Genomic DNA, 56696 nt, shown 5'->3' with positions numbered 1-56696 from the left:
ATGATTTTTGAGCCGGCTGCTCTTGTTTTCCATCCCGCGTTGTATCATATGCAATCTCAGCTGAGGCACATGATGGCCACCTCCCAGTGCCATCGCGTCAGCTGTTCCCCTCTGGAGGTTTCAAACCTTCACACCTGATAGGCCCCGGCACACGCTGTGGGCCTTTTTTTTGTCCGTCTTTTTCGACATGGCCCTTTAAATCGTCGTGGACCGATCCCTATATCGGGATATCGAATTTTTTCGATATGAACGAAGCGACAAGGCGTTCATTCCTTGTCGCGCGGAGATGAACGTGGATCGCGCCGAAATTCTCAAAGCGCTCTCGAACCCTGCCCGGCTGGATATTCTGGCGTGGCTGAAGGAGCCTGAGCTGCATTTTTCCAGCCAGGAGCATCCCCTGTCGATGGGGGTCTGCGCCAGCCAGTTCGAGCGCTGCGGGTTGTCGCAGTCCACCGTCTCCGCCCATCTCCGGGTTCTCCAGCGCGCCGGCCTCGTGACCAACAGGCGCGTGGGGCAATGGATCTTCTACCAGCGCAACGAGGAGACGATCGCCAAATTCCTGAAGGATCTCGGCGCCACGCTCTGACCTGCCGTTTCGTCACCCCGCCTTTCCATCCCTCGCTTCAAGCCACGTCCCCACATTAAAGGAATTGCTCATGACCTCGATCTTCGACCCGATCAAAGCCGGCGACATCGAACTTGCCAACCGGATCGTCATGGCGCCGCTGACGCGCAACCGCTCGCCCAAGGCCGTGCCCAATACGCTGAACGTCACCTATTACGAACAACGCGCCACCGCCGGGCTGATCATCACCGAAGCGACCGCCATCACCCATCAGGGCCAGGGCTATGCGGACGTTCCCGGTCTCTACACGTCGGAAGCGCTGGATGGCTGGCGCAAGGTGACCGAGGCAGTCCACACGCAGGGCGGCAAGATCGTCGTGCAGATGTGGCATGTTGGCCGTATTTCTCACACCAGCCTGCAGCCCAATGGCGGCAAGCCGGTCGCGCCCTCTGCCATCGCCGCCAAGTCGAAGACCTATCTGATCGGCGAGGATGGTACCGGCAGCTTCGCCGACACCTCCGAGCCCCGCGCGCTTGAAACCGAAGAAATTGCCGGCATTGTCGAGGATTACCGCAAGGCTGCTCGCGCCGCCATTGAGGCCGGCTTCGACGGCGTCGAGATCCACGCCGCCAATGGTTATCTGATCGACCAGTTCCTGCGCTCCAGCGCCAACAAGCGCGAGGATACTTATGGCGGCTCGGTCGAAAACCGCGCTCGCTTTCTATTCGAAGTGGTCGATGCGATCACGCAGGAGATTGGTGCCGGCCGCACCGGCATCCGCATCTCGCCGGTGACGCCCGCCAATGACGTGCAGGACGACGATCCGTCGACGCTCTTCACCCATGTGGTCAAGGGTCTGGCCAGGTATGGCCTTTCCTATGTCCACGTGATCGAGGGCGCCACGGGCGGTGATCGCGCCTTTGCCGATTTCGATTATGCGGCCCTGCGCCAGGCCTATCAGGCGGCTGGCGGCAAGGCGGCCTGGATGGCCAATAATGGCTATGACCGGCAATTGGCGATCGACGCCATCGAAAGCGGCAGGGCAGATCTGATCGCCTTCGGCAAGCCATTCATTGCCAATCCTGATCTCGTCGCCCGGCTGAGGGACAACGCTCCCTTAAACCAGGTGGACAAGGACACGATGTATGGCGGCGGCGCCAAGGGCTATACCGATTACCCGTCGCTGACCCAGGAAGCAGCCGAGTAAGCTCTCTCCTCAAGGCGCAGGCGTGATCCCATGGCTCGCACCTGCGCCTTGCCCTCGATGGCCTGCGCATCGCCGGAGGCCGGCATGAGCAGGCGGCTATCCATAACCTCGTTGGGAACGTTAAGGCCCGTGCCGATCGACCTCCTCGTGCATGGACGCTGCCTATGATCCCGCACGACCGCCGCCGCCTGGCGGGGGCGGTACGGACTATGTCTGAGGCGCGCATGACCGTCGCGCAGAAGCACCTCGATCCGCGCCCTGCACGTCTCGGTAATCCATTTCGATTTGCAGCATTATGCAGTAGCCCGGGGCAACCGGAAGGAGTTGCCCATGCTGATTCGCGATGCCCTCGATGAAGACCTGCCCGCCATTCGCGCCATCTACAACGACGCCGTCGAGACAACGACGGCGATCTGGAACGAAACGGTCGTGGATCTGGACAATCGCCGTGCCTGGATGGCGGACCGCATCGCACGCGGCTATCCCATTCTGGTCGCCGTCGGCGAGGATGGGCGCGTAGCCGGCTATGCCTCCTTCGGCGATTGGCGCGCCTTTGACGGCTATCGCTTCACAGTCGAGCATTCGGTTTATGTCGAACGCAGTTTTCGCGGTACCGGCGTTGGCGAAACCCTGATGAGGGCCCTGATCGAGCGCGCGCGCGGCCTGGGCAAGCATGCGATGATCGGCGCGGTGGAGGCGGGCAACGCCGCCTCCGTCGCCCTTCATGCCAAGCTCGGCTTCGTGCCGACAGGCACGCTGCGCGAAGTCGGCACGAAGTTCGGCCGCTGGCTGGACCTGACCTTCCTCCAGCTGACGCTCGACGAGCGGGGCCCCTTGGAGCGATAAACTCGCCCGCCCTTCAAGTCATAGGCCGTGATGAAAGCACGCGAGCAGTCGTTCAGGCGGCTGCCCGCGCGCGCGTCGCCCGCCCTTTCAGCGCCGGCACGCAGGCAAGCGCGACGACCACCAGCGGCAGGCAGATCAGGTAGGAGGCGCGGATGCCGGCTTCTTCTGCCACGAAACCGAGCAGCGGCGGGGCCAGGAAGAAGATGATGAAGGTCACCTGGCCGATGGCCGCGACATTCACATGGGCGGGGCGGTCGATGCGCTGGGCGGCAGCGGAAACAGCAAGCGGATAGACCGCGCTGCAGCCGGCGCCGAGCATGGCGAAGCCGATCAGCGCCATGGCCGGATGCTGCGAGAAGCCGACCGCCAGAAGCCCCGCCAGCGAGAGCATCAGCAAGGACGATGCCACCAGGCGCGCGCCGTAGCGCTCCACGACGACATCGGCAACAAGACGCATCAAGGCCATGAAGAAGGTGAAAAGCGTGAGCCCGAGCCCGCCAATCACGGGCTCGACGGCATAGACATCGCGCATGTAGATCGCCGACCAGTCCACGCCAGCGCCCTCGACCAGAAAGGCGGCAATGCCGATCAGGCAGAGCGGCAGGAGCCCGAGCGTCGGAAAGGCGAAGCGCGGCGTCGTTTCCGCATGACCTTTTGGCGCCGGCGCATCCTTCAGGCCGCCGATCACAGGCAGGCCGGCCAGGACAACCACGACCAGCGCGGTCGTCAGGTGCAGGCCCATCGAAATCTCGGCCTGGCGAATAAAGGAGGCCAGGAGCGCTGTCACAAAAAAGCCAGCGCTCCAGAACCCGTGCGCCCGGCTCATGATCGACCAGCCGGTTTCAGCCTCGACCCGGCCCAGCTCGACATTCAGATTGATCTCCAACGCGCCAGCCAGAAGCCCGGCGCAGAAGAGCACGGCGAAGACTGCCGGCGCATTCGGCATGAACGGGACCAGCGCATAGCAGCTGGCCGTGCCGATGATGGTGATATAGGCCGTCTTGCGTGCGCCCAGAGCGGCGATCAAGGGCGAGGAAACCGTCAGCGCGATCAGCGCGCCGATCGACATGCCGATCAGCGTCAGGCCGAGCTCGGACTTGTCGACACCGAGCGTCTCCTGCAGGTCGGGCATGCGCGCCAGCAGCGCCCCGAGGCTGAGCGCGAAAAAGAAGAAGCAAAGATAAAGCCGATGGTGCTGCGCAAGCGTCATGGGTGCCGTGCGTCCTCTTCCCCGCAGGCACGAGCTGCTTCTCCTCAAGCATCCCGCACTGCTGCCGCGCATGTCGCTTGCTCGGAACAAGGATGTTCCAGGCAAGCAGGTCTTCGAAAGATGAGCCCAGACGAGTTCTCATGACCCGTCCTGGCTTAGCCCCTCGCCTTAGCGGCAGGCCGCGCTGAAGCGCTGGATACGCTTGCAGGCTTCCTCGAGCAGTTCCTCAGATGTCGCGTAGGAAATGCGGAAGTTCGGGCCAAGGCCGAAGGCAGAGCCGTGGACGACGGCCACGCCTTCCGATTCCAGAAGCTCGGAAACGAAGTCCTCGTCCGTCTCGATCACCTTGCCGGTGGGCGCCGTCTTGCCGATCAGCCCCTTGCAGGAGGGATAGACATAGAAAGCGCCTTCCGGCGACGGGCACTCGATGCCGACGGCCTGGTTGAGCATGGAGACCACGAGATCGCGCCGGCCTTCGAAGATCTTCTTGTTGACCGGAATGAAGTCCTGCGTGCCGTTCAGCGCTTCCACGGCAGCCCACTGCGCCACCGAGCAGGCGCCCGAGGTCTGCTGGCCCTGGATCATGTCCATCGCCTTGATCAGAGCCAGCGGACCTGCGGCATAGCCGATGCGCCAGCCGGTCATGGCATAGGCCTTGGACACGCCGTTCATGGTCAGCGTGCGGTCGTAAAGGGCGGGCTCGACTTCGACGGGTGTCGCGAATTTGAAGTCGCCATAGGTCAGGTGCTCATACATATCGTCCGTCAGCACCCAGACATGCGGATGCTTGACAAGCACATCCGTCAGCGCCTTCAGCTCGTCATGGCTATAGGCAGCACCCGAAGGATTGGACGGCGAGTTGAAGATGAACCACTTGGTCTTCGGCGTGATCGCCTTGTCGAGGTCCTCAGGCGTCAGCTTGAACTTGTTTTCCTGCGTCGTGGCGACGAAGACCGGCGTGCCGCCGCACAGGGCCACCATTTCCGGATAGGAGACCCAGTAAGGCGTTGGGATCACCACCTCATCGCCGGGATTGAGCGTCGCCATGAAGGCGTTGAACAGGATCTGCTTGCCGCCGGTGCCGACGATCGTCTGCTCGGGCGTGTAATCCAGATTGTTCTCGCGCTTGAACTTGGCGACGATCGCCTTGCGCAGCTCGGGAATGCCGGCCACGGGCGTGTACTTCGTCTCGCCGCGCTTGATCGCGTCGATCGCGGCATTCTTGATATTGTCCGGCGTGTCGAAATCCGGCTCGCCGGCCCCCAGGCCGATCACGTCGCGTCCCTTGGCTTTGAGCTCGCGCGCCTTCTGGGAAACAGCAATGGTGGCGGACGGCTTCACGCGGGAAAGGGCATCGGCAAGGAAGGCCATGATCAAGGTCCTGGGTCGTTGTCACGGGGGTTGAGCGAACGGGGCCGCCCTGCCCGCCGATGAAGCCCGACCCGAAGAGGGCCGATAATCGCGCGATCCTCCGACCGCAAGCCTCACGACGCCTGGAAAAGCGACATGCCGCGCGGCGGCCGTCCCCCATGAAGGCGCGGCTCGCCGACGACCAAGCTGTATGTCGAATGTAGCGCGCGACTTCAAGCGTAAAGGCGTTGCGGGGACAGAAAAGCAGGCGGCAGGAGGCTGCGACCGGTCATGCGCGCGAACCGGCGAATCAGCGCGCGGCGCGTCACAACAAAACGCGCATACGGACCTTACGCGAAACCTACCAAATTCTTAACGCAGACATGGACTTAGCAGGTTGAGCCATGCCTTTCTTTCACCATCAAAAATGGCGGGGCCCGCCATAATTCCGTCCCTTTGGCGCCCTCTTGAAGGCCTTAATCTAGAGCGTTGCGATGAATCGCTTCCCGGAGCCCCCACATGCCGCCCTTCTGCCCTGCCGCACGCGCGCCCCGGCGCGCTCGTCCCGTTCTTCTTGCCGCATCGCTGGCCATGCTGGCTTTCTCGCCGCTGCCATCAGCCGCATCCGAGATCGCCCAGCCGATCCCGCGCGTTGCCGGCGGCGAAAAGCTTTTCCCGATCGGGGCCCCCGAGGCCCTGGCCGACGCCCTGTCCGATGACGGGCAGAGTGCTGCGGCAGCCCTGGTCGGCGTTTCCAGCGCGGGCGATCGCTTCGCGGCCGACCGGATGATTACCGGATCCATCGCGCCCGCGAGCACACGGGCCTGGGCGGCGGGTCATGTTCCGGCGGATCGCCATATCCTGCTCGGCACCATGCTGCTTGCCGTCGCCATGATGGCCTCCACCGCCTTCGGCCTCTGGCGCTGGCAGCTGCGCGGCTGGAGCAGAGAGGCCTGATCATGAGCGAGCGTCGCAAAACATCGACCACCCCAAGCGCCGGCGAAGCCCAGCCGTCCGGCTTCCTCGCCGGGTTGAATGCCCTGGAGACGGTCATCGTCGCCGTGATCGCGCTTGTTGCCCTCGCGGGCCTGCTGATGATCGCCAAGGGGCTGATCCTGAAAAGCGACGGAGCTCTCATCGGCAGCCGCCCGGCCATTGTTGGCGGCATGCAGCGGGCCTGAATCCGTCGGAACGAAGATGAAAGCCTGCAATGCGGCGGGGGCCGGCATCGCACGCAGTCCGTTTTTCGGGCTTGGGCTTCGACATCTTGAACGTGTGGATCGGCCTCTGAGCCAAAAGCGCTTTCCCGAGCAGGCTGGCGACCATGGGCCGCCGCTTGAAGACCGTCTGGAAAGCGGCTAATCGAGCCGGCATGATCGCGCCGCATCCAAGGGAACAGCCATGCCCGTTCCCAGCGCCCGCGCGACGTTCCGTCTCCAAGCCCTGGCCAGCCGCTCCATGACCCGACTTCAAGCCAATCTCTGTCTTTTGCTGGCAGGCGCCATCTGGGGCGCTGGTTTCGTCGCGCAATCCACAGCCATGGGCAGTCTCGGCCCGTTCTGGTTCATCGGGCTGCGCTTTCTTCTGGCCAGTCTCGTGGCCGCACCGCTCGCGCTGTGGGAAGCACGCAGGCCGGACGCCCAACCCGTGCCGCGCGGCACGCTTCTCGGCTTTCTCGCCATCGGCATGGCGCTTTTTTTAGCCGCTGCCGCGCAGCAGATCGGCCTGCTGACGACCAGCGTCACCAATTCCGGCTTTCTGACCAGCCTTTACGTCGTGTTCACGCCGCTGCTCAGCGTCATCGTGCTGCGCCGCCGGCCGCATGCGTTGGTTTGGCCTGCTGCCGCGCTGGCGCTGTTCGGCATCTTCCTGCTGAGCGGCGGCTCGTTTTCGGCCCTCGGCACCGGCGATGCCTGGACCATCCTCTGCGCGCTCCTCTGGGCGGTGCAGGTGGTGCTGGTCGGCATCTTCGCGGGACAGAGCGGGCGCCCCATGGCGCTCTCGCTCGTCCAGTTCCTGGTCTGCGCGGCCGGAGGCCTGGCCGTGGCCGCCGTTTCTGAGCCGATTTCGGCCGAGGCCGTCTCCGGCGCATTGGTCGAAATCCTCTATGCCGGGCTCTTCTCCAGCGGCGTGGCCTTCATCCTCCAGGTGGTGGGGCAGCGCTTTACCACGGCGCCGCAGGCCGCAATCTTCCTGTCCAGCGAAGCCCTGTTCGCCGCCCTCTTCGGTGCCCTCCTCCTGAGCGAGGCGATTCCCCCGATCGGCTATCTCGGCTGCGCGGCCATTTTTGCCGCCATTCTGCTCGCCGAACTCGGTCCAACATGGAGACGGGCCAGCCCCAGCCGCGATAGGCAAATAAGCGGACGCTAAATAAATGCGAAAGATTTCAACGGTTTGAGCTTTCACAGCAAAATCGCGGCGATGCTGTGTTTTTGACCGTCTTGTGGATGAAATAACGCGGTATTACCGTCAGAAAACTTTTGCTTGCTTATTGGCATCAAACACAGCAAGCTAATGATGTTCGGGCAAGCTGCGAACACGGGAAGACCTTGAATGATGCGCGCCGGAAGCGCAAAAAAACCTTCCGGGTAGGTGTCGAGGATCGGAAACGCTCTTCAAGCCTGCAAGAACAGGACCCTTTCCTCATAGTCGAGACCTGCCTGCCGCACGCTTATCATTGAATACTGCCCGATATGATCACGGGCAGAGGAAAAAGGACCTGACGCATGGCCGAAACTGGCATTGTTAAATTCTTCAACACCGACAAGGGCTTCGGCTTTATCAAGCCGGACAATGGCGGCGCTGACATCTTCGTTCATATCTCTGCCGTCCAGGCTTCGGGGCTGAATGGCCTCTCTGAAAATCAGAAGGTTAGCTTCGATACCGAGCCGGATCGCCGTGGCAAGGGCCCCAAGGCCGTCAATCTTGAAATCGCCGGCTGATCTGGAAGGCTGATTTTTGGCGTGATCGTCGCCGCGAGACGGCGGGTGGCCTCTTGGCAGGCCTCCCGTTATAGGTTTATTTGTTTTCAAGCAGGCGTTTTTGGCCTGCTTTTTGTTTGCTTCAAGTATTATTTTTGTCTTCCCTGAAGCATGGGGCCAAACTCGAAGACTTAAGCGGGTCGGAGACCCATTGGAGCGCTGTCATCCCGCGGTGACGTTTTGCCTGGACCGGCTGACGAAATCTTCCACAGATGCGATCAAGTTTGGTGCTTCTCTTGACAGGATCATGTCCGGCTGGATGCGACCTGGATTGCGTTGCAAAGGGCGGATCACCCTGCCGTGGTATTGGCTTGGTAAACGTCGAAGTCATCGCACCACCGACCAGCGAAAAATCACGATGCAGTCCTTCGCTCTGCAATGTTCCCAAGCCCGCCTTGCCGCCGCCACAAGCGGCTCCTAGATCTTCCTCAAGCGGAAAATCGGCTGTTTTAGGTTACGAAATTCCGTTCAGCCCTGGTTCAGCCAGACTGAATTAGGGTGCTGTCATTATCCGCCGGAATGGTCCGGCACCCGCAAGGATCGACACCATGAAACAGGGTATCAAAGCTCTTGTTCTCACCGTTGCCAGCGTGGCAACCGTTCTGCCCGTCACCGCGGCTCATGCGGATGATTGGCGCTATCGTCATCACCGCCACGGCGTCTCGCGCGGCGATGCTGTCGCCATCGGCGCGCTCGGCCTTGCCACGGGCCTGATCGTCGGCGGCGCTGTTGCCAGCCAGCCGCAGCCCGCCTACCAGGAACGCGTCTATATCGACCCGCCACCGCCGGAGCCGGTCTATCGTCCGAGCTATACCTATGTGGAGGAAAGCGCGCCGGTCTATCAGCCGCGTACGGTTGTGCGCACCTATGGCACGCTCGAGCCGTGGAGCCAGTCCTGGTACCGCTATTGCGCCGACCGCTATCGCTCCTTCGATAGCCGTTCAGGCACTTACGTCGGCATGGATGGTCGCTCGCACTTCTGCACAGCCGGCTGACACCAACGCATAGAGACTGGAAAAAGGCCGGCCTGTCCGGCCTTTTTGCTGTCTGATCGTGCCATACGCGTCGCCAAGCGAACGCGCGGTCGAAGCCTTAACCTTCCCGATAATCCTGGCTCAAACCGCCTTCGATCGAAGAAGCTGGCACTGATCCTTGACCCTTCTTTTCGTGAAGGTGATCACGGTGTCGTCGCGCCGCCGTCAAGACCGCGTAGATAAGGGTTGTTTCGCCGCTCCTCGCCGATCCGCCCGCCTGGGCCGTGGCCACAGATGAAGCCCATCTCGTCGCCGAGCGGCAGAATCTTCGTGCGGATGGAGTCGAGCAATTGCTGGTGGTTGCCGCCCGGCAGATCGGTCCGGCCGATCGAGCCATGAAAGAGCACATCGCCGAGATGGGCAAAATTCTGGGCGCGGTTGACGAAAACGACGTGACCGGGCGCATGTCCCGGGCAATGCAGCACGTCGAAGACATGGCCGGAGAAGGAGAGCGTATCCCCCTCCTCCAGCCAGCGGTCCGGCACCACATTTTCCACCTTCATAGCGAGGCCGAAACGTTCAGCCTGGGCCTCCAGCTTTGCCAGAAGCGGAGCGTCGTCGCGATGCGGGCCGATGATGTCGACACCGAGATGTTCCTTCAGCTCCTTGGCGCCGCCGGCATGGTCGATATGGCCATGGGTGATCCAGATTGCCTGGATCTTCAAGCCGTTTTCAGAGAGCGTCTGCAGGATGACGTCGACATCGCCGCCAGGATCCACCACCACGCCCTCGCGGGTCTCGGTGTCGAACAGCACGGTGCAATTCTGCTGAAAATGCGTAACCGGAATGATGCCTGCCTGAAGCATGATGCCCCTCTTTGTGATCGACGCGTTGCAGCGTCTATAGAGGAAGCGGGGCCGCCATGTCAGCCCTCGCAATCAGACCCGGTCGGGCGTATGAAACAAAGCCGCCATCGGAGGCGGCAGGGTCCGTGATGTTATCAAGCGCAAGGCGCTCTGGCAGGATCGGGCGAGCTGGTCATAACCCGTCTTGCAAGACGGGGTGAGACGGCCCGTCAATGCTCAATCGACGTCGGCGATAGCGATCGGGTCGTGATGCGGCGAAGGCAGGTTGATGGTCGTCATCAGCAGCGAGAATACTGCGAGATTTGCGGCAATCACAGCCATGACGATGGGCCGCAGCTGGCGGACGGTGGAGGAAGACTGGTCTGCGAAATCAGGGTTCATGATCGCGGGTCCTTTGTCGATGCCACACCTTGAAACGGCCGCAGCACCAGAGTCTCGAAACAAGTGCCGGACAAGCAGATGACGATCTTGGCACGGCGCATTTTGATTTGCGGCGAAAACGGGTTTTTTCGCGATTTGGTTCCGCCTTTTGCACAAAAGCGCGCGTCGTGAATTTTGACGATGACCCCGCGTTGCATAAAGGCCACAATCTTGCGAGGCGGAGCATCGGCCGCGACCGCTATGCTATCGCCGCGCTGGTTTCCGCGGGGCGATTGACGCTGTTTTGATGCTATTCTTGCAGCCTGAGGGCGAAAACGGTTCCCAGTCTCGGCGCACTTGCTGTAGTGACCGAAGACGACCCGACGAATCCGGCTCGCCGGCCGGGCAGAAGATAGCCATGGGTGGCGGCGTGACAGCACGAGACGACGGAATTGTGAGACAGGATGCGCGGCTGCGCCCGGAAAAGCCGACGGAGCCGGAACCGCTCGACTACGAGATCATCGAGCAGCTGTTCTTTGCCTATCGCGATTTTACCGGCGATCCCGATGTGATCCTTGAAAAGCGCGGCTTCGGGCGGGCGCATCATCGCGTTCTGCATTTCGTCGATCGCGAACCGGGCATGACCGTCGCCGATCTTCTCGACACGCTCAACATTACCAAGCAGAGCTTGGCGCGCGTGCTCAAGCAACTGATCGACGGGCATTATATCCAGCAGGTGGCAGGCCCGGAGGATCGCCGCCAGCGCAAGCTCTATACGACGCGGGAGGGCAAGACCCTGGCGCGCGCGCTGGCCGCGCCGCAGTCACGCCGGATCGCCGAGGCCTTGGCACGCGCCGGGCCGGGTGCTCGCGAAACGGTGATCCGGTTTCTCACCGCCATGCGCAATCATGATGAGGCATAACCAGATCAGGCCGGCTTGAGGGAGGAGAAAGACATGGAGCAGAAAAAGGTCCGGGTTGCCGACGATGCCCCGCATCTTCTGATCGTCGATGACGACCGGCGCATCCGCGATCTCTTGAACCGCTATCTGGTCGAGCAGGGCTTCCGCGTGACCACGGCCAGCGATGCACCGGAGGCTCGGCGCCGGCTGGAAGGCGTGGATTTCGATCTCTTGATCGTCGATGTGATGATGCCAGGCGAAACGGGCCTCTCGCTGACCCAGGGCCTGCGCAAGATCAAGACCGTGCCGATCATCATGCTGACCGCGCTGGCCGAGCAGAATGCCCGCATCGAAGGCCTGGAAGCCGGCGCCGACGACTACCTGCCCAAGCCCTTCGATCCGCGCGAGCTGGTTTTGAGGATCAACAACATTCTCCGCCGCAATGCGCCGGCCAAGGCCCACAAGGTGGAGCAGGTGATCTTCGGCCCCTTCACCTTCTCCGTGGTGCGCAAGGAACTTCGCCGTGGTGCCGACCATATTCGCCTGACGGACCGCGAACAGGAGATCATGATGCTCTTCTCCCAGCGTGCGGGGGAAACCATTCCGCGCCATGAGCTGGTAGGCGACGATGCCGAGGTCGGCGAGCGCACGATCGACGTGCAGATCAACCGTCTGCGACGCAAGATCGAGGACGATCCGTCCAACCCCGTTTTTCTGCAAACCGTACGCGGCATCGGCTATCGGCTCAGCGTCGATTGAGACGGCGGCGTGAGACTGTCGTCGATTTGCATTTCGGCCCCGCGCGCATGATCTTCAAGCCATGCCGCTGCGATCGGCATCGTGGTGCATGCCGGCGCGGACGCGCATGAAAGGGAAAGCCATGGCGACCACCGAAACCCTGACGGACGCTCTGCGCGCCGTGCCCGGCCCCTATCGCCGCGCCACACGCTGGCTGCGCCGCCAATTGCCCATGGGCCTTTACGCCCGCTCTCTGTTGATCGTCATCATCCCTATGGTGCTGCTGCAATCCATCGTCGCCTCGGTCTTCATGGAGCGGCATTGGCAGCTGGTCACCGAGCGCCTGTCCGCCGCCGTCACCGGCCAGATCGCCGCCGTGATCGAGCTGATCGAAAGCTCGCCGCCGCAGGACTATGACAAGATCGTGCGGATCGCGCGCGAGCACATGAACCTGACGGTGATCATCGAGCCCTTCCAGCCCTTCCCGCCGGAGCGGCCAAGGCCGATCTTCGGCATTCTCGACCGGATCCTCGGTGACGAGATCGAAGATCAGATCAAGAAGCCCTTCTGGCTGGATACGTTCGGCGACACGGTGCAGATCCGCATCCGCATCGATGACAACCGCATGGCCCGTGTCTTCGTGCGGCGCAACCAGGCCTACGCGTCCAACACCCATATCTTCCTCGTCTGGATGTTCGGCGCCTCGCTGGTGCTGCTCACCATCGCCATTCTCTTCCTGCGGGGGCAGATCCGGCCGATCCTGGCTTTGGCCCGTGCGGCCGAAAGCTTCGGCAAGGGGCAGAAGATCGACGATTTCTCGCCGCGCGGGGCCGAAGAGGTGCGCCGCGCTGGCTTTGCCTTCATCCAGATGCGCGAGCGGATCGAACGCCAGATCGAGCAGCGCACGGCGATGCTGACAGGCGTCAGCCATGATCTGCGCACCATTCTGACCCGCTTCAAGCTACAGCTGGCGCTGGCCGGCAACAATCCCGATCTGGATGGGCTGAATGAAGATGTGGCAGACATGCAGAACATGCTGGAAGGCTATCTTGCCTTCGCCCGTGGCGAGGCGGAAGAGGACGTCGGCGAACTGCGCCTGAGCGAGGTGATGACCCGGCTGAAGGCCGAGGCCGAGCTGCATGGCAAGGCGCTGACGGTCGATGTCGAGGGCGAAGACCTGATCAGCGTGCGGCCCAATGCCTTCACCCGACTGGTCGCCAATCTCGCTTCCAATGCCTACCGCTATGCCGAGCGGGTGCATGTGGAGGCGCGCCACAGCGCCCGCTGGCTCACCATCACCTTCGACGATGACGGCCCCGGCATTCCCGAAAGCGCACGCGACGACGTATTCAAACCGTTCTTCCGCCTCGACGAGGCCCGCAACCTCGACAGCTCCGGCACGGGCTTGGGCCTTGCCATCGCCCTCGACATTGCCCGCAGCCATGGCGGCAACGTCACCCTCGGTGACAGCCCGCTCGGTGGCTTGAGGGCGGTGGTGCGGGTGCCGGCGTAACCGGCCGCTAAGTTTACTCAGCCGGACGCTACGCGTGTTCACACAGCACTATGCCGCCACAAACTCAACCTTTATGCGGTCGGGATCTTCGACATAGAGCGCATAATGACTGTCGCCGCCATTGGCGAAGGGATGGCGGTCGTCATAGAGCAAGGCGATGCCGCTCTCCAGGCAGAATGCCCTGAGCGCATCCACCGCATCCCGTCCCTCGACACGAAATGCAAGATGATTGAGACCGACGCCACAGCGGTGGTAGGTCAGCCCTTCATATCTCTCCTTCACCTGAACGAAGGTGAGGTAGGCATCCTTGTGATTTCCCAGCGTCAAGCCTTCGCCCCAGAACGCCGTCTCGCAGGCCTAACAAGGCCCGAGTTGGTCATCACGAAACGATAGCATATAAAGATACGCTAAAAAGCTATTTTACATCAGCCTCTGGCCGTTCGGCACCGGCTTGTCGACGGCAGCCAGAACGATGGCGCCGCTTTCGTCGGCAAAGCCGAGTGTCAGCACTTCCGAGCGGAAGGGACCGATCTGTCGGGGCGCGAAGTTGACCACGGCCAGAACCTGCCGGCCGACAAGACCTTCCGGCATATAATGAACGGTGATCTGCGCGGAGGATTTCTTGATCCCGATCTCGGGACCGAAGTCGATCACCAACTTGATGGCCGGCTTGCGCGCTTCGGGAAAAGGCTGCGCCTCGACGATCGTGCCCGTGCGGATATCGACCTTCTCGAAATCGGAAAATGGAATCGGATCGCTCATGGTGGTCAGGCCTTGCCCAATTCTTCGGCGCGCGCGCGCGCGGCGGCAATGGCGGCATCGAACAGCGGCTGCATGCCCTCTTGTGCCATCAGCACGGAGAGCGCGGCCGCCGTGGTGCCACCGGGGGACGTCACGTTTTGCCGCAGCGTTGCGGCGGCGTCGGGGGACCGATGAAGCAGTTCACCGGCCCCCGCGACCGTTTCCCGCGCGAGGCGCATGGCGAGGTCCGCCTGAAGACCGGCCTTGCGACCGGCCTCCGCCATGCATTCGACGAGATAAAACACATAGGCCGGGCCGCTTCCGGAAACGGCGGTGACCGCATCGATATCGGCCTCCTTTTCCACCCATTCGACCGGGCCGCTGACTTTCAGGAGATCATGCACGCGCGCACGTGCGGAGGGATCGACAGCCGCATTGGCATAGGCCCCGGTGACGCCGCGACCGATCATCGCCGGCGTATTGGGCATGGCGCGCACCATCGCGGCTTCGCCGAGATGCCGTTCGAAATAGGAGAGCGTACGTCCGGCCGCGACGGAAACGACGACCGTGCCTGGGCCGACCAGGCTCTTCAAAGGCGGCAGAACGTCGTCCATGACCTGCGGCTTGACGGCCAGAAAGAGAATGCCGGCCTCAAGCCCTGCCGGCGCCTGGCGCTCGAGCCGTGCACCCTTTTCCTCAATCAATCCGGCAAGCGCCGGTGCGCCGCCGGGGTCGACCACGATGATGCCGCCCGGGTCTACACCCTTGTCGAGCCAGCCCTTCAGCATGGCCCCGCCCATATTGCCTGCGCCGATCAGGACGATCGGCCCCTCACCCGCCAAAGCCATGCTCACGCCTCGCCGACAGTTTCGAAAAGCGCCGCTTCGACTGCCGTGCGTGCATCCACACCGCTGCGGACGACGAAGTGGAAGGCCTGGAAATAGCTTTCGCAGGCGTCGAGCGCGCTTGAGAGCAGCACCTCGACCTGACGATCCGTCGGCTCGGCGCCGCCGGCCAGGAGCAGCGACTGCCGGAAGATCACCACATCCTCCTGCCGCCAGAGATCGAAATGGCCCATCAGTACCTGACCATTGATGTGCGAGAGCAGCTCGTTGACCTCGCTCACCCTGTCGTCGGGGATCGACATGTCGAAGGCAACGGCCAGATGCAACGCCTCGAACTCCTCCATCCAGGAGAAGGAGATATGATAGTCCGCCCATTTCCCCGCAACCGTCATGGCGATCTCGTCCTCGCCCGACCGCTCGAAGCTCCAGTCGTTATTGGCGGCGACGAACTCGATCATGTCGACCGGGTTGGATTGACGCTGCAGTTCCATTCTCATCGGGCTATCGCACCATGTTCCGCGTCCGAGTTGGAAAAGCTCGCCTTTCCGCCTCTGACGCATGTCTCGTCTCCCTGGCCCGCCGAAAGCGCAAACGCTCCCGTGCCCGCGCGGCATGACGCCACGCGAAACTGCAACCGGCCAAACATACTCATGATTTCAACGAGGGCGGGACCAATAGTCCCGGCAGGCCGGGCACTGCGCCGCTCGTTCCGAATCATCATTTAAAATCAGTGTATAACGAGCGATTCCGCAAACCAGCCCCCGCTCCTCAAAAAAGCCGCGCAAGGCCCGGTTCGCGCTTGGAAAAATGATTCAGCCGGGCGGGATAAATGATTCAGCGAACAGCGTTTTTGGCACCTGTCCACAGGCTGGTTTTTTTTGCATCAAACCTGTGGGTTCGTGCCGGAAGACACGCTTGGGCAGCTGTTTCCGGACATGAAAACGGCGCCAAAGCGGCGCCGTGATGCCATGCGATAAGGGGTGGTGGCCGGTCAGCCTTCAGAAGCCGCGCCGGCGGTCGGGCCTGCCGTCTTCTCGCCGCCGACCCTTGCTTCCAGCTCGGCCAGGCGCGCGGCCAGCACGTCGTTTTCGGCGCGCGCCTTCAACGCCATCTCCCGTACGGCTTCGAACTCCTCGCGCTTGACGACGTCGAGCGAATTGAGAAACCGTTCCGTCTGCGCCTTGAAGGCCGTTTCCATTTCCCGCCGGACGCCCTGCGCGGCGCCGGCCGCATCGGTCATCAACTTGGCGAAGTCATCCAGAATGCGATTGGTGCCTGTGGTCATCGAAATCTCCGGCTGCGGTGAGAACCTGACTTTGAGGTAGGGGCCGCGTGCATCCGATGCAAGGAAAATAGACGTGAATCGACATCCTTAAGCCTTGGAGGGCGGCTTGACCCCATGGCCGCGCAAGGCCATGGTCCGCGCGAGATAAGGATGGAAAGCCGCCTTTGGAAACCGTCGCGACACTTCTGTCGATATTGCCCTTCCCCGAGATCGATCCGGTCATCGTGACCATCGGCCCGATCAAGATTCACTGGTATGGCCTGGCCTATGTCGCCGGCATCGTCATCGGCTGGCGCTATGCGCGCAGGCTGCTGGCCACGCCTAAGCTCTGGCGGCGCGATACCGCGCCGACGAGCCTGGAGGCGATCGACGACTTCATCCTCTGGGTCGCTGCCGGCATCGTTCTCGGCGGACGCATTGGCTATGTGCTGTTCTACGATTTTGCGGCAGTGATCGAGAACCCGCTGCGCGCCATCCAGATCTGGAATGGCGGCATGTCCTTCCATGGCGGACTTATCGGCACCGTGCTTGCCATGGTGATCTTCGCCCGCAAGCGCCACATTGCGCTCTGGAGCCTGTTCGATCTGGTCGCGGCCGTGGTGCCCATCGGTCTGTTCTTCGGCCGCCTGGCCAACTTCATCAATGGCGAGCTCTGGGGCCGGATCACCGACGTGCCATGGGCCATGGTGTTTCCGACCGGCGGGCCTTTCGCGCGCCATCCGAGCCAGCTTTATGAAGCAGGCCTCGAAGGCATCCTGCTCTTCCTCGTGCTGACCCTGATGATTTATCGCGGCAAGGCGCTGAAGCAGCCAGGGCTGATCGCCGGCACCTTCGTTACGGGCTATGGGCTGGCCCGCATCGTGGTCGAGAACTTCCGCGAACCGGACGCACAGCTCGGCTACCTCTTTGGCGGATGGCTGACCATGGGCATGCTTCTGTCGCTGCCGATGGTGGCGCTCGGCCTCTGGGCGATCCTGCGCGCCCGCCGCGCTGCGGCCCTGTCTTCTTCCGAACGGGGGGAAGCCTGATGCCTACGCCACTTGCCCGCAAGATCGCCGCCTTGATCCGCGTCAACGGCCCGATCAGCGTCACGGATTATTTCTCGCTCTGTCTCGCCGACCCCGAATATGGCTATTACAAAACGCGCGAGCCCTTCGGCCTACAGGGTGACTTCATCACCGCGCCGGAGATCAGCCAGCTGTTCGGCGAGATGATCGGCATCTTCCTGATCCAGGCCTGGCAGCGTCATGGCGAGCCGGCCGAGATCAATCTGGTCGAGATCGGGCCCGGACGCGGCACGATGATGGCCGATATTCTGCGCGTGATTGCCAAGCTGGCACCCGGCTTCTACGAGGGGCTCGACGTGCATCTGGTCGAGACCAGCGAGCGGCTGCGCAAGGTGCAGGGCCAGACGCTGATCGAGAACAAGTTCAAGATCGCCTGGCACGACAATTTCGAGAGCCTGCCGCCGGGCTTCACCCTGCTGGTGGCCAATGAGCTGTTCGATGCGATCCCCATCCGCCAGTTCGTCAAGACCGCCACAGGCTTTAAGGAGCGCCTGGTCGGGCTCGACAGCGAGGACAGGCTGACTTTTGCCGCCGGCATCGCCGGGCTGGACCCTGAGCTGCTGCCAAGCCCGGCCCAGCACCTGCCGCTCGGCACGATCTTCGAGATCGCACCCGCACGCGACGCGGTGATGCAGGCACTGTGCACCTGGCTGCGCGACAATGGCGGCACAGCACTGATCATCGATTACGGCACGATGGCCACGGGCTTTGGCGACACGCTGCAGGCCGTGCGCGACCATGCCTACGATCCGCCGCTCGCCCATCCGGGAGAAGCGGACATCACCAGCCATGTCGACTTCGAACAGCTTGCCCGACGCGCAGTGACCGAAGGCCTGACCGTCAACGGCTTAGGCCATCAGGGCGATTTTCTTCTGGCGCTCGGCCTGGCGGAACGCGCCTCCGCGCTCGGGCGGGACAAGGATTCCGGTATGCAGGACAGCATCCGCCAGGATGTTGAACGGCTTGTCGGTGCCGGCGAAGGCAAGATGGGAGATCTCTTCAAGGTTCTGGCCGTCAGCTATCCCAAGGTACCGATCGCACCCTTCCGCAATCGCGATTGACGGAGAGGCCTGGTCTCGGTTCGTCCGGACTCACCGGTAGGAGGGGGACGCCGGGGCATGATTGACAGCGACGGCACCGGCGGCCACCATGCCGCGCGCCGTCCGGGCGGCGGAAGACGGGTGCTTGAGGAAAGCAACCCCGTCTTCAGCTGACGCCTTGACCCCATGAGCAGGCGTGCTGGATCGCACTGCCGCGATTGGGCCTTTTCCCCTGAACCGGTTGCGGCCGGATGCGTTCCCTTGCTGCATCAGTCCTGAGACCGGAAGTGATGATGGAAGACTTGCGCAACGATTTTAACGTGCGACGGCAGCCAGCGCTAAATGTCGCAGTCCGGCGGCCCGCCAGGCCAGTTCACTCTCCGAAAGGCATTCTTCATGCGTGACGATCTCTCGCCGGCCACGAGCCCGCTCTTGACGGCGCATGCCGGCGGCCGCGTGCGCCACGGTTTCTTTACCCGCGCGGGCGGTGTTTCGGAGGGCATTTATGCCGGACTGAATGTCGGCCTTGGCTCCAGCGACGTGCCGCAAAAGGTGATGGAGAACCGCAGCCGCGTTGCCGACTGGTTCGGCGTCGATCTGGACCGCCTGGCCACCGTCCATCAGGTTCATTCGCCGCGCGCGGTCACGATCGACGACAGCAACAGGATGGAGCGGCCGGAAGCCGATGCCCTGGTCACGGCCACGCCCGGCATCGTGCTCGGCGTGCTCTCTGCCGATTGTGGCCCTATCCTCTTTTCTGATGCCAAGGCCGGGGTGATTGGCGCGGCGCATGCGGGCTGGAAAGGGGCGCTGACGGGCGTGCTGGAAGCCACCGTGGACGCCATGGTGGCGCTCGGTGCGCAGCGCAGCCATATCGTCGCCTGTCTCGGTCCATCGATCAGCGCCGCTCATTACGAGGTGGGTGCGGAATTTGCCGCGCGCTTTCTGGAAGCCGATGGCGGCAATGCCGCCTTCTTCACGCCCTCGGTCAAGGAGGGGCATTTCATGTTCGACCTGCCCGCCTATACGCTGGCGCGGCTGACGCAGCACGGCATCGCGACCGAGAGCCTGGGCCTGTGCACCTATGCCGATGCCGAAAAATTCTTCTCCTATCGGCGCACCACCCATGCCGGGGAGCCGGATTACGGCCGGCAGATTTCCGCAATCTTCCTGAACGAGGCATAAGATGGCCCTGCATTTCAGCGACGACGAATACGCGTTGCGCCTGCAAAAGCTGACAGCGACCATGCGCGAGGAAAAGCTCGATGCGATGCTGCTCTTCGCGCAGGAAAGCATGTACTGGCTGACCGGCTATGACACGTTCGGCTACTGTTTCTTCCAGACGCTGGTGGTCAAGGCAGATGGCGAGATGGTGCTGCTCACCCGCTCCGCCGACCTGCGCCAAGCCCGCCACACCTCCAATATCCGCCGTATCGAGGTGTGGGTCGATCGCGTCAATGCCGATCCGACCATGGATCTGAAGAACCTTCTGAGCGAGCTCGACCTGCTCGGCGCGCGCATCGGCGTGGAATATGACACGCATGGCATGACCGGCCGTGTCGCCCGCCTCCTCGACCATCAGCTCGCCACCTTCGGCGAAATGGTCGATGCGTCGCTTCTCGTCGGCCGCCTGCGGCTGATCAAGAGCCCGGCTGAAATCACCTTTGTAGAAAAGGCCGCAGCGCTTGCCGACGATGCGCTCGATGCCGCCCTGCCGCTGATCCGTCCCGGCGGCAGCGAAGCCGAGATTCTGGCGGCCATGCAGGGCGCGGTCTTCGCTGGCGGCGGCGACTATCCGGCCAATGAGTTCATCATCGGTTCGGGCGCGGATGCGCTGCTCTGCCGGTACAAGGCCGGACGCCGGACGCTCGACGACAATGACCAGCTGACGCTCGAATGGGCCGGTGTCGCCGCCCATTACCATGCCGCCATGATGCGCACGGTGGTCATTGGCGCGCCCACCAACCGCCACCGCGAGCTTTACAGCGCCGCGCGCGAAACCATCCAGGCGATCGAGATGGTGCTGCGCCCCGGCAACAATTTCGGCACGGTGTTCGATGTCCATGCCAAGATCATGGACGAGCGCGGCCTGACGCGTCACCGGCTGAACGCCTGCGGCTATGCGCTCGGCGCGCGCTTCTCGCCCTCCTGGATGGAGAGCCAAATGTTCCATGCCGGCAATCCGCAGCCCATCGAGGCGGACATGTCGCTCTTCGTGCACATGATCATCATGGATTCCGACAGCGGCACGGCCATGACGCTGGGCCAGACCTATCTGACGACGGATGGTGCTCCGCGTGCACTCTCGCGCTACGGGCTGGACTTTATCGAGGTCTGACGCGGGGGCGCCCCCGAACGCGTCGCCGAGCGATGACTCCGGTCTCCAACGCACGTACCGACGGTCGCCGGTCCCGCTCGTTCGCCACGGCGTCTAGCGGGCGGCTTTAGACGGTCAAGGCTCAGATCTTGGCTGTCCCGCTTCACCGCTGGGTAAGGAAATCCTGCTACGGTTCCTTAAGGCTGCGGGGCGAATTCCGTTTGACGGCTTCGCCCGCGCGCTCCAGGAAAAGGGCCGTATTCCATGCGCATGAAGCGCCCCACGGCCCGCTCTTGAACCGCAAGAGGAGGGCCCGGATGACCCGAATGACCGGCCTCGTGGCACAGGGCCTGCTGATTGCCACGGCACTCAGCGCCTGCAACACCACCGACGCACTGATCCCCAAGGTCGATGTCGGCGAGAGTTCGATCAACTCCCCGCCGGTGACCGAACAGGATCTGGCCGCCGTCGAGCGCCAACCGGATGTGGTGCATGCCGCCCCGATGCGCACCGTCGCCCATGCGAGCCTGGCGCCGGCCACCGGCTCGCTGCAGCCGGTTCCCTCGGCCGAAGTCGCCTATGCCGCACCGTCGGCACCCTACCGCGATCCGGCGGGCTCTCTCGACGCCCAGGCCTCGCAATTGCAGCGCGGGCCCGATCGGCTGGAAGCCGAGCCAGAGGCACAGCCGATGCGGCGGGGACCAGTGCGCGAAACCGCAGCCTTGGCAGAGCCGGCACGGCAGGCACAGCCGTCAGCACACACGCGGCGTGCCACCCAGCAACCGCAAGAGTCAAGCGACGAACAGAGCGATACCACGGCAACCGAGCCATCAGCGGAGAATGGCGCATCCGCCGCATTAGCTCCCGCCGAGAGCGGCGAGGCTGGCACCGTTCGCTTCCTGCCGATCATCGGCGCACCCGTTTCGGCGGTCGAGCCGCTTTCCGGTGCGCTGGGCGCCGATGCCCGTGCACAGGGGCTGAAAATCAAGACGACAGCCGATCCCAAGGCGCGCCACATGCTGAAAGGCTATCTCTCGGCGCTGTCGGATGGCGGCAAGACCACGGTCATCTATGTCTGGGACGTGCTGGATGCGAGCGGCAACCGTCTGACCCGGCTCCAGGGCCAGGAAAGCGTGCGCGCCACGGCCCGCGACCCCTGGTCGGCCGTACCGGCGGAGACCATGCGCGCGATCGGGCAGAAAACGATTGCCGCCTATCTATCCTGGGCAGCCACGAACCGGGGCTGAGACGCGTTAATCTTTTTCGGATAAAGCGGAAAAGTGCTGGTCAAAGCCCTTGCATTCGGCCGGATCGGCGTTAAGAAGCGGCCAATCGGCCCCAGCTTTTTGCCTTTGAAAAGACGTTCAGCGTCTGATGGGCCGGCGTTCGAGGTTCTCGACACTTCGCTCCCGTCGGCGGCTTGTTTCCGCGCCTTCGGGGAGCTGGACAAGCAGGATCCTGTCAACCCGCCCGCAACGGGCGAAAGACCGGATCAGGCGGCACATCGGCAGGGTTTGCAGCGCACAGGCCGCAGGGCGCGGCGCGGCACTGCAAGTCAGACAGGCGGGCGTTTCATGAAGGTTTTCGCGGGCAATTCGAACCGGTTTCTCGCCGAAGCGATTTGCAACTATCTCAATCTTCCCCTGGGTCGCGCCACGGTCCGCCGCTTTGCCGATCAGGAGATCTTCGTCGAGGTTCAGGAAAATGTCCGGGGCGAGGATGTCTTCATCATCCAGTCGACCTCGTTTCCGACGAACGATCACCTGATGGAACTGCTGATCATGATCGACGCCATGCGCCGCTCCTCAGCCAAGCGCATCACCGCCGTTCTTCCCTATTTCGGCTATGCCCGCCAGGATCGCAAGCCCGGTCCCCGCACCCCGATCTCGGCCAAGCTGGTGGCCAATCTGATCACCGAGGCCGGCGCCGACCGGGTTCTCACCCTCGACCTCCATGCCGGCCAGATCCAGGGCTTCTTCGACATTCCCACCGACAATCTCTACGCCGCGCCAATCCTCGCCCGCGACGTCAAGGAGAATTACGACCTGCGCAACGTCATGGTCGTCTCGCCCGATGTCGGCGGCGTGGTGCGCGCCCGGGCGCTCGCCAAGCGTCTGGACTGTCTGCTCGCCATCGTCGACAAGCGCCGCGATCGTCCCGGTGAATCCGAGGTCATGAACATCATCGGCGACGTCGCCGGCAAGGATTGCATCCTGATCGACGACATCGTCGATTCCGGCGGCACGCTCTGCAATGCCGCCGAAGCGCTGCTGAAGAACGGCGCGACCAGCGTCACCGCCTATATCACCCACGGTGTCCTGTCCGGCGGCGCCGTCGCACGCGTTGCTTCCTCCAAGCTCAAGGAGCTTGTGATCACCGACTCGATCCAGCCGACCACGGCAGTCCAGTCCGCGCACAATATCCGCGTCATCTCCACGGCCACCTTGCTTGGCGAAGCCATCAACCGCACCAGCCAGGAAGAATCGGTCTCCAGCCTTTTCGACTGAGGCCTGGGAAAGGCCGGCGCCGCAGGCAGAGCACGGACGCAGCAAGCTCAGCTGCTCGCAGTGCATGAGCACATGGAACAGGCCCATCGCGATGATGCACGGGCCTTTTTCGTTTGTCGCATGCACGGTTCCGGCGTCCTCACGCGCAGAGCCGCCCGGTCGTCGCTAGGGCCGCCTGCGAAACACCAACCGCGAATAGCCGACATAGGAGAGCCCGGTGGCCACGGCAGAGCCGGCTGCCAAAGCCAGGAGCGGCGGCAGACGCGGAATGCCAGTCAGCAGGCCGCTATAGACCAGATAATTGATGATGCTGGTCATTAACCCGATGCTGCCGTAGCGCGCACCTTCTCGCGCATTGGCGCGGCCCTCGGCCTCAAAGGTCACGACTCGGTTGATCAGATAGGTGCAGATGAGCGCCAGGCCAATTGCCACCAGACGGGCAACGTAGGCATTGGCCCCGATATCGATCAAGGCCAGCGTCACGCCGGCATCGACAGCGAAACCGACCGCGCCGACGGCAAGAAAACGAACGAAACGACTCACGCCACATCGGCCTTGTCGATCGGCGCGCCTGGCTTGCCGATGGCCACGATGGTTCCGGGAGAAGCTTCATCCGCTGCGCCTTGCGCAAGCTCGATCAGCCGCGCCGGCGCGGGAAGCTGCATGTAATGCAGGCGCAACTGCTCGGCGCGCGCGCGTGCCAGGCTGTCGAGGATCAGCCCGGCGGTCAGCATCAGGCAACTCGTCAGGGTCAGGGCCAAAGCCAGCATCCAGCTGGGTAGGCGCGGGACCAGGCCGGTCTCGGCATAATGAACCAGAACAGGAATGGCGAGGACGAGCGCTGCGGAAAACATGGCGGCCGCAAGGCCCGCGAAAAACGTAAAAGGCCGCGTCTCCTTCATCAGCATCGCAAACATCCAGAGGATGCGGGCACCATCGCGCCATGTCGAAAGCTTCGACGTCGAGCCCTCCGGGCGCCGGCCGTAGTCCAGCGGGATCTCGCAGACAGGCAGTTTGAGCTGGGAGGCGTGGACCGACATCTCCGTTTCGATCTCGAAGCCAGCCGAGACCGCCGGGAAGCTTTTGACGAAGCGGCGGGAAAAGGCGCGGTAGCCTGAGAAAATATCGGTAAAGTCGGCACCGAACAGGCCACGATAAAGGCGATTGAACAGCCGGTTGCCGAAGGCGTGGCCTTGGCGGCCGGCATCCTCCCTCACACCGCGCCGCGTGCCCACCACCATATCGGCCCCATCACCAAGGAGGCGGCGCAGCAATTCGGGCGCATCCTCCGGCCGATAGGTGCCGTCGCCATCGCATATCAGATAGAGGTCCGCCTCGACATCGGCGAACATGCGGCGCACCACATGGCCCTTGCCCTGGCGCGGCTCACGCATCACCGTTGCCCCCGCCAGAGCTGCGCGCATGGCCGTGTCATCGGTGGAGTTGTTGTCATAGACATAGATGCGCGCACCCGGCAGCGCCGCGCGAAAGCCGGTGACCACGGACAGAATGGTGGCGCCCTCATTGTAGCAGGGCAACAGCACAGCGATGCGCAGACCATTCCATTGCGCGTCCAGCATCCTATCCATCCTCATGCCCTTCTGGAGCGCCGCGCGGCCTCATGCGCACGAGGCGAGTGCTCCAGAGTTTTGAACCCATGCATCATTCGGCGCGAATAGCGGCAAGATCCGGACGCTTGATCCATTTCGATACAGCGTCGTTCAAGCCGTCAGGTCAGCGGCACACTGGCAAAAATGCCTTACAAAAGAAAAGCCTGACGAATTTGTCAGACTCAATTTACGAAAAGATCCGCGAAAGAGCCTTGTTTCGTCTCCGCACTGCCGCGCTCTTCACCTGCTTTGGCAAGATCGGCTTGCCCAGCCCTTCTTCGCTATCCACTGACGCTATGTGTCTTTCGGGATTCACTTTTTCTTATGCGGGTTAAGCATAGGTTGAAGATGTGCAGCATTGGCGACCCTAGGCGACGCTGTCCTTAACAAAGTCTGACATCGAGCCCCGCCAGAGGGTGCCCGGCGCACTGCCGCCATATGGTCGAGGAGATCCGCTTGGCACAGATCCTCCCCTCTTCCGCACCGGCTCGGGCCGGTCTTCTGGAGCGGCTGCCGCCTCTGGCCCTTGCCAGCCTCTATGCGCTGCTCGCCATGCTGCTGGCCGCCCTGCCCCATTGGCTTTCCGGCGCAGACTATGTCGGTGCAGACAATGACGACGTCATGCGCCTGATCGAGGTGCGCGACCTCCTGTCCGGGCAAGGCTGGTTCGACATGACGCAGATGCGGCTCGGCCCCGCCGGCGGCACGCTGATGCACTGGTCTCGCTTCATCGATCTGCCGATCGCGAGCCTGATCCTCGTCTTCCGCACCGTCCTCCCCCCACTTGCGGCCGAAGCCGCGGCGCTGGCTGTCTGGCCGCTTCTTCTCATCCTGCCGGTCTTCTGGGGGCTCGCCATCGGCGCGCGCCATCTGGCGGGCAAGGAGGGGCTTTCCGTGGCGCTCATGCTCGGACTGTTCTTCATTGCCGGTACGTCCCGTTTCGACCCCGGCGCTATCGACCATCACAATGCGCAGATCGCGCTGGTCTCACTGATGGTCGCCATGCTGCTCGATCCGGCGCATCGGCGGCGCAGCGCTTTTGTCGCAGGGCTCTGCGTTGCATTGGCCATGGCCATCGGTGCGGAGACGGCCCCTTTGATGGCCATGACCTGCGCCTGTGTCGCGCTCCGCTGGGCTTGGCACGGGGCTGGAAGAGCGGGCTCGACCATCGCCTTCGGATTGACGCTGGCCGGGGGCCTGCTCTTCGCCTTCATGACGACCATCCCACCGGCACGCTATGGCGTGGCTGCCTGCGATAGTCTTTCCATCGCTTTCGTGGCCCTGGGCGTGGCCGGCGGCCTGATGCTCGCCATCTGCGCCTGGAGCCTGAGCGGATATGGGCGCGGCCTGCGTTTCGCCGGTCTCGGTGTGTGCGCCATCCTCGTCTTGCTGCTCGCCCGGGAGGTCGCGCCGCAATGCCTTGGCGATCCGCTCGCCAATCTCGATCCGCTCTTGCGCCGGCTCTGGCTGGATTATGTGCTGGAGGCCCAATCCCTGCCTGCCCTCTGGCGCCATGCGCCGGAGCTGGTCCCGGGCGCCTATGCCGTCGGTATCGTCGGCGCGATCGCCTGTGTCGTCGCCCTGGTGCAAGGGCATAGGCGGGAGGCGCATCTTATCCTGCTGGCGCTCATCCTGCTTTCGCTCGGCGTCGCGGTCATCCAGGTACGCGGCGGCATCTTCGCCTGCTTCATCGCGCTCTTCCCGCTTGCAGATGCCTGCACGCGCCTGAGGCTTGCATCAGAGCATCATCCCGATGCCGATTTTCGCAATGGCTCTCCAGCGGCGCGCCCGCGCAATGTCCTGCGCACCGCCGCCTTCATCGGCCTCACGGCAATGAGCGTGCCCTTCCTTTGGGCTCTCGCGGCGCTTGCCTTCATTGGCCAGCCAAGCCCGCTTTCGACATCGCTGCGTGGCACGGACGGCCAGGCGCGCAAAGCCTGCACGACGCCAGCGGCGCTCGCCCCCCTGCAGCGCGAGCCCGTCGGCCTCGTCGCGGCCCCCGTCGATATGGGCACGGCGATCCTGCGCTATACGGACCAGCATATCCTCTCTGCGCCCTATCACCGAAACCAGGCGGGCATGCTGGCGGAATTGCGGATCGGCCTAGCGCCTATCGATGAAGCCCTCGCCCTGATCCGCAAGGCCGGGGTGACGCTGGTCGTCGTCTGCCCCGGCGAAGGCTCGGCCGAAATGCTGGCGAAGGAAAGCCCGGATGGACTGGCGGCCAAGCTGCTGGCCGGCGAAGTGCCGCCTTACCTGGAGCGCGTCGAGAGCGTGACGGAAAGCCCGCTCCGCCTCTACCGCGTGCGCCCGCAATAGCGTGGCATCAGCGGCCCTCGCGATGCCAGGTCGCCGACAGCACAAGAAGCAGCGCGGCAAGCCCCAGGACGCCGGCAAAGAGCGGCATGGAGTTGACACCCTTCAAAATGGTCTCGTCGGTCATGCGCAGCGACAGGCGCTGCTTGTCCGCCACCCGCACAGGTCCGCGCACCGGCAGGATCGACGGCAGATCGACCGCATTTCCCTCGGCCGCGACACGATGCACCAAACCCTTGGTCTTGTCGGCCCATGGCTGGAGCAGCGCGGGGGTCGAGACGGTGGCCTTGAACTCGGGCGCATCGACGGCGCCGACATGGACGAGCGTCGACAATTCGCCATTGGCGATCTCGAACAGGCCGATTTCGCTGGTTGGAATACGCGTGCGGTAAAGGCCCGGTTCAGCCTCGGTCAGCGTCACCGGCTCCTGACGGCCGGAGGGCAGCGTGATCGTCGCCGGGCCCGGATCGCCCTTGATCGTCTGGCGGCCGATCTCAAGCTGGCGGCCGGCCGCATGGGCGGTCAAGGCCTCTTCTTCCAGTGCCGGCTCCTGCATCAACCAGTGCGCGATGCGGCGATAGAGCGGCACGCTCGGGCCGCCACCTTCGAAGCCGCGCGACCAGAGCCAGCCCTGGTCGGACAGAAGCATGGCCACTCGGCCCTTGCCGACCCGGTTCAACACCAGCAGCGGCTTGCCATCGGCCGCCTGCATCACGGTCTGTCCCTGCGGCGGATCGACATCGACGGTGCGGAACCAGCGGCCCCAATGCGGCGGCTCGGAATCGGCGCCTTCGAGCCCACGCGTGACGGGATGCTTCTTGCCCTCGTCGCTAAGACGCGGATAGAAGCCTTTGGCGGTCATGCTGCCCGTGGGGCTCGCCGGCAGCACGGCGGAGAGCGGCGTCGTCGCGATCGAATCCGGCCCGGCATGCTCCGGCCCCGCGGCGATCAGGAGCGCGCCGCCATTTTCGACATATTGGGCGATGTTGTCGTAGTAGAGGATCGGCAGCACGCCGCGATGCTGATAGCGGTCGAAGATGATCAGATCGAACTGGTTGATCTTCTCGACGAAGAGCTCGCGCGTCGGGAAAGCGATCAGCGACAGCTCGTTGATCGGCGTGCCGTCCTGCTTTTCCGGCGGACGCAGAATGGTGAAATGCACGAGATCGACCGCGGCGTCCGACTTCAGGAGATTGCGCCAGGCCCGCTCGCCGGAATGCGGCTCGCCAGAGACGAGCAGCACGCGCAGGTTCTCGCGGATGCCGTCGAGCACATGGACGGCGCGGTTATTGGCCTCGGTCACCTCGCCGGCAAGCGGCGCAACGGCGACTTCGAGAATATTGTTGCCGCCACGCGGAATAGTGAAGCGGAAGGGGATGTCCTCACCGGGTGTCACCGGCTGGCGGGCAATCTCCTGGCCGTTGAGGCTGATTGTCACCTGGGCCTGCCCCGCCGGCGTCGGGCCGTCATCGATCACGCGGTAGGTGACCGTCTGTTCTTCGCCGACGATGCCGAAGCGCGGGCCGCTGACGATTTCCACCCGCCGGTCGAACTCGTCCGGCCGCCCGGTGATCAGCGCGTGAACGGGAGCGTCGAAGCCGAGCGATTGGTTGATGTCAGGCACATCATGCACCTGCCCGTCCGTGATGAAGATCGCGCCACCGACACGGGCCGGCGGCACATCGGACAGCGCGCTGTTCAGCGCCGTGAACAGCCGCGTCGACGGGCTCTCGGTGTCCGGATCGTCGGCCGCATCGACAAAGCGCGCCTCGATCTGCGGAAACTGCGCCAAACGATCCTTTAGCCCTTGGAGTGCGGCGTCGGTCATCGTCCGGCGCTCGGGGCTTGCCTGGCTCTGGCTGCGGTCCACAACGACGGCGACAATGGTCGACAGCGGCGCGCGTTCTTCCTGGGACAGAATGGGATTGGCAAGCGCCAGGGCGACCACAGCAAGGGCCAGGGCACGAAAGACGGTGCCCCGCACACGCCGCGCAAGCCCCACCACCGCCAGAGCCAGGGCAAGAGCGGCCAGAACGCCGATGGCGATCCAGGGCAAGAGCGGGGAAAACTCGATCGTCATGGCATTCACCATTCCTGTTGCGCCCATGAGGACGGCTGCCAGCGGCAACCGCCGCTCATTGGCCCAGCCGCTCCAGGAGCGCGGGGATATGGACCTGGTCGGCTTTGTAATTGCCTGTCAGCATGTACATCATGATGTTGACGCCGGCGCGGAAGGCATATTCGCGCTGTGTCTCATCCGGCGGCACGGTGGGCAGCAGCGGCTGACCATTCGCGTCGATTGCCCAGGCCCCGGCCAGATCATTGCCGGTAATCATGATCGGCGTGACGCCATCGCCAGAGCGGGCGGGACGCCCGGCCTCTTCGCCCTCGCCGCGCGGCTGCGCCTCGATCCACAACGGGCTGCCCGTATAGCGTCCGGGGAAGGTCGAGAGCAGATAGAAGGATTTGGTCAGCACATTGTCGGCTGGCACGGGTTCCAGTGGCGGAATGTCGAGTCCGGCAAGGATCTCGCGCAACCGCTCGCCATTCGGGCTCGCGCCCTCATTGCCGCCGAGGCTGGTGAATTGATCGCGCGTGTCGAACAGCACCGTTCCGCCGCCGCGCATATAGGCGTCGATCCGGCTGATCGCCTGCGGGCTCGGCATCGGCGCCGTGGCCGAGATCGGCCAATAGATCATCGAATAGACCGACAGCTCATCCTTGGAGATGTCGAGGCCAACGGGGGGGCCCGGCTCCAGTGTGGTGCGATAGGTTAGGAACTCCGTGAGTCCGGCAAGGCCGCGCTCCGACAGGCGGTCGACCTCCGCCTCGCCGGTGACGACATAGGCCAGATGGGTGTTGTCGAGCACCTGCATCAATTGTTCGTCGCCGGGCTTGGCGTCATCGGCGCGCGCCGTGTCCGGCAGCGCCAGCGGCAGGCCGAGAAGGCCAACCGCCAGCAGCGCGGCCACCGCCCGCCGCGCCCTCATCCGCGAAAGCGCGCCGCCCATGAACAGAACGATCAGGGTGTCGATCAAGAGAAGCAGCATGGCAGCCGTCAGCAAGGCAGGTTTCAGCGACCAGCTTTCCGCCCCGATCAGCCGCTCGCTGGCATGGGGCACTGACAGGCCGGCAAGATCGATCGGCGCGAGAGTCGCCTCGCGCGGAAGAAGATTGACGGCAACGAAGCCTTCCTCCGAGCCATAGAGGCCGGGCGGGTGGTCGAACTCGGCCGAGGGCACTGCGGTTCCGGTCAGTTCCAGTGGCTTTGCGCGTCCGGTCTCGCTGACGAGAACGCCCTGCGCATCGAGCAGACGATAAGGCGGCAGGGCCTGCGGTTTGCCCACACCCGCTTCGCCCACACCGCCGCTGCGCGACAGCTGCACGACCCGGCGCAGCATCTCGACGAAATCGCCCGAGATCGGCAGGTTCGACCAGGTGGCTTCGGCACTGACGTGAAAGAGCACGATACGCCCCGCGCCCTCATTGCGCGTCGTCACCAGCGGCGTGCCATCGGCCAGGCTTGCCCAGGTGCGGCTGGCGAGATCGGCGGTCGGCTCGGCCAGAACCTGGCGGTTGACGGTGACGCCATCCGGGCGGCGCATGCCGGCAAAAGGGCTGCCGGCGGGATAATCGGCCAGCGGCTGCGGCTGCGACCAGGAGAGCGCGCCGCCGAGCGCCCGTTCGCCCTGACGCAGCGTCACCGGCACCAGCGGATCGTCCGCCGGCGCTGCGGCGAGTCTTGGGCCGGCAAAGCGCACCAGCGTGCCGCCATTGCGAAGCCATTGCACGAGCGCGCCCGTCGCCTCCTCCGGCAGGCGGCCGATATCGGCCATGATCAGCATGGAGGGCTTCTGCGCCAGAAGCTCGGGGACCGCGACCGACAGATCTGTCTCGTTCGGCTGCACCAGATCGGCATAGGGAGCGAGCGCCCGGTTGATGTAATAAAGTGGCGAGAGCAGCGGCTGCGACTGGTCGCGCGCTTCGCCTGACAGCAGCGCAACACGGCGGCGGCGGAAGCCATCATCGAGCAGCAGCACGCCGCCGGCATTGTCCGGCTCGGCAACAGCGATCCGGGCGAAATCATTGCGCAGTTCGAAGGGTGCGGCCAGTTCTCCGCTTCCTGTTCCCTCGCCGGCGGCAAAGTCGATCGTGCCATTGGCAATCGCGCGGCCGCGCGTATCGAGCGCGCTGATGGTAAGGCTGCGCGGCGTCGGCGACGGCAGGCGCGTGGCCGTCACCCGCATCGATTGGGCGTCGTTATCGGCCTTGGAAAGGGCAGCCAGCGGCGCGGTGTCGCCCGCGATGATGCGGGTGTTGGCTGGCTGAAGCGCCGCGAGTGCCGAAGTGACGCGGGCATCGTTTTCCGCAAGACCATCGTTGAGGAAGGCAAGGGTGCCGATCCGCGTGCCGGCCAGCGCGCTCGACAGCGCATCGATGGCGTGGATCCGATCGGTTGGAAGCGGCTGTGGCCGGGCAGCGGCAAGGCGGGTGCGCGCTTCGGCCGCCGTGCCGGGAATGGCATTCTGCTCGCGCTCGGCGGTGAAGACGATCGAGACGGGCAGATCGCGCGCCTCGGCATCTAAGACAAGCGCCTCGGCGGTTTCAACCCGGCGCGCCCAGTCGCCGGCCGTCGCCCAGCCATTGTCGATCACGAGTGCCAGAGGCCCGTCGCTCGACAGGCTGTTGGCGCGCGGATTGACCACGGGGTCGGAAATGGCGAAGATCAGCGCGGCGGCCATCAGCATGCGCAGAAGCGTCAGCCACCACGGGCTCTTCGAGGGCGTTTCCTCGCGCCGTATCACGCTCGCCAGAATACGCAGCGGCGGAAATGCTTCCGTCACCGGGCGCGGCGGCGTCATGCGCAGCAGCCACCAGATCGCCGGCAGGGCAATGAGTGCCGCCAGCATCAGCGGATTGGCAAAGACGAAAGGCAGAAAGGTCATGAGCTCGCCTTCTGCGCGCGGCCGATGCCGCCATGGCGCTCCGCCGCCGGCATGCCCGACAGATACATATGCACCGCCACCAGTGCTTCCGACGCGAGATGGTCGGTACGGTGCGGCGTAAAGGTCCAGCCGAGCTGACGCAGCGCCGCACCCATCGTCTCGCGCCGGGCAAGATAGGCGCGGCGATAATCCTCGCGTAGTGCCTCTGCCCGCCCCGCCGTCAGCCTCTCACCGGTTTCCGGATCGGTGAATTCAGTGCGGCCGGCATAGGGAAAGGTTTCCTCCGCCGGATCGGCGATCTCGACCACATGGCCAGTCAGCCCGCGCCGCGCGAGCGGTCCGAGCCGCGCCATGATCTCGTCGGCCGGATCGAGAAAATCGCCGATCAGCACGAGATCGCTGAAGCCCCGGATCATGGCGGTCTGCGGCAGGCCTTCGGCAAGCGGCGCATGGATCAGCGCCGTTGCCAGCCGCTCGGCCGCATTGCGGGCGGAGACCGGCTCCATCACGCCGGGGCAGCCGATGCGCTCGCCGGAGCGGGCAAGGATCTCGGCCAGCGCCAACATGATCACCAGTGCCCGGCTCTCCTTCGAGACCGCGCCGAAGGTCGATTTGTACATCATCGAGGGCGAGAGATCGGCCCAGAGCCAGATCGTGTGCGCGGCCTCCCATTCCCGGTCGCGCACATAGGTATGGTCATCGCGAGCCGAGCGCCTCCAGTCGATCCGCGCCAGGCTTTCGCCGTCGCTATAGGGGCGGAACTGCCAGAAATTCTCGCCGATGCCGCGCCGACGCCGGCCGTGCCAGCCTGAGATCACCGTATTGGCGATCCGCCGCGCTTCGACCATGCAGTCGGGCACAAGGCGCGCCCTGGCCTGCGCGCGGGAGAGAACCTCACCGGTGGGCGTGGGCGCGACGATATGCCCGATCGATGCCATCAAACGTCCTGTCTCACGAAGCGCGGATGGTTTTCACCAGTCCGCCGATCACGTCGCGCACCGCCATGCCCTCGGCGCGTGCGGCGAAGGTCAGCGCCATGCGGTGCTGTAGCACCGGCTCGGCGAGCGCCACCACATCGTCAATGGAGGGCGCAAGGCGCCCGTCGAACAGGGCGCGGGCGCGCGCGCAAAGCATCAGCGCCTGGCCGGCGCGCGGGCCCGGACCCCAGGCCACGTGCCGGTCGGTCTCGGCATGCCCTTGGCCAGGGCGCGCAGACCGCACCAGCGTTAGAATTGCATCGACCACACTGTCGGACACCGGCATCTGGCGAATGAGCTGCTGGATCTCCTGAAGCTGCCTTGCGGTGATGACCCCGCGCACCTCGCTCTCGCCGGTGCCGGTGGTTTCCAGAAGGATCTGCCGCTCGGCGGCCAGCGAGGGATAATCGACATCGACCTGCAGGAGAAAACGGTCGAGCTGCGCCTCGGGCAGCGGATAGGTGCCCTCCTGCTCCAGCGGGTTCTGCGTGGCGAGCACATGGAAGGGGCGCGGTAGGTCGTTGCGCTGGCCGGCCACCGTCACATGATATTCCTGCATGGCCTGCAGCAGGGCCGATTGCGTGCGCGGGCTGGCGCGGTTGATTTCGTCAGCCATCAACAGCTGGGTGAAGATCGGGCCGGAGACGAAGCGAAAGGAGCGGCGGCCGGTTTCGTCCTGGTCCATGACCTCGGAGCCGAGAATATCCGACGGCATCAGGTCGGGCGTGAACTGCACGCGGCTGGCATCAAGACCCAGAACGATACCGAGCGTCGTCACCAGCTTGGTCTTCGCCAGACCCGGCACGCCGACGAGCAGCGCATGGCCGCCGGAGAGAATGGCCAGAAGCGTGCGCTCCACCACGCTCTCCTGCCCGAAAATCACCTTGCCCACCTCCTGGCGGACGACGGCAATCTCTTCCAGCGCCTTTTCGGCCGCCGCGATCACGGCCTTCTCGTCGAGGAGGGGTTCGGTGGAGGCGATCACGCCCATGCTTCGTCTCCTAAGGTCAGACGCGGGCAGGCTCCGCCACGCTCCGCGCGAAAGGCCTTCATAAGGCCTGGCAAACGAATCAACCCCGGGGGATCGAACAGTCCAAATTCCAACTTAGACAGCCCCTTCCGGCTGACAAGACGCGCAAGCCGCACTATCTCGTGAAACACGGGGACAGGTTTGACCCCGATCCTGCAGCCAGCATAGGACGAAACGGGACGGAACGATGGCAGAGGCCGAGACCAGCCATGCGACAGCAGCGGACGCGCCAGCCGGGCATGCCATGCCATCCGGGATGGACGGGCTTTCTGGCCTGATCGCGCGCGCCAGCGAGCAGGCCAATGGAAGCACCAAGGGGCCGCCACCGGTGGAGCGATGGGACCCGCCCTTCTGCGGTGAGATCGACATGGAAATCCGTGCCGATGGCTCCTGGTGGTATATGGGCACGCCGATCGGCCGCGCGCCACTGGTGCGGCTGTTTTCGACCGTTTTGCGAAAGGACGATGATGGCGCGACCTATCTCGTCACGCCTGTCGAAAAGCTGCGCATCCGGGTAGCCGACGCACCCTTTCTTGCGGTGGAGATGCATGCCGAGGGCGAAGGCGAGACCCAGCGCCTGACCTTTCGCACGCAGGTGGGCGATGTCGTGACCGCCAGCACGGAACACCACTTGCGCTTCGTCATCGACCCCGCAACCGAGGCGCTGAAGCCCTATCTGCATGTGCGCGGCCGGCTGGAGGCGCTGCTGTCGCGCGCCGTGACGCATGAGCTGATGGCGCTGGGCGAAGAGATCGAGCAGAACGGCGAGCCGGTTTTCGCGCTGCGGTCGGCCGGCATGTTCTTCCCGGTGATGACCATGGCCGAACTCGCCCGGCAGTCTACATGAGCACGCCTTTTTCCGCCGAGGATTTCCGCGCCCGTGCCACCCGCCAGAGCGGAAGCCCGATCGATATGGCCTGGCGGGAGCATGGCGACATGCTCATCAACCCTTCCATCGTGCCGGTGCTGGAAACGATGACACTGAAGGATGCGGCCGTGCTTGTTGGCGTGGTGGATGGCGGCCCTTTGGACGGCCGGGTGATCCTGACGCAGCGCACTGCCAATCTACGCAAGCATTCCGGCCAGATCGCCTTTCCCGGCGGCGCGGTCGATCACACCGATGCCTCGATCGAGGAGGCGGCGCTGCGCGAAGCCGAGGAGGAGATCGGGCTTGCCCGGCATTTCGTCGAGCCGGCCGGCCGCCTACCGCATTATCGCGCTCTGTCGGGCTTTCGCATCACGCCGGTTCTCGCCACGATCAAGCCTGGCTTCACACTGAAGCGCAATCCGGCGGAGGTCGATCAGGTCTTCGACGTACCACTCTCCTTTCTAATGAACCCGGTAAACCATCGCCGTGGAAGCCGCGACTGGAATGGCGAGAAGCGGCATTTTTACGAAATGCCCTTTGAAGGGCGAAACATATGGGGCATCACCGCCGGCATTCTGCGCATGCTCTATGAAAGGCTCTATGCATGATCTCGCTCGCTGAGGAAGCCTGGTTCCAGGCACCATCGCTGCGTCGCGTCTTTTCCGTGCTGAATGCCGAAGGCGGTGAAGCCCGCATCGTCGGCGGCGCCGTGCGCGATGCGTTGATCGGCCGCCCGGTCGCCGATATCGATCTCGCCACGACGCTGACGCCGGACGAGGTGATCGCACGCGCCGATGCCGCAGGCATCAAATCCGTGCCGACGGGGCTTGCCCATGGCACGGTGACGCTTGTCATCGACGGCAAGCCCTTCGAGGTCACCACGCTACGCCGCGACGTCACGACCGATGGCCGCCATGCCGAAGTCGCCTTCACCACCGACTGGGAAGAGGATGCGCGCCGGCGCGATCTGACGATCAACGCGCTCTATGCCGATGCCGAGGGGCGGATCTACGACCATGTCGGCGGCCTGCCCGATATCGAAAGCCGCACCATCCGCTTCATCGGCGTGGCGGCCGAACGCGTGGCGGAGGATTATCTGCGCGTTCTGCGCTTCTTCCGCTTCTTCGCCTGGTATGGCAGCGGCAGGCCGGATGCCGAGGGCTTGAAGGCCTGCGCGCGAGCGCGTGATCATCTGGCCTCGCTTTCCGCCGAACGGGTCTGGTCGGAAACAAAGAAGCTCCTGACAGCGCCCGATCCCGGCCGGGCGCTGCTATGGATGCGCACATCGGGCGTTCTCACCGCGATCCTGCCGGAAAGCGAGAAATGGGGCATCGACGCCATTCCCGGATTGGTTTCGGCGGAGGATGCCTTTGGCTGGACGCCTGATCCGCTCCTGCGCCTCGTCGCCATGCTCCCGCCCGATGCCGAGCGGATCGCCGCGCTCTGCCAGAGACTGCGCCTCTCCAAATCGGAAGCGGCCCGGCTGACGCGCTGGGCTGCGTGCCTGCCGATTCCGGAAAAGACGGCCGAGGCGGCGCTCGATCGCCGGCTTTATCGGGACGGCACCGATGGCGCGCTCATGCGGCTGAAGCTCGACCTGGCGCTGGCCCATTCCAAGCGCGAGACCGAGCCGGAGGCGCTTCAGCGGATTGCCGCTCTTCAGAGACTGCTTGCGCGCACCGAGCGCTTCGAAAAGCCTCGTTTTCCCCTGACGGGGGCCGACGTGCTGGCTGCAGGCGTCCCCGCAGGGCCTGCAGTGGGCGACATCCTGTCGATGCTTGAAGAGCAATGGGTGGCGGAGAATTTCGCCGCAGATCGCAAATCGCTGCTGACACGCCTGGCCACGGCGGTGGCGGACGCCAAGCCGTCGAACGCGTGAGTCTTTTCAGGACGCGCTTTACGCAGCTCTTGCTCTAGCTCGTCACTCCTACACGCCACCGTGTAGCTTCGGAGTATTACAAAGCCCTCGGCCCCGTGCCGAGGATTCGTGACCGCTTCAACGCGGACAGACATGCAAGGCAATCCCGCGCCGGGTGAGCGATCGAATCAAGCGCCAATAGGCCCATCTCTGGTAAGGATCGTCCTATTGCTCCGCAGGCTGCGGGGCATCATCCCGGATGCGTGCCTTGATATTCTCCACCATGGTTTCGCGGATCGTCTCCTCGCCATGGGTCTGGCGCAGATGATCCACCGCGCGACGAACCACTTCGGCATCACTGTCCGCACGGGTATGCCACTCACAGCCTGGCACGAGTGTGCCGCATTCAAACAGTCTCATGGCTTCCTCCTGTCAGAACCGGCGCATTCTCCATTTCTCAAGGGCACGCCGCGGCAAACCCTTGAAAGCCTCACTATGCTCTGTTGGCCGGCTGAGAGCCGAACTCGAAACAGGCGCGAAAAGTTCCGTGATCCGCCTGTCCAGAGCGGCTTCAAAAGCCTGTCCATCCAGTGAAGAAACATGTGCCAAAGGCTGACGGGGATGGTATGCCTACGCGTCAAAAACAGCTGTGAAGGCACCCTGCTTCCCATGACCGCTTCCCTGAAACAGGAACTCGAAGCCTCGATCCGAGCGATCAAGGATTACCCCAAGCCTGGCATCGTCTTCCGCGATATCACCACGCTTCTCGGCCAACCGCGTGCCTTCCGCCGCGCCGTCGACGAGCTGGTTCATCCCTTCGCAGGCAACAGGGTCGAGAAGGTTGCCGGCATCGAGGCACGCGGATTCATTCTTGGCGGCGCCATCGCCCACCAGTTGTCCGCTGGTTTCGTACCGATCCGCAAGAAGGGCAAGCTGCCGCATGATACCGTGCGCATTGCCTACAGCCTGGAATATGGCGTGGACGAAATGGAGATGCACCGTGATGCGGTGACCGCAGGCGAAAAGGTCATTCTGGTCGATGATCTGATCGCCACCGGCGGCACGGCCGAAGCCGCCTGCCGGCTGCTGCGTCAGATGGGCGCCGACATCGTCGCCGCCTGCTTCGTCATCGACCTGCCGGAACTCGGCGGTCGCAAGAAGCTGGAAGCGCTCGGCGTCGACGTGCGCACCCTGGTGGAATTCGACGGGCATTGAATCGTCAGCGCCGTTGAAGGCCAACGCGTGTTGGCCTCGGTCTTCGGCCGCGGTCCCTGCCAAGCCCCTCCTGAATCTCAAGGCAGACGCGAGGATGGCAAGGCGCCTTTGAAGAGCGATCCGACCGGCTATCCAACCTGAGCTCATCGAACCGCATCCTCTGCGGTTCGATGATAACGCCCAACGTGGTTACGTATTGAACCGGAAGTGGATGACGTCACCGTCCTGGACGACATATTCCTTGCCTTCGTCTCGGGCCTTGCCAGCTTCCTTGGCGCCGGTTTCTCCGCCAAAACGGATATAGTCGTCAAAGGCGATGGTGTTGGCGCGAATGAAGCCGCGTTCAAAATCCGAATGGATGACGCCGGCGGCCTGCGGTGCCTTGGTGCCGCGCTGGATCGTCCAGGCGCGGGTTTCCTTGGGGCCGACGGTGAAATAGGTGATGAGGTCGAGCAGCTTGTAGCCGGCACGGATCAGCCGGTCGAGACCGGCTTCTTCGAGACCCAGCGCGGAGAGGAATTCCTTCGACTCCTCCTCGGGAAGCTGCGCAACCTCGGACTCGATCGCGGCGGAGATGATCACGGTCTCGGCGCCTTGCGCCTTGGCCATCTCGGCCACGGCCTTGGTATGCGCGTTGCCCTCCACTGCATCGCCCTCGGCGACATTGCAGACATAGAGCACGGGATGCGCGGTCAGGAGGTTGAGCCCCTGGAGAATGCCCAGACCCTCGGCATCGAGCGTCGACAGAAGGGTGCGAACCGGCTTTCCTTCCTGCAGCAGCTTCAGCGAGGCATCCATGATCGGCAGGGCTGCGAGAGAATCCTTGTCCTTGCCGGTCGCACGCTTGCGCGTCTGCTCGGTGCGGCGCTCAAGGCTTTCGAGGTCGGCAAGCATCAGCTCGGTCTCGATCGTCTCGGCATCGGCCACCGGATTGATCCGGCCTTCGACATGGGTGATGTCGTCATCCTCGAAGCAGCGCAGAACGTGCACCACGGCATCGACTTCACGGATATTGGCGAGAAACTGGTTGCCCAGCCCTTCTCCCTTCGAGGCGCCGCGCACGAGGCCGGCAATGTCGACGAAGGAGATGCGGGTCGGGATGATTTCCTTGGATTTGGCGATATCCGCCAGCTGCCGCATGCGCGGATCCGGCACGGCCACTTCGCCCGTATTCGGCTCGATCGTGCAGAAGGGATAGTTGGCCGCCTGGGCCGCAGCCGTCTTGGTCAGCGCGTTGAACAGGGTGGACTTGCCGACATTCGGCAGCCCGACAATACCGCATTTGAAGCCCATCGGCCGAAATTCCGTCGGTTGTTGTGTGTTGCCGTGGCTATGGGGGAAACGCCGCGGCCGGTCAAGCCCGCTGGGCTCCGGGCCGCTTTCCCACGCCGGACCTGCTTGCCGGATGGCCTGCTCCGGCCTATTTTCAGGCCACTGGACCTGTTGGCGCGGCTGGCAACCCGGAATGCGAAGATCGGGCCGCGCGTTTAGCTGCTGACAGCATGCGGCGCAAGATCCTAAAGCGCTTGCGCGATAGCGATCCGACGCAAGGCCTGCAACAATGCCGAGTTTCAGATCACAACCAGTGCCGGATGCGCCCGCCAGCGCAAGCGCCGAGAGACGAAGCCATGAGCGAGAACACGACCACCACGCCGAAGACCGTGACCCGTCCGAAGCTTGAAAAACCAAAGCTCTACAAGGTCATTCTCTATAATGACGACTATACGCCGCGCGAATTCGTCACGCTCGTGCTGCGGGCCGTCTTCCGCATCGCGGAGGAGACCGGCTACCGCATCATGATGACGGCGCATAAGCTCGGCTCCTGCGTCGTGGTCGTCTGCAGCAAGGAGATCGCCGAAACCAAGGTCACCGAGGCCATGGATCTCGCCAAGGAAGCCGGTTTTCCGATGTTGATGAAGACGGAACCGGAAGACTGAGACAAGCACCGATCGGCCGATTTCACTCAGGGCTTAACTGTCGCCCGGTCCGAACATCTTCTTCAGCATCTCCGCCATCGGCCCGGTTTCCGGCAGGGCCTTTGGCATCTGACCGGGACGTGCCTGGCGGATATGCGATTGACCCCCCGGTTTCTTCGGCTTGGCCGGCTTCTCCTCCGGCTCGGCCTGTGCCCCGACGGCCAGCGCCAGCTTGTTGAGAAACTGCGAGTCCTCGCCGCGGATCAGAAGGTCGGCATGATCGGCCAGCGCATCGAGAAGCGGCTCGAGCCAGCTCCGGTCAGCCTTGGCGAAATCGCCCAGCACATGGCCGTTGACCCGCTCCTTCGAGCCGGGATGGCCGATGCCGAGCCGCAGCCGGCGATAATCGGTGCCGCAATGGGCATCGATCGACTTGATGCCATTGTGCCCGCCATGACCACCGCCGACCTTGATGCGCGCACGCCCGGGCGCGAGGTCGAGCTCGTCATAGATCACGGTCAGGTCGGCTGGCGCCAGCTTGTAGAAGCGCAGGGCTTCGCCGACCGACTCGCCCGACAGATTCATGAAGGTCTGGGGCTTGATCAGCAGCACCTTCTCGCCGCCCAGCGTGCCTTCGGCAATCTCGCCTTTGAACTTCTTCGACCATGGCGAAAAGCCATGGCGGCGATGGATCGCGTCCAGTGCCATGAAGCCGATATTGTGCCGGTGCCCGGCATATTGCGCGCCCGGATTGCCGAGCCCGGCGAGAATCCGCATTGCCCTCTTCCTTTCGGATCTAGCCGTCAGGCCAGCCATTTAGAGGCCTGACTCCCGTCAGTCCCCCCTGCCCGGCGCCCTTGAATGATCGTGCAGGCATGTGCAGCGATCATGCGCGACATGCTTGAACCGGACCGTCGAGTGCAAAGCAGATCTGACAGATCGCGACAGGCTTTAGCGCAAGATGCAGCCCGGCGTGAAGGTGTTTTTGCCGCTGGTCTGGCGGATGGGGCTGCCCTGCCAACATCGGCTTGCGTTTGTTACGGGTCGCTGCGAATGCCGAAACGCTTGAACAGGGCAGCCTGCCGTCCATCGGCGATCATCCGGTCGAGCGCCTGCTGCAAGGCTGCAATCGTGGCATCCGGTGTCTGAAGATTGCAGGCCAGGCCACCGGCGGCCCTGTAGGCCGCCAAGGCCGGCTCTATAGGCTGTCCTTCGGCTTGGAGCCGGTCGAGCGTCGAGCGGCCGATATAGATGAGATCGACCCGCCCGGCCAGCAGCTTCTCCAAGCTGGACTCCAAGCTGGGCGAGGTGTCGATATGGTCGAATTTCTGTGCACGGGCCAGATCGGCCGCGACATCATCGATGTAGACGCCCACCGTCAGCTTGCGGGCCTCTTCCAGGCTGGCGGGCACGGGCTCCGGCCCACGGCGACGGGCCAGCATCTGTGTTTCGTGATACAGCGGCGCGACCCATTTAAAGAGGTCATGGCGCTGCGGAGTGAGCATCGTCGAGAAGATGCAGGTCGACGGGCTGCGTGCAGCCAGTCCATAGGCGCGCGCCCAAGGGAGCATCTCCATCGAAAAGGCGATGTGCGCCTCGGACAGCATGATTTTCAGCTGCTCTACCGAGACCCCGGTCAAAGCGCCCGCCTCCTCGAAATTGAAGGGTGCGTAGTTTTCCGTCAGAAGCCTCAGGGGAGGACCATCGCCAGGGTCGGCCTTGGCAACTGTCGCCGACAGAAGGCTGAAACACACAAGACCAAGCCAAGCGAAGCCGTTCAGCAAAACAGACCGCCAAAGATGCCTGACGATGCCGTCCTTCTCAGCCGGTCGAAACGACGGACTCATGTGTCTCCTCAAGGCGTTCCGACGAGGTGAGCCCATGCTTGACCTCGGATTTCTCTTCGAGCATCTCGATCAACCCATCGATGGAGAGCGGAGCGCTGAAAAGATAGCCCTGTCCGTGGTCGATGCCTAGCCGGCGCAGCGAAAGCCACTGTTCCTTGTTCTCGATGCCCTCGGCAACGACGGCACAGCCCATCTGCTGCGAGATCGTCCTGATCCCCTTGATCAGCATCCGACTTTTGCGGCGCACGTCGGGCTGATCGCTGGCCAGTGTGCGCGTGAAGGACTGGTCGATCTTGACGATATCCACCTGGAAGCGGTTGAGATAGCTCAAGGAGGAGTAGCCGGTCCCGAAATCGTCGAGCGCAATCCGGCAGCCGAATTCGCTCAGATGCGCCATGACCATGTGCATGTCCGGATTGTCGGCCAGAAGCACCGCCTCGGTGATTTCGATGACGATCCGGGTCGAGGCAATCTCATGCTTCAGGAGAAGCGCCGCAAGCCGTGTCGGCAAGGACTCCTCGAATTGCAGCGGCGAGAGATTGAGCGCCAGATAGGTCGATTCGATGCCATCAAGCGCACTCAACCGCTTGAGATGCCCGATTGCCTTTTCCAGCACACGCTCGCCGATGCGGCCGATCAGGCCGGTTTCCTCGGCGATCTCGATGACGCGCGACGACGGCAGCATGCCCTGCTCGGGATGGCTAAGCCGCATCAGTGCCTCGAAGCCGGCGATGCGGCCCGTGCCCAGATCGACGATCGGCTGCAGATAGACCTCGAACAGGTCCTCGCGAAGGCCGAGCTCGATGCTGGCTTCGATATCGTGGCGCTCGCGTACAGCATCCATCAGGGCCGGATGATAGACCAGCAGACCGTTCTTGCCATCATGCTTGCGGCCATACATGGCCATGTCGGCCTTGAGCAGGAGATCGGCGGCGCTGCCGGCATGGTTCGGGTAGACGGCGATGCCCAGGCTCGAACTGATGGCCGCAACCGCCCCGGCCAGTTCGATCGGTTCGGCAAGCTGGGTGCAGATGCGCTCGCCAACCGTCTGGGCAAAGGCTTCGGCGTCACGGTCGAGAATCAGGATGGCGAATTCGTCGCCGCCCAGACGCGCCAGCGTGTCGCCCTCGCGCAGCACCGAGCGGATGCGCATACTGACCTCACGCAAAACGGCATCCCCCGCCGCATGGCCGAAATGGTCGTTGATCCATTTGAACCGGTCGAGATCGATGAAAAGGCAGGCAAGGCCAAGCCCATGCTTGTCGGCACTCCTAATGGCCTTGCCGAGCGCGCTTTCGAAACCCTGGCGGTTGAGCTGGCCGGTCAGGTGATCGGTCATCGCCTGAATATGGTTGCGGCTTTCCGCCTGCTTCAGCGCAGTGACGTCCGTCATCACGGAAAGGGTCGCGTGATCGTCGTCGAGGCCGTCGGGAGGGCGGCGCTCGGTGATCAACACGGTGATGGTCGTGCCATCCGCCTTGATGAAGGGCACGGTGACCTGGCAGAGATCGCAATCCTGCGCGATTACCAGCTCGCGGTGATCGAGATAGGCCTGATGCGCCTCCGCCTCCAGGAAATCGGTGAAGATCTGGCCGATGACGGCCGCGCGATGATAGCCCGTGGCCTGCAGCCAGTAATCGCTCACCGCGGTCAGGCGGTGGCCCTCCCCGATCGAAAACAGCATTGCCGGCGTCATGTTGTAGATCGCGGTGGTGCGCCGATGCGCTTCCACCAGCTCCGCCTCATCGCGTTCGAGGCGCTGCTGCATGTCGTTGAAGTTGCGGGCAAGCCGGCCCATCTCGTCGTCGGACTGCCAGGTCACTTGATGGCGCGAGCCGGACAGGCGCGTCGCCTCGATGGCATCGGCAAGCCGCATCAGCGGATGAATGATGGTGACGCGGTTTGAAATGATGGCAACGAGGAAGATCGCCATGACCGCTGCGACAAAAATTCCAAAGGCGCCGAAATCATTGATGCCGAAGCGGTCGATCAGGCCTAGCTGGTGCACGCCGATGGTCAGGCGACCGACGGTGCGCATGCCCGTTGGCGCCTTGTAGTCCACCGGCAGCGAAAGGGTCAGCACATTGGCGGGCTGCTGTTGCCGGCTCTCTTCAGGCAGGCGCAGCGACAGGCTGCCGCTATCATCCGTCAGGTCAACCCAGGCAATATCGTCATGCGACAGGAGGGCGGAGAGCACATAGTGTACGCCCTCGCGATCGAAATCCCAGACGGGCTTGGCGATCGCCTGGGCGCTGGTCAGCAAGATGGCCTGGCTGCTCTCCAGCCGCTCGCGGCTGATACGTTCCGCCGAAAGGCTCAAAAACAGATAGAGCAGCGGTGTCGCAACGACCAATACTGCGGCGCAGATGGTGACGACGAAACGACGCTCGACAGAATGCATCATCGTTCGCACCACGCCACAGTTTTAAGTCCCCGGTCCATATCATTGTCCCGCTCTTACAGTTTCGGCCATACAACCAGACAAAACTTAAGCAGAGTTGAAACCGCCTCTGGATTGACGCCGATCAGGACAAAAAAACCCGCCGGGCGCTGGCGCACGGCGGGTTTTCGATCGATCGAACGCGCGTAAAGGGGCCGCGCGCCCGTCTTGTAGAGGAAGAAGAGGCTCTCGCCTTATTCCTCGGTGGCTTCGGCTTCGCCGCCTTCGGCTTCCGGCAGAACGGCCGGTGCAGCGATGGTTGCGATGGTGAAATCGCGATCGGCAATGACGGGCGTTGCGTTCTTCGGCAGCTTGACCTGCGAGATGTGAACGCTGTCGCCAATGCTCAGGCCTTCGAGATCGACCGTGAGCGCTTCCGGAATGTCGTCGGCCGGAACCGTCAGTTCGACCGTGTGGCGAACGATGTTGAGAACGCCGCCATTCTTGATGCCGGGGGCCTTGTCGTCATTGATGAAGTGAACCGGAACTTCGACGTCGACGGAGCTGCCCTTGGTGACGCGCAGGAAGTCGACATGCATGGTGAAGTCGCGGACCGGATCCAGCTGATAGTCCTTCGGCAGGACGCGGATCTTCTCGCCATCGACGTCGATCGTGGCGACCGTCGTCATGAAACCGCCGCCGTGGATCTTCAGCGTGATTTCTTTGCTCGGCAGCGAGATCGAGATTGGCTGCTGCTTGTCGCCGTAGATGACGGCGGGAATAAGCCCGTTGCGGCGCAGTTCGCGGGAGGACCCCTTACCAACCCGGTCGCGCTTCTGGGCCTTGAGCTCGTAGGATGCGTGGCTCATGGCTATACCTTTTTTCGTCTTTGTAATCTGGAGAATCGCTCGTTAAGCAGCCAGGCTGCACCGGAGCGGGAGACGCCGAAACGCTCCGTCCGCGTTTGCCTCCAAGGGTGTCCGCGCGGACGGGGCTCCATAGACGAGATCCCGGACTTTTTCAACCGCACGGTCAGGGCTTTTCATCGACACACCGTCAAACGACGCGATATCGCGCCTTTTAGCCAATGCTGCATATAAAGACTTAAGAGCGCCATGCGAAGATCGCTTCATGTCTTGTCCAAGAGCATCGGCCGCGCAAAGAGATCGAGCATGAGAAAAACGAAATTGGTGCGTGCCCTGCCGCTCTTGGCGGCGCTCGCCAAAAAGCGCCTGGCATCAATGGGGCGCGCGTCATGCTGACCGTCGTTTCCTGCATCACCACGCGCCATGATATCACCCTGCTGCTTGTCGCGGCGGCGATCTGCATCTTCGGTTCCACTATCACCACCCAGCTTTACAGCCGCGCGCGGCGAAGCCCTGGCCTGCAGCGGCTGAACTGGATCTTCATGGCCGGCATCATAGGCGGCTCGACGATCTGGACGACGCATTTCATCGCGATGCTGAGTTTTTCTCCGTCGATGCGCCATGCTTTCGCGCCCGATCTGACGATGATCTCGCTGCTGGTCGCCATTGCCACGACGCTGCTCGGCCTGCTGATCAGCACCTTGTCCGCCAGGAGCATGCTGGTTGAACTGGGCGGCGCCGTTCTGGGCGGCGGTATCGTGCTCATGCATTTCATCGGCATGGCAGCTTATGAAATCGAAGGCCGGATGGTCTGGGACCGCGGCTTCGTACTCGCATCGATCGTACTGGGCGTGGCTTTCGGCGTTCTCGTCTGCAACCGCATGGCCCGGCCGCTCTGGTCCTTCTGCCGCCATGCAAGCACGGCCAGCCTGATCCTGGCGATCATCACCATGCATTTCACCGCCATGACGGCCCTGACGATCGAGGCGGATCCGACCATCGTGGTCTCCGCCCAGCTGGTGCCAGATGCTTTCATGGCGATCCTGGTCAGCGCTGTGACCGGCATCATTATCAGCTTCGGCACCGCGGCCTATTTTATCGATGCCCATGCGCAGGAAAGTGCCGCCGAGCGCTTCCGTCACCTGTCGATGCACGACGCACTGACCGGCCTGCCGAACCGCGCCAGCCTGGTCGATTATATCGACACGCTGATCGCCCATGGCGACGAGGCGCGCAATGCCGGGGTCATCAAAATCGCGCTCGACCGCCTGAAGGAGGTGAGTGACGGCCATGGCTTCACCGCCGCCGATGCGCTGATGCGCGGTGTCGCGGTGCGACTCGGGGAAGCCCTCGGCGAGCGTTATTTCCTGGCCCGCGGCACGGGCGAGACGTTCGCCATCGTCTGCCCGCACACCTCCAAGAGCGGACTGCTGCGGCTGGCGACACAGCTGATCGAAGATCTTCAGGCTCCGATTTCCTGGGAGGGCGGCAGCCTGACGGCAGGCCCCTGCGCCGGGATCGCCATGCTGGCGGCAACGCCATCTACCATGACGGCGGAGGATCTGCTGACCCATGCGACGCTGGCGCTCGACCGCGCCCAACAGGCAGGCGCCCAGGCGATCCGCGTCTACGACCGTGCAGCCGACGATGCGACACGGACGCGCAGCATGCTGTCCATGGCGATGCAGTGCGGCCTCGAGCGTGGCGAGTTCTTCCTCGTCTATCAGGCGCAAAACGATGTCGAGACGCGTGAGACCGTGGGCTACGAGGCGCTTCTGCGCTGGCGGCATCCCGAACTCGGATTGATCCCGCCCTCCGACTTCATTCCGCTTGCCGAACGCAGCACCTTCATCAACAGGCTGGGCGACTGGGTGCTGCTCACCGCCGCGCGCGAGGCATCCGGCTGGACCCGGCCGCTGTCGATCGCCGTCAACGTCGCCCCGGCCCAGCTTGCAGACAGCAGCTTTCCCGCGCGTGTGCAGGCGATCCTGACCGAGACGGGACTCGATGCCGCGAGGCTGGAGCTTGAGATTACCGAGTCCGGCATCATTGCCGATCAGCGCAAGGCGCTGGCCATCATCCAGCAGTTGAAGGGTCTGGGAGTGCGCATTGCCATGGACGATTACGGCACCGGCTACTCCTCGTTGGCGACGCTGCAGAACTTCCCCTTCGACAAGATCAAGATCGATCGGAGCTTCGTGGACGCGGTGACAGTCAGCCGCCCCTCGGCCGCCATCGTGCGCTCCACGATCATCCTTGCCCAGAGCCTGGATATTCCCGTGCTGGCTGAAGGCGTGGAAACGGAGGAGCAGATGGCTTTCCTGCAGCATGAAGGCTGCTGCCATGTGCAGGGTTATCTCTTCGGCCGGCCGCAGATCGCCGAGGATATCGCCGTCGTCACGCGCATGACGCTCGATCCGCCTTTGATCCCGGCCGCCACAGCCGCCTGAAGCGGCCGGAAATCCTCTTGAGACCATTGTCCGGCTGCTGCGCCTTGTGGCGCAGCAGCCGTAACGTCAGCCGCGCTTCTTTCCGATGTGCGCGATGGCGAGCACGGCGCCGCCGGCCGCAAGCCCCCAGAACGTGCCGGATACGCCGGCAAAGGACACGCCTGAGGCCGTGACCAGGAAGGTGACGGCCGCCGCTTCGCGCGTCGCAACGTCGCGAAAGGCAGCACCGGCAGCACCGGCAAAAGCGCCGATCAGCGCAAGACCGGCAACGGCCTGGATGAGGATTGGCGGCGCCAGGGCCACCAGCGCCGTGATGGTCGGCGCGAGCAGACCGAAGACCACATAGGCCACGCCGGCGACAATTGCCGACCAATAGCGCCTGCTGCGGTCGGCATGGGCATCCTCGCCTGCGCACATGGCGGCGGTGATGGCGGCGAGATTGACGGCATGGCCACCAAATGGGGCGCTGAACAGGCTGAACAGGCCAGTTGCCGCAAAAAGCCCGCCTGGCGCCGGCTGGTAGCCATTGACGTTCAGCACGGCAATACCCGGAATATTCTGCGATGCCATGGTCACCACGAAGAGCGGCAGCGCCACAGTGACCAACGCTCCCAGGCTGAAGACGGGCGTGACCCATTCGAAGCGCGGCCCGAGGCTTGCCGCCAGGCGCGCGCCGGCATCGGCAGGTATATCCACGCCCAGCGCCACGACCACGCCGAAAGCAAGCAAGCCGGCAGGAACGGCCGCCAGACGATGGATCCGCCCGGCGATCGCCCAGGCAAGCACGATGGGTAGGCCCAGGCGCGGATCGAACGCCACGGCTTTTACCGGCGCAAGGCAGAGGCCGAGCAACACGCCGGCGAGCATGGCGCTGGCCAGCACCGGCGGAATCGCCGCGACCAGCCGCCCAAAGGGCTTGAAGAGCCCGGCAGCGATCAGCAGCAGCGCCGAGAGCAGGAAGCCGCCGACGGCCGCCGGAAAGCCGCCCTGGATCGCGCCGGTCGCCGCCAGGAGCGCGGCGCCAGGCGTGGACCAGGCGATGCTGATCGGCATGCGACGCCACAGGCTCAGAACGATCGCGCAAAGGCCCATCGAAATCGAGAGCGCGGCAAGGCCGGAGGCTGCCTGCGCTTCGCTGGCGCCTGCACCGACGAGCCCATGGATCACCACGGCGAAAGAACTTGCGAAGCCGACAAAGGCGGCGAGAAGCCCCATGACAGTGCTCTGGGGAGAAAAATCGCGCAGCATGAGCATATCCGATTTCAGGCGGAGGACGTATCGGCGAAGCCGGCGACGCGAAGCCTGGAAGCTGCCCGTCACCACCCGCTTTGTGCGTGCTTAGCCTATCGGGCCGTCAACCGAAATCAGGCAGGCGCTGCCCGATGCGAAAATTCAGGAAGGCGGATCGTCGTCCGCCGCCCCTGCCCTCTTCGGCAAAGCTCCAGTGGTTGTCGGATCGCGAGCGGCGCCTGGCCGGACAGACCCTTCAAGATCGGCGCCGCACTCGCATCGAAATACACGCTGCGAGGTTTCGGCGCGGGACTTTTCAAGCGGCGAGAGCGGAGGATGGACGGATGGCTGTGGCCGGCCTATAGTGTGCGCATCAGCTTTCGGGGAGGAGAGCGGATGAACCATTCAGACCATGTCCAGGCCGTGGCGCATCATGCGTCGGCGGCTGCCAGTTCGCCCGTTGCCGCGTCCTGGCGGCGCTGCCTGACCCTCTATGGCTTGTCGCCGGAAGAGGCTCGTGTTCCCGATCGGCTTGGCGACAGCGAGTTCCGGGCCGCGCGTGAGCGCAGTTCGCCGCTGATCGAGGAAGCGAGCAGCGAACTCGACCGGCTGTTTTCGATGGTCGGCAAGGCGGGCTGCTGCCTGCTTCTCACCGACGAGCGCGGCGTGGCCCTGGAGCGGCGCGGCGCGGCCGGCGACGACAAGGATTTTCGGGGTGTCGGCCTCTGGTCCGGGACGATCTGGAGCGAAGCCAGTGTCGGCACAAATGGGATCGGCACGGCATTGGCCGATGAGCGCCCGGTGCTGATCGAGCGCGACCAACACTTCTTGAGTCGCAATACGCGGCTTTCCTGCGCCACAGCCCCGATCCGCGATCACCGGGGCCGGGTGACCGCCGCTATCGACATTTCCACCTGCCGCGATGACGCCTCTGACATGGCACTGATGATTTTGCACCACGCGGTGCGCGAGGCGGCGCAGCGCATCGAGACCAATCTGTTCCGGCGCGCCTTTCCACAGGCACGCATTCTGCTGGTGCCGGTCGACAAGGCGGCGCCGGCGCTCCTTGCTATCGATCGCGACGATCTTGTGCTGGGCGCGACCCGTGCGGCTCGGCTGCGCTTGGGGCTGGATGACGAGCGCATCGCCGTTGGCGTGCCGGCCGCCGATCTGCTCGGTGAAGATGCCGGCCTGAAAGGCGAGCCATTGCTGGAGGCGGAGCGTGCGGCGCTGCGCCGGGAATTGTCGCGCAGCGGCGGCAATGTTTCGCAAGCTGCCGACAGCCTCGGCATCTCCCGCGCAACGCTCTATCGGAAGATGAAACGGCTGCAGGTGAATTGAAACATCGGCTTACCGCGTTGCAGTACGGCCTGCATTTTGCCGCTAGATCCCATGCGCTTGCACGATTTGTTAAAATACGATGCTTTAAGGATAGCGGACAGCAGGCTCGATGGCCGGACTGCGCGCATCTCTGTGAAGACAGCCCACGCCTTGAAAAGCCGCGTGGGATAGACTGTAAAACTTTGATTCTGCCGCAGATCGGACGCGGGGAAGCTGTACCCAGGCCCGTCATTCTTTTTGCGTAGAAGCGCCGGAATGGAGACGGACTGACGCGACGGCGCGTTTCCTTGTCGAGCCCATGGTTTGACAGTGCCGTCTCCACCGCATTCAGCGCGGCTTCGGAGGCTGGCTCGTCATCCTTCTGCTCAAGAGAAAAGCACGGCGCGCAGAATCAGCGGTGACCATGATGGCGCCGATGGCCGGAACGAGATGGAACGACAGGAGGTTTTGAGTTCGGAGTAGCCTATGTCCATCACGGACGGCATCAGAGCGCCGGGCGAGCGCGGCCTTTCCAGGCACGATCCCCCAGCAAGACGCGACCCGGAAGACCAAGCAGGCGGCGAGACCGTGCGCCCGTCTCCGGCGCCGACGACGCTTGTCACCGCGCAGGAGATCGCCCAGCGTCTCTCCGAAAGCCCCGAACTTTCCGAGCTCGTTCATGTCACGAGCGCCCACGCGACCACGCGGGCCTCTGAGGACCAAGGCAGTCCCGCCGACGAAACAAGCCATTCCGATCTTCTTGCCGGCCGCGACATCGGCTTTGTGCTGACCAACATCGCTGCCGCGGGTGAGGCGCTTGCCGCGCTGCGCCAGGAAATCTCGACCGTGCGCCAGCAGCTCGAGGCAGCCCGGCAGGATGTATGGGGCATTCGCGACGAATTGACGCCCTTCCGCAGCGATATGCTCAGCCGGCTCGGCGGCCTGTCCAACCGTCTGGCCGACCTTGAAAGCACCCTGTCATCCGGTACCTTTGACCTGCGTGGCCTCAGGGCGGAGGCCATGTCGCATTACAACCAGTCCTTGAGCGGCAGGGGCTCGCATGAGCGGCTGTCGATCAGCGACCTGTCGGAACGCGTACACACGCTCGAACAGCGCATCGCGGGCTAAAGCCGAAGCAGGGTCATATGGCTGCCTTACGCCAGCCGGCCGCCACCAGACCCGCGCCGATCATCAGGGAACCGCCCGTGCGATTGACGAGACGCTGGACGCCCGGCTTGCGGATCGAGCGCCGAGCTGCCGACGCCATGATGCCGTAAAGCGTGGCATTGAGCGTCGCCAGAACCAAGAAGGTGATCTCGAAGATCGCCATCTGCAAAAGCAGCGGCTGTGTCGCATCCAGAAATTGCGGCAAGAAGGCAACGAAGAACAGGATGCTCTTCGGATTGAGCGCGGTGACGACATAGGTATGGGCAAACACGCGAAAGGGCCTGATCGCCGGAGCTGTGCCCTCACTCTGCGATGCCTGGCTCTCGCCGACAGGCGCACGCCAGAGCTTGACGCCCATATAGATCAGATAGGCCGCGCCGACCCATTTGAGCAGTGTGAACAGGCCGGCCGATGTCGTCAGCAGCGCGCCCAGCCCAAGCATGGAAGCGGTCATCGCCGTGAAATCGCCGAGCGCGACGCCGGCCACCGTGGCCGTGGCCACGGAGCGCCCGTGGCTGAGCGCATAAGAGATCACCAGAAGGATGGTCGGCCCGGGAATGGCCAGAACGACGGATGATGCGGCAACGAAAGCCAGCCAGTGTTCAATCGACATGAGAGATCCCCATTTAAAAAACCCGAGCAATCCACAAGGCCGACAAGGATGCAAGCCTGATTTAGGAGGGTCTTGCACGCCGTCGAATCAAGTGCGACGCAACATGCTTGCCGCAGCGCAGCTGTCGCAGTTTTGAAACAGGCATGAGACGTCACCGACTGGCAGGCCCTGTTTTCGTCCCGGCCTTTGCCGCACCTTCCCATCCACAGATGCTCGCAATCTGTTTTCGGAGGAGGAACACCATGCTGCACCAGAAGATCGTCGAGAACCCGTTCAAGCAGAAATATGGCAACTACATCGGCGGCGAATGGCGCGAGGCGCTGTCCGGCCGCACCTTCGACAATACGACGCCGATCACCGGCGGGGTGCTGTGCCAGATCGCCCGTTCGCAGGCCGAGGATGTGGAAGCCGCGCTCGATGCCGCCCATGCCGCCCGCGAAAAATGGGGCCGCACCTCCACCACGGAGCGCGCCAACATCCTGCTCAAGATCGCCGACCGGATGGAGGCCAATCTGGAGCTTCTGGCCAAGGCCGAGACCTGGGACAATGGCAAGCCGCTGCGCGAAACCATGGCGGCCGATATTCCGCTCGCCATCGACCATTTCCGCTATTTCGCCTCCTGCGTGCGCGCCCAGGAAGGCTCGATCGGCGAGGTGGACCACGACACCATCGCCTATCATTTCCATGAGCCGCTCGGCGTGGTCGGCCAGATCATTCCCTGGAACTTCCCGATCCTGATGGCGGCCTGGAAGCTCGCTCCGGCGCTCGCCGCCGGCAATTGCGTGGTGCTGAAGCCGGCCGAACAGACGCCGGCCTCGATCCTCGTCTTCGCCGAACTGGTCGGCGATCTCCTGCCGCCCGGCGTGCTCAACATCGTCAATGGCTTCGGCCTGGAAGCGGGCAAGCCGCTGGCGTCGAACCCGCGCATCGCCAAGATCGCCTTTACCGGCGAGACCTCGACCGGCCGGCTGATCATGCAATATGCCAGCCAGAACCTGATCCCCGTCACGCTCGAACTCGGCGGCAAGTCGCCGAACATCTTCTTCGCCGATGTGATGGCCGAGGATGACGACTATCTCGACAAGGCGCTCGAAGGCTTCGCCATGTTCGCGCTCAACCAGGGCGAGGTCTGCACCTGCCCGAGCCGCGCGCTGGTGCATGAGAAGATCTATGACCGCTTCATGGAAAAGGCGATTGCCCGCGTCGCGGCCATCAAACAGGGCAACCCGCTCGATCCGCAGACCATGATCGGCGCCCAGGCCTCGTCGGAACAGCTAGAAAAGATCCTGTCCTATCTCGATATCGGCCGCCAGGAAGGCGCCGAGGTGCTGATCGGCGGCGAGCGCAATACGCTCGAAGGCGATCTTGCCGGCGGCTATTACGTCAAGCCGACCGTGTTCAAGGGCCATAACAAGATGCGGGTCTTCCAGGAGGAGATCTTCGGCCCTGTGGTCTCGGTCACCACCTTCAAGGACGATGCGGAAGCGCTCGCAATCGCCAATGACACCCTCTACGGCCTCGGCGCCGGGGTCTGGAGCCGCGACGCCAATCGCTGCTACCATTTCGGCCGCGACATCCAGGCCGGCCGTGTCTGGACCAATTGCTACCATGCCTATCCGGCCCATGCCGCTTTTGGCGGCTACAAGCAATCGGGCATTGGCCGCGAGACCCACAAGATGATGCTCGACCACTACCAGCAGACCAAGAACATGCTGGTGAGCTACAGCCCGAAGGCGCTCGGCTTCTTCTGAGCAGAATATCTCAATGTTGCTGCTGTGCTGGGACAGCAGAGCTGAACTTGTGACCCGCCCGTGGCCGCGCGCCACGCGGCGGGTCAAGCACATACAAGATCCGAAGACTTCTTTGAATATTGCGAGAGGAGACGCGCGTGATCGACGCCGAAACGCTTACAAACGAGACTCTCGGCGAGCCGCGCGTGACCGCGACGCCGGCAGCACTCAGCCTGATCGAGGAGATCCGGCGCGACCATCCGCAGATCCTCTTCCACCAGTCCGGCGGCTGCTGCGATGGCTCCTCGCCGATGTGCTATCCGGCGGACGACTTCATCGTCGGCGACCGCGACATCAAGCTCGGCGAGATCGGTGGCGTGCCCGTCTATATCAGCGAAAGTCAGTTCGAAGCCTGGCGCCATACCCAGCTGATCATCGACGTCGTGCCCGGCCGCGGCGGCATGTTCTCCCTCGACAATGGCCGAGAGAAGCGCTTCCTCACACGCTCGCGGCTGTTTTCGGGCGGCGAGGCCTGCGCCGTGCCGGTGGTGCGGCGGGCGCAGGAATCCAAGCCGGGCTGAGGTCGGATACCTCGCCGGCCGTTAGGAGCCGATGAAGTTTCGGATCGCATGGAGATATTGGGCCGGATCCTGAGCCAGAGCGAGATGGCTGACATTCCTGAGGATCACCAGCTTGGCACCTGGGATGGTCTCCGCCAGGTAACGTGAATGTTCCGGCCGGATGAATTCGTCATGATCGCCGACCACGATTTCGGTTGGAACCGGAATCGACGCAAGCTGAGCCTGCGTGAAGTTCGGTTCCGTCCGCCACATGGTCTCGATCGCCGCCTTGAAGGCGTGGAAATCATCCGCATCATCGGGATCGTCATCCTTGGCTGCCAGACCGTCCGAGCCGCCATAATCGAACAGGCCTTGCGGCGAGGCATTGGCGGCCTGGGCGAAGAGCTTGGTCAGCCGCTCCGGATGGTGGATGGCGATATCCAAACCGATAATGCCCCCATCGCTGAAGCCGACCAGCGCCACCTTGTCGATGCCGAGTTGGTCGAGCAGCGCGATATAATCCTTGGCCATGAGATCATAGGTGTAGCGCATGCGCAGCCGGGTGGAGCGCCCATGACCGCGGCTGTCGGCGACGATCACCTCATGCGTCTTGGCCAGTTCCGGCACTTCGAAACCCCAGGCATCGCCGCTGCCCATGCCACCATGGATCAGCAGAACCGGATCGCCCCTGCCCTTGCCGAAGATGGCATAATACATGTGGATGCCGTTGACGGCGGCATAACCGCTCTCGTCGGCATGAGGCAACGGTGGCGGCGGCGTGAAACTACGCCAGCGCGGCGCCGGCATGGCGAACGCCCAATAGGAGAAAAGCACGAGCGCCGTGACCAGGGCGCCAAGCCGCCAACGAGATACCATCTCCCACCACTTTCCGCGCTGAGACGAACCGAGCCAAAGGTTTAAGATAAATGAAAAGCTAACGGAAAACCGTCAGCCGTCAATTCCACTCACGAAAAAATGATTGGAGAGACAAGGTCTTAACCCCTGCGCCTGCTTATTCTCTGGGCAGTTGATCTGATTTGCCGGCCAAAGATTAGGCGGCACGCAAATCATGCAGGGATCACGCCGGGCGCCAGGCGATGACACCATGCAAAAGCCGGTCGATATCGTCCACCATTGGCACGACGAGAATGCGGGCGAGATCGACAGGACCTGGGAAAATGAGGCTGCCATAGGCTACGGGCTGGAAGCCGAGCGGCCCATAATATGGCGGATCGCCGACGAGAATCACCCCTTGCGAGCCCTTGCGCCGCGCCGCTTCCACCGCAATGCGGACCAGTTCGCGGCCGATGCCTCTGTTCTTGTGCGACGGCCGCACCGCGAGCGGGCCGAGCAGATGCCCCCTGACCTCGCCCGCGCTCACGGGCGTCATCCTGACGGAGGCGATCGTCTCGCCATCGTCGGCGCAGACGAAGGAGAGGCTCCGATCATGCGGCCCCTGCTCCCGGATGCGCGCGGCAGCCCGGGTGAAGCGTCCGGGGCCGAAGGCTTCCCGGTTGATCAGATCGATCGCGGCATCATGGGTGGCGTCTTCGGTGAGATAGACGAGGTCATGCTTTTTCTGGAACATCAGGCAACCTGGCAAGACTGTGGCCGGCAAACAAACGAGCGAGACCATGCCACCCTTTCGGGTTTGGCATGTGGGATCGTCAGCGTCGTCGCGAGCGTCCTGCAGGATACAAGGGCTAGATATCCGTTTTGAGAAAGATGATCGGCTCGGCAGCACAGGGCCGCCTCCTTTGCCGGATAGCAGAACTGCGAGCTGCGTCAAGCAGAAACGCAGTGTTCAACGGGAAGGACCTATGCCTGTCGCACAAAACCCTTATCTCTAACGGAAAGCGGCAGCGAAACGGCAGGAGGCACGACCATGGGCATGCTGGTGGAGGGGGTATGGAAGGATGTCTGGTACGACACGGACAAGACCGAGGGCCGCTTCAAGCGCCAGGAGTCGCGCTTTCGCAACTGGGTGACGGCCGATGGCAGCGCCGGCCCCAGTGGCGAAGGTGGCTTTGCGGCAGAAGCCGGCCGCTACCATCTTGTCGTATCCTATGCCTGCCCCTGGGCCCATCGCACGCTGATCGTGCGCCGACTGAAGGGCCTGGACGCGATGATCTCGCTTGCCGTGGTTGACCCTTTGATGCTGGAGCGCGGCTGGGAATTCAAGAACCGCGATGGCGGCACGGCTGATCCCCTCTTCGGGGCGGAAACGCTAGCCGACCTCTATGTCAAGGCCGATCCGTCCTTTACCGGCCGGGTCACCGTGCCGGTGCTTTGGGACAAGCAGCTGGGCCGGATCGTTTCCAATGAATCAGCCGAGATCATCCGCATGTTCAACACCGCCTTCGACGGGCTGACCGGCTCGACGCTCGACCTCTATCCGCAGGATCTGCGCAGCGAGATCGACGCACTGAATGCGCGTATCTATGACGCGGTCAACAATGGCGTCTACAAGGCCGGCTTTGCCAC

General features: G+C 63.5%; 54 protein-coding genes (1 of these 54 cut by a window edge). 29 read left to right on the top strand and 25 right to left on the bottom strand.

Features of this window, described 5'->3' with window-relative positions; all coding sequences use genetic code 11:
* Window positions 1-292: 292 nt before the first annotated feature.
* The 3 genes from BMX61_RS14275 (at window position 293) to BMX61_RS14265 (ending at window position 2618) form a co-directional block, all read left to right on the top strand.
* Entirely contained in the window at window positions 293-586 is a 294-nt protein-coding gene (locus tag BMX61_RS14275) for an ArsR/SmtB family transcription factor (RefSeq protein WP_075628324.1), read from the top strand.
* A gap of 70 nt (window positions 587-656) precedes the next feature.
* Window positions 657-1772, top strand: coding sequence for an alkene reductase (locus tag BMX61_RS14270; RefSeq protein ID WP_075628198.1), 1116 nt, complete (start codon window positions 657-659; stop codon window positions 1770-1772).
* A gap of 330 nt (window positions 1773-2102) precedes the next feature.
* The gene (locus BMX61_RS14265; RefSeq protein WP_075628199.1) at window positions 2103-2618 is read left to right on the top strand and encodes a GNAT family N-acetyltransferase; all 516 of its coding nucleotides are present in this window, start codon (window positions 2103-2105) and stop codon (window positions 2616-2618) included.
* 52 nt (window positions 2619-2670) lie between these two features.
* Here the strand turns inward: BMX61_RS14265 and BMX61_RS14260 are convergent, their stop codons facing one another.
* Both BMX61_RS14260 and BMX61_RS14255 read right to left on the bottom strand, forming a co-directional pair.
* The gene (locus BMX61_RS14260) at window positions 2671-3828 is read right to left on the bottom strand and encodes an MFS transporter (RefSeq protein ID WP_075628200.1); all 1158 of its coding nucleotides are present in this window, start codon (window positions 3826-3828) and stop codon (window positions 2671-2673) included.
* Window positions 3829-3996: 168 nt separating this feature from the next.
* A complete protein-coding gene (locus BMX61_RS14255) occupies window positions 3997-5199 on the bottom strand; it encodes a pyridoxal phosphate-dependent aminotransferase (RefSeq protein WP_075628201.1) in 1203 nt (400 codons plus the stop codon).
* Window positions 5200-5697: 498 nt separating this feature from the next.
* On the opposite strand from BMX61_RS14255, the gene BMX61_RS14250 reads away from it, so the two are divergent.
* From BMX61_RS14250 to BMX61_RS14230, 5 genes are all read left to right on the top strand, one after another.
* Complete coding sequence (locus tag BMX61_RS14250) at window positions 5698-6135, top strand: hypothetical protein (protein ID WP_075628202.1); 438 nt, start codon at window positions 5698-5700, stop codon at window positions 6133-6135.
* Window positions 6136-6137: 2 nt separating this feature from the next.
* Window positions 6138-6359, top strand: a complete 222-nt coding sequence (locus BMX61_RS14245; protein WP_075628203.1) for a hypothetical protein — start codon at window positions 6138-6140, stop codon at window positions 6357-6359.
* A gap of 277 nt (window positions 6360-6636) precedes the next feature.
* A complete protein-coding gene (locus tag BMX61_RS14240; protein WP_075628325.1) occupies window positions 6637-7548 on the top strand; it encodes a DMT family transporter in 912 nt (303 codons plus the stop codon).
* 356 nt (window positions 7549-7904) lie between these two features.
* A complete protein-coding gene (locus BMX61_RS14235) occupies window positions 7905-8120 on the top strand; it encodes a cold-shock protein (RefSeq protein ID WP_075628204.1) in 216 nt (71 codons plus the stop codon).
* A 587-nt stretch (window positions 8121-8707) separates the two neighbouring features.
* Window positions 8708-9154 (top strand): BA14K family protein, encoded by a 447-nt coding sequence (locus tag BMX61_RS14230; RefSeq protein WP_075628205.1) that lies wholly within the window; start codon window positions 8708-8710, stop codon window positions 9152-9154.
* A gap of 182 nt (window positions 9155-9336) precedes the next feature.
* On the opposite strand, the gene BMX61_RS14225 is transcribed toward BMX61_RS14230, so the two are convergent.
* Both BMX61_RS14225 and BMX61_RS24695 read right to left on the bottom strand, forming a co-directional pair.
* Window positions 9337-9999, bottom strand: coding sequence for an MBL fold metallo-hydrolase (locus tag BMX61_RS14225; RefSeq protein WP_075628206.1), 663 nt, complete (start codon window positions 9997-9999; stop codon window positions 9337-9339).
* A 216-nt stretch (window positions 10000-10215) separates the two neighbouring features.
* Window positions 10216-10380: a hypothetical protein gene (locus tag BMX61_RS24695; protein WP_170854947.1), complete on the bottom strand. Its 165-nt coding sequence runs from the start codon at window positions 10378-10380 to the stop codon at window positions 10216-10218.
* A 433-nt stretch (window positions 10381-10813) separates the two neighbouring features.
* On the opposite strand from BMX61_RS24695, the gene BMX61_RS14220 reads away from it, so the two are divergent.
* The 3 genes from BMX61_RS14220 (at window position 10814) to BMX61_RS14210 (ending at window position 13511) form a co-directional block, all read left to right on the top strand.
* Window positions 10814-11281, top strand: a complete 468-nt coding sequence (locus BMX61_RS14220) for a MarR family winged helix-turn-helix transcriptional regulator (protein WP_234794687.1) — start codon at window positions 10814-10816, stop codon at window positions 11279-11281.
* A 33-nt stretch (window positions 11282-11314) separates the two neighbouring features.
* Complete coding sequence (locus BMX61_RS14215; protein WP_075628207.1) at window positions 11315-12019, top strand: response regulator; 705 nt, start codon at window positions 11315-11317, stop codon at window positions 12017-12019.
* Between the two features lie 121 nt (window positions 12020-12140).
* Window positions 12141-13511 (top strand): ATP-binding protein, encoded by a 1371-nt coding sequence (locus BMX61_RS14210; protein ID WP_075628208.1) that lies wholly within the window; start codon window positions 12141-12143, stop codon window positions 13509-13511.
* 48 nt (window positions 13512-13559) lie between these two features.
* Here BMX61_RS14210 and BMX61_RS14205 read toward each other — a convergent pair whose 3' ends face one another.
* The 5 genes from BMX61_RS14205 to BMX61_RS14185 all read right to left on the bottom strand — a co-directional run bounded on the left by BMX61_RS14205 (window position 13560) and on the right by BMX61_RS14185 (window position 16382).
* Window positions 13560-13838 (bottom strand): VOC family protein, encoded by a 279-nt coding sequence (locus tag BMX61_RS14205; protein ID WP_075628209.1) that lies wholly within the window; start codon window positions 13836-13838, stop codon window positions 13560-13562.
* 93 nt (window positions 13839-13931) lie between these two features.
* Complete coding sequence (locus BMX61_RS14200; protein ID WP_075628210.1) at window positions 13932-14273, bottom strand: tRNA-binding protein; 342 nt, start codon at window positions 14271-14273, stop codon at window positions 13932-13934.
* Between the two features lie 5 nt (window positions 14274-14278).
* Window positions 14279-15100, bottom strand: a complete 822-nt coding sequence (gene proC / locus BMX61_RS14195; protein WP_075628211.1) for a pyrroline-5-carboxylate reductase — start codon at window positions 15098-15100, stop codon at window positions 14279-14281.
* A 2-nt stretch (window positions 15101-15102) separates the two neighbouring features.
* Window positions 15103-15594 carry a type III secretion system chaperone family protein gene (locus BMX61_RS14190; protein ID WP_092742761.1) on the bottom strand — a complete coding sequence of 164 codons (492 nt, stop codon included), beginning with the start codon at window positions 15592-15594 and terminating at the stop codon, window positions 15103-15105.
* A gap of 494 nt (window positions 15595-16088) precedes the next feature.
* Complete coding sequence (locus BMX61_RS14185; protein WP_075628213.1) at window positions 16089-16382, bottom strand: accessory factor UbiK family protein; 294 nt, start codon at window positions 16380-16382, stop codon at window positions 16089-16091.
* A gap of 164 nt (window positions 16383-16546) precedes the next feature.
* Here BMX61_RS14185 and lgt point away from each other — a divergent pair, with 164 nt between their 5' ends.
* The 6 genes from lgt to BMX61_RS14155 all read left to right on the top strand — a co-directional run bounded on the left by lgt (window position 16547) and on the right by BMX61_RS14155 (window position 23313).
* Window positions 16547-17410, top strand: coding sequence for a prolipoprotein diacylglyceryl transferase (gene lgt, locus BMX61_RS14180; protein ID WP_075628214.1), 864 nt, complete (start codon window positions 16547-16549; stop codon window positions 17408-17410).
* Window positions 17410-18510, top strand: a complete 1101-nt coding sequence (locus BMX61_RS14175) for a class I SAM-dependent methyltransferase (RefSeq protein ID WP_075628215.1) — start codon at window positions 17410-17412, stop codon at window positions 18508-18510. Before lgt ends, BMX61_RS14175 begins: the two co-directional genes overlap by 1 nt.
* Window positions 18511-18885: 375 nt before the next feature.
* Window positions 18886-19674 (top strand): peptidoglycan editing factor PgeF, encoded by a 789-nt coding sequence (pgeF, locus tag BMX61_RS14170; RefSeq protein WP_075628216.1) that lies wholly within the window; start codon window positions 18886-18888, stop codon window positions 19672-19674.
* 1 nt (window position 19675) lies between these two features.
* Window positions 19676-20827 carry a M24 family metallopeptidase gene (locus BMX61_RS14165; protein ID WP_075628217.1) on the top strand — a complete coding sequence of 384 codons (1152 nt, stop codon included), beginning with the start codon at window positions 19676-19678 and terminating at the stop codon, window positions 20825-20827.
* Window positions 20828-21123: 296 nt separating this feature from the next.
* Entirely contained in the window at window positions 21124-22053 is a 930-nt protein-coding gene (locus tag BMX61_RS14160) for a hypothetical protein (protein ID WP_075628218.1), read from the top strand.
* A gap of 327 nt (window positions 22054-22380) precedes the next feature.
* Window positions 22381-23313, top strand: a complete 933-nt coding sequence (locus BMX61_RS14155; protein ID WP_075628219.1) for a ribose-phosphate pyrophosphokinase — start codon at window positions 22381-22383, stop codon at window positions 23311-23313.
* Window positions 23314-23478: 165 nt separating this feature from the next.
* Here BMX61_RS14155 and BMX61_RS14150 read toward each other — a convergent pair whose 3' ends face one another.
* Both BMX61_RS14150 and BMX61_RS14145 read right to left on the bottom strand, forming a co-directional pair.
* On the bottom strand, window positions 23479-23856 hold the full coding sequence (locus BMX61_RS14150) for a GtrA family protein (RefSeq protein ID WP_075628220.1): 378 nt from the start codon (window positions 23854-23856) through the stop codon (window positions 23479-23481).
* Window positions 23853-24893 carry a glycosyltransferase gene (locus BMX61_RS14145; protein ID WP_075628221.1) on the bottom strand — a complete coding sequence of 347 codons (1041 nt, stop codon included), beginning with the start codon at window positions 24891-24893 and terminating at the stop codon, window positions 23853-23855. Before BMX61_RS14145 ends, BMX61_RS14150 begins: the two co-directional genes overlap by 4 nt.
* Before the next feature lie 486 nt (window positions 24894-25379).
* Here BMX61_RS14145 and BMX61_RS14140 point away from each other — a divergent pair, with 486 nt between their 5' ends.
* The gene (locus BMX61_RS14140; protein WP_139198929.1) at window positions 25380-27242 is read left to right on the top strand and encodes a hypothetical protein; all 1863 of its coding nucleotides are present in this window, start codon (window positions 25380-25382) and stop codon (window positions 27240-27242) included.
* 7 nt (window positions 27243-27249) lie between these two features.
* On the opposite strand, the gene BMX61_RS14135 is transcribed toward BMX61_RS14140, so the two are convergent.
* From BMX61_RS14135 to BMX61_RS14120, 4 genes are read right to left on the bottom strand one after another with little or no spacing between them, the layout of a single operon-like run.
* Window positions 27250-29319 carry a hypothetical protein gene (locus BMX61_RS14135; RefSeq protein ID WP_075628327.1) on the bottom strand — a complete coding sequence of 690 codons (2070 nt, stop codon included), beginning with the start codon at window positions 29317-29319 and terminating at the stop codon, window positions 27250-27252.
* A 55-nt stretch (window positions 29320-29374) separates the two neighbouring features.
* The gene (locus tag BMX61_RS14130; protein WP_075628223.1) at window positions 29375-32185 is read right to left on the bottom strand and encodes a DUF4159 domain-containing protein; all 2811 of its coding nucleotides are present in this window, start codon (window positions 32183-32185) and stop codon (window positions 29375-29377) included.
* Complete coding sequence (locus BMX61_RS14125) at window positions 32182-33123, bottom strand: DUF58 domain-containing protein (RefSeq protein ID WP_075628224.1); 942 nt, start codon at window positions 33121-33123, stop codon at window positions 32182-32184. Before BMX61_RS14125 ends, BMX61_RS14130 begins: the two co-directional genes overlap by 4 nt.
* 13 nt (window positions 33124-33136) lie before the next feature.
* Window positions 33137-34153: an AAA family ATPase gene (locus BMX61_RS14120; RefSeq protein ID WP_075628225.1), complete on the bottom strand. Its 1017-nt coding sequence runs from the start codon at window positions 34151-34153 to the stop codon at window positions 33137-33139.
* Window positions 34154-34436: 283 nt separating this feature from the next.
* Between BMX61_RS14120 and BMX61_RS14115 the strand changes: the two genes are divergently transcribed.
* The 3 genes from BMX61_RS14115 to BMX61_RS14105 are packed head-to-tail and all read left to right on the top strand — an operon-like array spanning window position 34437 to window position 36939.
* Entirely contained in the window at window positions 34437-35039 is a 603-nt protein-coding gene (locus BMX61_RS14115) for a DUF1285 domain-containing protein (RefSeq protein WP_075628328.1), read from the top strand.
* The gene (locus BMX61_RS14110; protein WP_075628226.1) at window positions 35036-35668 is read left to right on the top strand and encodes a CoA pyrophosphatase; all 633 of its coding nucleotides are present in this window, start codon (window positions 35036-35038) and stop codon (window positions 35666-35668) included. Before BMX61_RS14115 ends, BMX61_RS14110 begins: the two co-directional genes overlap by 4 nt.
* Window positions 35665-36939: a CCA tRNA nucleotidyltransferase gene (locus tag BMX61_RS14105; protein ID WP_075628227.1), complete on the top strand. Its 1275-nt coding sequence runs from the start codon at window positions 35665-35667 to the stop codon at window positions 36937-36939. Before BMX61_RS14110 ends, BMX61_RS14105 begins: the two co-directional genes overlap by 4 nt.
* A gap of 204 nt (window positions 36940-37143) precedes the next feature.
* Here BMX61_RS14105 and BMX61_RS14100 read toward each other — a convergent pair whose 3' ends face one another.
* Window positions 37144-37338: a DUF1059 domain-containing protein gene (locus tag BMX61_RS14100; RefSeq protein WP_075628228.1), complete on the bottom strand. Its 195-nt coding sequence runs from the start codon at window positions 37336-37338 to the stop codon at window positions 37144-37146.
* Between the two features lie 249 nt (window positions 37339-37587).
* On the opposite strand from BMX61_RS14100, the gene BMX61_RS14095 reads away from it, so the two are divergent.
* Window positions 37588-38133, top strand: a complete 546-nt coding sequence (locus BMX61_RS14095) for an adenine phosphoribosyltransferase (RefSeq protein ID WP_075628229.1) — start codon at window positions 37588-37590, stop codon at window positions 38131-38133.
* A 189-nt stretch (window positions 38134-38322) separates the two neighbouring features.
* Here the strand turns inward: BMX61_RS14095 and ychF are convergent, their stop codons facing one another.
* Window positions 38323-39426, bottom strand: coding sequence for a redox-regulated ATPase YchF (gene ychF / locus BMX61_RS14090; RefSeq protein WP_075628230.1), 1104 nt, complete (start codon window positions 39424-39426; stop codon window positions 38323-38325).
* Window positions 39427-39761: 335 nt separating this feature from the next.
* On the opposite strand from ychF, the gene clpS reads away from it, so the two are divergent.
* Complete coding sequence (gene clpS / locus BMX61_RS14085) at window positions 39762-40070, top strand: ATP-dependent Clp protease adapter ClpS (RefSeq protein WP_075628231.1); 309 nt, start codon at window positions 39762-39764, stop codon at window positions 40068-40070.
* 33 nt (window positions 40071-40103) lie between these two features.
* On the opposite strand, the gene pth is transcribed toward clpS, so the two are convergent.
* From pth to BMX61_RS14065, 4 genes are all read right to left on the bottom strand, one after another.
* Window positions 40104-40826 (bottom strand): aminoacyl-tRNA hydrolase, encoded by a 723-nt coding sequence (gene pth / locus BMX61_RS14080; RefSeq protein ID WP_075628232.1) that lies wholly within the window; start codon window positions 40824-40826, stop codon window positions 40104-40106.
* 260 nt (window positions 40827-41086) lie between these two features.
* Window positions 41087-41896 (bottom strand): substrate-binding periplasmic protein, encoded by an 810-nt coding sequence (locus BMX61_RS14075; protein ID WP_170854946.1) that lies wholly within the window; start codon window positions 41894-41896, stop codon window positions 41087-41089.
* Window positions 41871-44300, bottom strand: coding sequence for a putative bifunctional diguanylate cyclase/phosphodiesterase (locus BMX61_RS14070; protein WP_075628233.1), 2430 nt, complete (start codon window positions 44298-44300; stop codon window positions 41871-41873). The genes BMX61_RS14075 and BMX61_RS14070 overlap by 26 nt, the downstream gene beginning before the upstream one ends.
* Window positions 44301-44530: 230 nt before the next feature.
* A complete protein-coding gene (locus BMX61_RS14065) occupies window positions 44531-45145 on the bottom strand; it encodes a 50S ribosomal protein L25/general stress protein Ctc (protein ID WP_075628234.1) in 615 nt (204 codons plus the stop codon).
* A 386-nt stretch (window positions 45146-45531) separates the two neighbouring features.
* Here BMX61_RS14065 and BMX61_RS14060 point away from each other — a divergent pair, with 386 nt between their 5' ends.
* A complete protein-coding gene (locus BMX61_RS14060) occupies window positions 45532-47592 on the top strand; it encodes a putative bifunctional diguanylate cyclase/phosphodiesterase (protein ID WP_083639485.1) in 2061 nt (686 codons plus the stop codon).
* Between the two features lie 66 nt (window positions 47593-47658).
* Here BMX61_RS14060 and BMX61_RS14055 read toward each other — a convergent pair whose 3' ends face one another.
* On the bottom strand, window positions 47659-48846 hold the full coding sequence (locus BMX61_RS14055; RefSeq protein ID WP_075628330.1) for a benzoate/H(+) symporter BenE family transporter: 1188 nt from the start codon (window positions 48844-48846) through the stop codon (window positions 47659-47661).
* Between the two features lie 372 nt (window positions 48847-49218).
* On the opposite strand from BMX61_RS14055, the gene BMX61_RS14050 reads away from it, so the two are divergent.
* On the top strand, window positions 49219-50163 hold the full coding sequence (locus tag BMX61_RS14050) for a GAF domain-containing protein (RefSeq protein ID WP_075628235.1): 945 nt from the start codon (window positions 49219-49221) through the stop codon (window positions 50161-50163).
* A gap of 465 nt (window positions 50164-50628) precedes the next feature.
* The gene (locus BMX61_RS14045) at window positions 50629-51270 is read left to right on the top strand and encodes a hypothetical protein (RefSeq protein WP_075628236.1); all 642 of its coding nucleotides are present in this window, start codon (window positions 50629-50631) and stop codon (window positions 51268-51270) included.
* Window positions 51271-51283: 13 nt separating this feature from the next.
* On the opposite strand, the gene BMX61_RS14040 is transcribed toward BMX61_RS14045, so the two are convergent.
* Window positions 51284-51922: a LysE family translocator gene (locus tag BMX61_RS14040; protein ID WP_075628237.1), complete on the bottom strand. Its 639-nt coding sequence runs from the start codon at window positions 51920-51922 to the stop codon at window positions 51284-51286.
* Window positions 51923-52164: 242 nt separating this feature from the next.
* Between BMX61_RS14040 and adh the strand changes: the two genes are divergently transcribed.
* Window positions 52165-53673, top strand: a complete 1509-nt coding sequence (gene adh, locus BMX61_RS14035; protein WP_075628238.1) for an aldehyde dehydrogenase — start codon at window positions 52165-52167, stop codon at window positions 53671-53673.
* Window positions 53674-53810: 137 nt separating this feature from the next.
* Window positions 53811-54233, top strand: a complete 423-nt coding sequence (locus BMX61_RS14030) for a DUF779 domain-containing protein (protein ID WP_234794685.1) — start codon at window positions 53811-53813, stop codon at window positions 54231-54233.
* A gap of 21 nt (window positions 54234-54254) precedes the next feature.
* Here BMX61_RS14030 and BMX61_RS14025 read toward each other — a convergent pair whose 3' ends face one another.
* Both BMX61_RS14025 and BMX61_RS14020 read right to left on the bottom strand, forming a co-directional pair.
* Window positions 54255-55088, bottom strand: coding sequence for an alpha/beta fold hydrolase (locus BMX61_RS14025; RefSeq protein ID WP_075628239.1), 834 nt, complete (start codon window positions 55086-55088; stop codon window positions 54255-54257).
* Window positions 55089-55290: 202 nt separating this feature from the next.
* Window positions 55291-55800 (bottom strand): GNAT family N-acetyltransferase, encoded by a 510-nt coding sequence (locus BMX61_RS14020; protein WP_075628240.1) that lies wholly within the window; start codon window positions 55798-55800, stop codon window positions 55291-55293.
* Window positions 55801-56097: 297 nt separating this feature from the next.
* On the opposite strand from BMX61_RS14020, the gene BMX61_RS14015 reads away from it, so the two are divergent.
* Window positions 56098-56696, top strand: partial view of a glutathione S-transferase family protein gene (locus tag BMX61_RS14015; RefSeq protein ID WP_075628241.1) — the 5' portion only. It continues 382 nt past the right edge of the window; only the first 599 of its 981 coding nucleotides appear in the window; it begins with the start codon at window positions 56098-56100; its stop codon lies off the right edge, out of view.

Source organism: Xaviernesmea oryzae, assembly GCF_900109605.1.
Lineage (GTDB): Bacteria > Pseudomonadota > Alphaproteobacteria > Rhizobiales > Rhizobiaceae > Xaviernesmea > Xaviernesmea oryzae.
The sequence above is the reverse complement of the archived record's forward strand: the minus strand, read 5'-3'. Positions and strand labels throughout refer to the sequence as shown.

Coding starts and splice junctions, on each gene's coding strand:
- BMX61_RS14270 (WP_075628198.1), top strand. CDS start 657: ATGACCTCGATCTTCGACCCGATCAAAGCCGGCGACATCGAACTTGCC.
- BMX61_RS14265 (WP_075628199.1), top strand. CDS start 2,103: ATGCTGATTCGCGATGCCCTCGATGAAGACCTGCCCGCCATTCGCGCC.
- BMX61_RS14260 (WP_075628200.1), bottom strand. CDS start 3,828: ATGACGCTTGCGCAGCACCATCGGCTTTATCTTTGCTTCTTCTTTTTC.
- BMX61_RS14255 (WP_075628201.1), bottom strand. CDS start 5,199: ATGGCCTTCCTTGCCGATGCCCTTTCCCGCGTGAAGCCGTCCGCCACC.
- BMX61_RS14250 (WP_075628202.1), top strand. CDS start 5,698: ATGCCGCCCTTCTGCCCTGCCGCACGCGCGCCCCGGCGCGCTCGTCCC.
- BMX61_RS14245 (WP_075628203.1), top strand. CDS start 6,138: ATGAGCGAGCGTCGCAAAACATCGACCACCCCAAGCGCCGGCGAAGCC.
- BMX61_RS14240 (WP_075628325.1), top strand. CDS start 6,637: ATGACCCGACTTCAAGCCAATCTCTGTCTTTTGCTGGCAGGCGCCATC.
- BMX61_RS14235 (WP_075628204.1), top strand. CDS start 7,905: ATGGCCGAAACTGGCATTGTTAAATTCTTCAACACCGACAAGGGCTTC.
- BMX61_RS14230 (WP_075628205.1), top strand. CDS start 8,708: ATGAAACAGGGTATCAAAGCTCTTGTTCTCACCGTTGCCAGCGTGGCA.
- BMX61_RS14225 (WP_075628206.1), bottom strand. CDS start 9,999: ATGCTTCAGGCAGGCATCATTCCGGTTACGCATTTTCAGCAGAATTGC.
- BMX61_RS24695 (WP_170854947.1), bottom strand. CDS start 10,380: ATGAACCCTGATTTCGCAGACCAGTCTTCCTCCACCGTCCGCCAGCTG.
- BMX61_RS14215 (WP_075628207.1), top strand. CDS start 11,315: ATGGAGCAGAAAAAGGTCCGGGTTGCCGACGATGCCCCGCATCTTCTG.
- BMX61_RS14210 (WP_075628208.1), top strand. CDS start 12,141: ATGGCGACCACCGAAACCCTGACGGACGCTCTGCGCGCCGTGCCCGGC.
- BMX61_RS14200 (WP_075628210.1), bottom strand. CDS start 14,273: ATGAGCGATCCGATTCCATTTTCCGATTTCGAGAAGGTCGATATCCGC.
- proC (WP_075628211.1), bottom strand. CDS start 15,100: ATGGCTTTGGCGGGTGAGGGGCCGATCGTCCTGATCGGCGCAGGCAAT.
- BMX61_RS14190 (WP_092742761.1), bottom strand. CDS start 15,594: ATGAGAATGGAACTGCAGCGTCAATCCAACCCGGTCGACATGATCGAG.
- BMX61_RS14185 (WP_075628213.1), bottom strand. CDS start 16,382: ATGACCACAGGCACCAATCGCATTCTGGATGACTTCGCCAAGTTGATG.
- BMX61_RS14175 (WP_075628215.1), top strand. CDS start 17,410: ATGCCTACGCCACTTGCCCGCAAGATCGCCGCCTTGATCCGCGTCAAC.
- pgeF (WP_075628216.1), top strand. CDS start 18,886: ATGCGTGACGATCTCTCGCCGGCCACGAGCCCGCTCTTGACGGCGCAT.
- BMX61_RS14165 (WP_075628217.1), top strand. CDS start 19,676: ATGGCCCTGCATTTCAGCGACGACGAATACGCGTTGCGCCTGCAAAAG.
- BMX61_RS14160 (WP_075628218.1), top strand. CDS start 21,124: ATGACCCGAATGACCGGCCTCGTGGCACAGGGCCTGCTGATTGCCACG.
- BMX61_RS14155 (WP_075628219.1), top strand. CDS start 22,381: ATGAAGGTTTTCGCGGGCAATTCGAACCGGTTTCTCGCCGAAGCGATT.
- BMX61_RS14145 (WP_075628221.1), bottom strand. CDS start 24,893: ATGCTGGACGCGCAATGGAATGGTCTGCGCATCGCTGTGCTGTTGCCC.
- BMX61_RS14135 (WP_075628327.1), bottom strand. CDS start 29,319: ATGACGATCGAGTTTTCCCCGCTCTTGCCCTGGATCGCCATCGGCGTT.
- BMX61_RS14130 (WP_075628223.1), bottom strand. CDS start 32,185: ATGACCTTTCTGCCTTTCGTCTTTGCCAATCCGCTGATGCTGGCGGCA.
- BMX61_RS14125 (WP_075628224.1), bottom strand. CDS start 33,123: ATGGCATCGATCGGGCATATCGTCGCGCCCACGCCCACCGGTGAGGTT.
- BMX61_RS14120 (WP_075628225.1), bottom strand. CDS start 34,153: ATGGGCGTGATCGCCTCCACCGAACCCCTCCTCGACGAGAAGGCCGTG.
- BMX61_RS14115 (WP_075628328.1), top strand. CDS start 34,437: ATGCCATCCGGGATGGACGGGCTTTCTGGCCTGATCGCGCGCGCCAGC.
- BMX61_RS14110 (WP_075628226.1), top strand. CDS start 35,036: ATGAGCACGCCTTTTTCCGCCGAGGATTTCCGCGCCCGTGCCACCCGC.
- BMX61_RS14105 (WP_075628227.1), top strand. CDS start 35,665: ATGATCTCGCTCGCTGAGGAAGCCTGGTTCCAGGCACCATCGCTGCGT.
- BMX61_RS14100 (WP_075628228.1), bottom strand. CDS start 37,338: ATGAGACTGTTTGAATGCGGCACACTCGTGCCAGGCTGTGAGTGGCAT.
- BMX61_RS14095 (WP_075628229.1), top strand. CDS start 37,588: ATGACCGCTTCCCTGAAACAGGAACTCGAAGCCTCGATCCGAGCGATC.
- ychF (WP_075628230.1), bottom strand. CDS start 39,426: ATGGGCTTCAAATGCGGTATTGTCGGGCTGCCGAATGTCGGCAAGTCC.
- clpS (WP_075628231.1), top strand. CDS start 39,762: ATGAGCGAGAACACGACCACCACGCCGAAGACCGTGACCCGTCCGAAG.
- pth (WP_075628232.1), bottom strand. CDS start 40,826: ATGCGGATTCTCGCCGGGCTCGGCAATCCGGGCGCGCAATATGCCGGG.
- BMX61_RS14075 (WP_170854946.1), bottom strand. CDS start 41,896: ATGAGTCCGTCGTTTCGACCGGCTGAGAAGGACGGCATCGTCAGGCAT.
- BMX61_RS14070 (WP_075628233.1), bottom strand. CDS start 44,300: ATGATGCATTCTGTCGAGCGTCGTTTCGTCGTCACCATCTGCGCCGCA.
- BMX61_RS14065 (WP_075628234.1), bottom strand. CDS start 45,145: ATGAGCCACGCATCCTACGAGCTCAAGGCCCAGAAGCGCGACCGGGTT.
- BMX61_RS14060 (WP_083639485.1), top strand. CDS start 45,532: ATGCTGACCGTCGTTTCCTGCATCACCACGCGCCATGATATCACCCTG.
- BMX61_RS14055 (WP_075628330.1), bottom strand. CDS start 48,846: ATGCTCATGCTGCGCGATTTTTCTCCCCAGAGCACTGTCATGGGGCTT.
- BMX61_RS14050 (WP_075628235.1), top strand. CDS start 49,219: ATGAACCATTCAGACCATGTCCAGGCCGTGGCGCATCATGCGTCGGCG.
- BMX61_RS14045 (WP_075628236.1), top strand. CDS start 50,629: ATGTCCATCACGGACGGCATCAGAGCGCCGGGCGAGCGCGGCCTTTCC.
- BMX61_RS14040 (WP_075628237.1), bottom strand. CDS start 51,922: ATGTCGATTGAACACTGGCTGGCTTTCGTTGCCGCATCATCCGTCGTT.
- adh (WP_075628238.1), top strand. CDS start 52,165: ATGCTGCACCAGAAGATCGTCGAGAACCCGTTCAAGCAGAAATATGGC.
- BMX61_RS14025 (WP_075628239.1), bottom strand. CDS start 55,088: ATGGTATCTCGTTGGCGGCTTGGCGCCCTGGTCACGGCGCTCGTGCTT.
- BMX61_RS14020 (WP_075628240.1), bottom strand. CDS start 55,800: ATGTTCCAGAAAAAGCATGACCTCGTCTATCTCACCGAAGACGCCACC.